The 56862-nt window shown below is 73.0% G+C and carries 49 protein-coding genes and 1 pseudogene (1 of these 50 only partly in view); 25 read left to right on the top strand and 25 right to left on the bottom strand.

The features are described from left to right. On the top strand, window positions 1-199 hold the final stretch of the coding sequence (locus tag AC4IJH_RS27510; protein ID WP_490854563.1) for a lipase maturation factor family protein. Its footprint begins 1283 nt before the window's first position; 199 of the gene's 1482 nt are visible here — the last part of the coding sequence; its start codon lies off the left edge, out of view; the stop codon is at window positions 197-199. On the opposite strand, the gene AC4IJH_RS27505 is transcribed toward AC4IJH_RS27510, so the two are convergent. Together AC4IJH_RS27505 and AC4IJH_RS27500 are read right to left on the bottom strand one after the other, a co-directional pair. Continuing rightward, entirely contained in the window at window positions 132-1238 is a 1107-nt protein-coding gene (locus AC4IJH_RS27505) for a tetratricopeptide repeat protein (protein WP_490854562.1), read from the bottom strand. The genes AC4IJH_RS27510 and AC4IJH_RS27505 overlap by 68 nt on opposite strands. Before the next feature lie 161 nt (window positions 1239-1399). Then, on the bottom strand, window positions 1400-3022 hold the full coding sequence (locus AC4IJH_RS27500) for an MFS transporter (protein ID WP_490854561.1): 1623 nt from the start codon (window positions 3020-3022) through the stop codon (window positions 1400-1402). Between the two features lie 80 nt (window positions 3023-3102). On the opposite strand from AC4IJH_RS27500, the gene AC4IJH_RS27495 reads away from it, so the two are divergent. The 5 genes from AC4IJH_RS27495 (at window position 3103) to AC4IJH_RS27475 (ending at window position 8496) form a co-directional block, all read left to right on the top strand. Then, window positions 3103-4011 (top strand): AraC family transcriptional regulator, encoded by a 909-nt coding sequence (locus AC4IJH_RS27495; protein WP_490854560.1) that lies wholly within the window; start codon window positions 3103-3105, stop codon window positions 4009-4011. A gap of 145 nt (window positions 4012-4156) precedes the next feature. Further along, a complete protein-coding gene (locus tag AC4IJH_RS27490; protein ID WP_490854559.1) occupies window positions 4157-5338 on the top strand; it encodes a lactonase family protein in 1182 nt (393 codons plus the stop codon). 411 nt (window positions 5339-5749) lie between these two features. Continuing rightward, window positions 5750-6472 (top strand): hypothetical protein, encoded by a 723-nt coding sequence (locus AC4IJH_RS27485; RefSeq protein ID WP_490854558.1) that lies wholly within the window; start codon window positions 5750-5752, stop codon window positions 6470-6472. Between the two features lie 74 nt (window positions 6473-6546). After that, window positions 6547-6957 (top strand): hypothetical protein, encoded by a 411-nt coding sequence (locus tag AC4IJH_RS27480; RefSeq protein ID WP_490854557.1) that lies wholly within the window; start codon window positions 6547-6549, stop codon window positions 6955-6957. A gap of 147 nt (window positions 6958-7104) precedes the next feature. Further along, a complete protein-coding gene (locus AC4IJH_RS27475; protein ID WP_490854556.1) occupies window positions 7105-8496 on the top strand; it encodes an amino acid permease in 1392 nt (463 codons plus the stop codon). Window positions 8497-8603: 107 nt separating this feature from the next. On the opposite strand, the gene AC4IJH_RS27470 is transcribed toward AC4IJH_RS27475, so the two are convergent. From AC4IJH_RS27470 to AC4IJH_RS27455, 4 genes are all read right to left on the bottom strand, one after another. Further along, on the bottom strand, window positions 8604-10589 hold the full coding sequence (locus tag AC4IJH_RS27470; protein WP_490854555.1) for an ABC transporter permease: 1986 nt from the start codon (window positions 10587-10589) through the stop codon (window positions 8604-8606). Between the two features lie 55 nt (window positions 10590-10644). Continuing rightward, entirely contained in the window at window positions 10645-11442 is a 798-nt protein-coding gene (gene modA / locus AC4IJH_RS27465) for a molybdate ABC transporter substrate-binding protein (protein WP_490854554.1), read from the bottom strand. Window positions 11443-11538: 96 nt separating this feature from the next. Further along, entirely contained in the window at window positions 11539-11934 is a 396-nt protein-coding gene (locus AC4IJH_RS27460) for a TOBE domain-containing protein (RefSeq protein ID WP_490854553.1), read from the bottom strand. A gap of 137 nt (window positions 11935-12071) precedes the next feature. Next, the gene (locus AC4IJH_RS27455) at window positions 12072-12884 is read right to left on the bottom strand and encodes a PaaX family transcriptional regulator C-terminal domain-containing protein (RefSeq protein ID WP_490854552.1); all 813 of its coding nucleotides are present in this window, start codon (window positions 12882-12884) and stop codon (window positions 12072-12074) included. Between the two features lie 278 nt (window positions 12885-13162). Here AC4IJH_RS27455 and AC4IJH_RS27450 point away from each other — a divergent pair, with 278 nt between their 5' ends. The 4 genes from AC4IJH_RS27450 (at window position 13163) to AC4IJH_RS27435 (ending at window position 17182) form a co-directional block, all read left to right on the top strand. Further along, complete coding sequence (locus tag AC4IJH_RS27450) at window positions 13163-14830, top strand: acyl-CoA dehydrogenase family protein (protein ID WP_490854551.1); 1668 nt, start codon at window positions 13163-13165, stop codon at window positions 14828-14830. Then, window positions 14827-15597 carry a crotonase/enoyl-CoA hydratase family protein gene (locus AC4IJH_RS27445; RefSeq protein WP_490854550.1) on the top strand — a complete coding sequence of 257 codons (771 nt, stop codon included), beginning with the start codon at window positions 14827-14829 and terminating at the stop codon, window positions 15595-15597. The genes AC4IJH_RS27450 and AC4IJH_RS27445 overlap by 4 nt, the downstream gene beginning before the upstream one ends. 164 nt (window positions 15598-15761) lie before the next feature. After that, entirely contained in the window at window positions 15762-16601 is an 840-nt protein-coding gene (locus AC4IJH_RS27440; RefSeq protein ID WP_490854570.1) for a YndJ family protein, read from the top strand. Between the two features lie 59 nt (window positions 16602-16660). Continuing rightward, window positions 16661-17182 (top strand): DUF1990 domain-containing protein, encoded by a 522-nt coding sequence (locus tag AC4IJH_RS27435; protein WP_490854569.1) that lies wholly within the window; start codon window positions 16661-16663, stop codon window positions 17180-17182. A 72-nt stretch (window positions 17183-17254) separates the two neighbouring features. Here AC4IJH_RS27435 and AC4IJH_RS27430 read toward each other — a convergent pair whose 3' ends face one another. Further along, window positions 17255-17836: a TetR/AcrR family transcriptional regulator gene (locus AC4IJH_RS27430; protein ID WP_490854549.1), complete on the bottom strand. Its 582-nt coding sequence runs from the start codon at window positions 17834-17836 to the stop codon at window positions 17255-17257. Between AC4IJH_RS27430 and AC4IJH_RS27425 the strand changes: the two genes are divergently transcribed. Then, entirely contained in the window at window positions 17830-18276 is a 447-nt protein-coding gene (locus AC4IJH_RS27425; RefSeq protein ID WP_490854548.1) for a dihydrofolate reductase family protein, read from the top strand. The genes AC4IJH_RS27430 and AC4IJH_RS27425 overlap by 7 nt on opposite strands. Before the next feature lie 73 nt (window positions 18277-18349). On the opposite strand, the gene AC4IJH_RS27420 is transcribed toward AC4IJH_RS27425, so the two are convergent. Further along, window positions 18350-18802, bottom strand: a complete 453-nt coding sequence (locus tag AC4IJH_RS27420) for a MerR family transcriptional regulator (protein ID WP_490854547.1) — start codon at window positions 18800-18802, stop codon at window positions 18350-18352. A gap of 59 nt (window positions 18803-18861) precedes the next feature. Here AC4IJH_RS27420 and AC4IJH_RS27415 point away from each other — a divergent pair, with 59 nt between their 5' ends. Continuing rightward, entirely contained in the window at window positions 18862-19857 is a 996-nt protein-coding gene (locus AC4IJH_RS27415) for an NAD(P)-dependent oxidoreductase (protein WP_490854546.1), read from the top strand. A 131-nt stretch (window positions 19858-19988) separates the two neighbouring features. Continuing rightward, window positions 19989-21260 (top strand): metallophosphoesterase, encoded by a 1272-nt coding sequence (locus AC4IJH_RS27410; RefSeq protein ID WP_490854545.1) that lies wholly within the window; start codon window positions 19989-19991, stop codon window positions 21258-21260. A 405-nt stretch (window positions 21261-21665) separates the two neighbouring features. On the opposite strand, the gene AC4IJH_RS27405 is transcribed toward AC4IJH_RS27410, so the two are convergent. Both AC4IJH_RS27405 and AC4IJH_RS27400 read right to left on the bottom strand, forming a co-directional pair. Next, window positions 21666-23054: an NADP-dependent succinic semialdehyde dehydrogenase gene (locus AC4IJH_RS27405; RefSeq protein WP_490854544.1), complete on the bottom strand. Its 1389-nt coding sequence runs from the start codon at window positions 23052-23054 to the stop codon at window positions 21666-21668. A gap of 21 nt (window positions 23055-23075) precedes the next feature. After that, entirely contained in the window at window positions 23076-23423 is a 348-nt protein-coding gene (locus tag AC4IJH_RS27400; RefSeq protein ID WP_490854543.1) for a hypothetical protein, read from the bottom strand. Between the two features lie 225 nt (window positions 23424-23648). On the opposite strand from AC4IJH_RS27400, the gene AC4IJH_RS27395 reads away from it, so the two are divergent. Then, window positions 23649-24377 carry a L,D-transpeptidase family protein gene (locus AC4IJH_RS27395; protein WP_490854542.1) on the top strand — a complete coding sequence of 243 codons (729 nt, stop codon included), beginning with the start codon at window positions 23649-23651 and terminating at the stop codon, window positions 24375-24377. A gap of 21 nt (window positions 24378-24398) precedes the next feature. On the opposite strand, the gene AC4IJH_RS27390 is transcribed toward AC4IJH_RS27395, so the two are convergent. Genes AC4IJH_RS27390 through AC4IJH_RS27375 form a run of 4 tightly spaced genes read right to left on the bottom strand, consistent with a single transcriptional unit; the run spans window position 24399 to window position 30160 of the window. Next, entirely contained in the window at window positions 24399-26441 is a 2043-nt protein-coding gene (locus AC4IJH_RS27390; RefSeq protein ID WP_490854541.1) for an ABC transporter ATP-binding protein, read from the bottom strand. A 10-nt stretch (window positions 26442-26451) separates the two neighbouring features. Continuing rightward, window positions 26452-27366, bottom strand: a complete 915-nt coding sequence (locus tag AC4IJH_RS27385; RefSeq protein ID WP_490854540.1) for an ABC transporter permease — start codon at window positions 27364-27366, stop codon at window positions 26452-26454. Then, window positions 27363-28313: an ABC transporter permease gene (locus AC4IJH_RS27380; protein ID WP_490854539.1), complete on the bottom strand. Its 951-nt coding sequence runs from the start codon at window positions 28311-28313 to the stop codon at window positions 27363-27365. Before AC4IJH_RS27380 ends, AC4IJH_RS27385 begins: the two co-directional genes overlap by 4 nt. Beyond that, window positions 28310-30160 (bottom strand): peptide ABC transporter substrate-binding protein, encoded by a 1851-nt coding sequence (locus AC4IJH_RS27375; protein WP_490854538.1) that lies wholly within the window; start codon window positions 30158-30160, stop codon window positions 28310-28312. The genes AC4IJH_RS27380 and AC4IJH_RS27375 overlap by 4 nt, the downstream gene beginning before the upstream one ends. 228 nt (window positions 30161-30388) lie before the next feature. On the opposite strand from AC4IJH_RS27375, the gene AC4IJH_RS27370 reads away from it, so the two are divergent. Together AC4IJH_RS27370 and AC4IJH_RS27365 are read left to right on the top strand one after the other, a co-directional pair. Continuing rightward, window positions 30389-31576: an ROK family protein gene (locus AC4IJH_RS27370; RefSeq protein ID WP_490854537.1), complete on the top strand. Its 1188-nt coding sequence runs from the start codon at window positions 30389-30391 to the stop codon at window positions 31574-31576. A gap of 84 nt (window positions 31577-31660) precedes the next feature. Beyond that, a complete protein-coding gene (locus tag AC4IJH_RS27365; RefSeq protein WP_490854536.1) occupies window positions 31661-33205 on the top strand; it encodes a M81 family metallopeptidase in 1545 nt (514 codons plus the stop codon). An 18-nt stretch (window positions 33206-33223) separates the two neighbouring features. On the opposite strand, the gene AC4IJH_RS27360 is transcribed toward AC4IJH_RS27365, so the two are convergent. From AC4IJH_RS27360 to AC4IJH_RS27335, 6 genes are all read right to left on the bottom strand, one after another. Continuing rightward, a complete protein-coding gene (locus AC4IJH_RS27360; RefSeq protein ID WP_490854535.1) occupies window positions 33224-33901 on the bottom strand; it encodes a hypothetical protein in 678 nt (225 codons plus the stop codon). A gap of 80 nt (window positions 33902-33981) precedes the next feature. Beyond that, on the bottom strand, window positions 33982-34959 hold the full coding sequence (locus AC4IJH_RS27355) for a WD40 repeat domain-containing protein (protein ID WP_490854534.1): 978 nt from the start codon (window positions 34957-34959) through the stop codon (window positions 33982-33984). A gap of 101 nt (window positions 34960-35060) precedes the next feature. Further along, window positions 35061-36338: an MFS transporter gene (locus tag AC4IJH_RS27350; protein ID WP_490854533.1), complete on the bottom strand. Its 1278-nt coding sequence runs from the start codon at window positions 36336-36338 to the stop codon at window positions 35061-35063. A 57-nt stretch (window positions 36339-36395) separates the two neighbouring features. Continuing rightward, a complete protein-coding gene (locus AC4IJH_RS27345) occupies window positions 36396-37520 on the bottom strand; it encodes an amidohydrolase family protein (RefSeq protein WP_490854532.1) in 1125 nt (374 codons plus the stop codon). A gap of 35 nt (window positions 37521-37555) precedes the next feature. Continuing rightward, the gene (locus AC4IJH_RS27340; protein WP_490854531.1) at window positions 37556-38938 is read right to left on the bottom strand and encodes a type I glutamate--ammonia ligase; all 1383 of its coding nucleotides are present in this window, start codon (window positions 38936-38938) and stop codon (window positions 37556-37558) included. 61 nt (window positions 38939-38999) lie between these two features. Then, window positions 39000-41063 (bottom strand): SpoIIE family protein phosphatase, encoded by a 2064-nt coding sequence (locus AC4IJH_RS27335; RefSeq protein WP_490854530.1) that lies wholly within the window; start codon window positions 41061-41063, stop codon window positions 39000-39002. Between the two features lie 206 nt (window positions 41064-41269). Here AC4IJH_RS27335 and AC4IJH_RS27330 point away from each other — a divergent pair, with 206 nt between their 5' ends. The 8 genes from AC4IJH_RS27330 (at window position 41270) to AC4IJH_RS27295 (ending at window position 49045) form a co-directional block, all read left to right on the top strand. Next, window positions 41270-42241: a TetR/AcrR family transcriptional regulator gene (locus AC4IJH_RS27330; protein WP_490854529.1), complete on the top strand. Its 972-nt coding sequence runs from the start codon at window positions 41270-41272 to the stop codon at window positions 42239-42241. 78 nt (window positions 42242-42319) lie between these two features. After that, complete coding sequence (locus AC4IJH_RS27325) at window positions 42320-43198, top strand: beta-keto acid cleavage family enzyme (RefSeq protein WP_490854528.1); 879 nt, start codon at window positions 42320-42322, stop codon at window positions 43196-43198. A 32-nt stretch (window positions 43199-43230) separates the two neighbouring features. Then, complete coding sequence (locus AC4IJH_RS27320) at window positions 43231-44184, top strand: 3-hydroxyacyl-CoA dehydrogenase NAD-binding domain-containing protein (RefSeq protein ID WP_490854527.1); 954 nt, start codon at window positions 43231-43233, stop codon at window positions 44182-44184. Next, window positions 44181-44648: a thioesterase family protein gene (locus tag AC4IJH_RS27315; RefSeq protein WP_490854526.1), complete on the top strand. Its 468-nt coding sequence runs from the start codon at window positions 44181-44183 to the stop codon at window positions 44646-44648. The genes AC4IJH_RS27320 and AC4IJH_RS27315 overlap by 4 nt, the downstream gene beginning before the upstream one ends. 221 nt (window positions 44649-44869) lie before the next feature. Next, window positions 44870-45835, top strand: coding sequence for a metallophosphoesterase family protein (locus AC4IJH_RS27310; protein ID WP_490854525.1), 966 nt, complete (start codon window positions 44870-44872; stop codon window positions 45833-45835). A 12-nt stretch (window positions 45836-45847) separates the two neighbouring features. After that, a complete protein-coding gene (locus AC4IJH_RS27305) occupies window positions 45848-47137 on the top strand; it encodes an MFS transporter (RefSeq protein WP_490854524.1) in 1290 nt (429 codons plus the stop codon). Window positions 47138-47358: 221 nt separating this feature from the next. Then, a complete protein-coding gene (locus AC4IJH_RS27300) occupies window positions 47359-48312 on the top strand; it encodes a TolB-like translocation protein (RefSeq protein WP_490854523.1) in 954 nt (317 codons plus the stop codon). A gap of 79 nt (window positions 48313-48391) precedes the next feature. Continuing rightward, a complete protein-coding gene (locus AC4IJH_RS27295; protein ID WP_490854568.1) occupies window positions 48392-49045 on the top strand; it encodes a DUF309 domain-containing protein in 654 nt (217 codons plus the stop codon). 97 nt (window positions 49046-49142) lie between these two features. On the opposite strand, the gene AC4IJH_RS27290 is transcribed toward AC4IJH_RS27295, so the two are convergent. From AC4IJH_RS27290 to AC4IJH_RS27270, 5 genes and pseudogenes are all read right to left on the bottom strand, one after another. Then, complete coding sequence (locus tag AC4IJH_RS27290; protein WP_490854522.1) at window positions 49143-50492, bottom strand: D-alanyl-D-alanine carboxypeptidase family protein; 1350 nt, start codon at window positions 50490-50492, stop codon at window positions 49143-49145. 236 nt (window positions 50493-50728) lie between these two features. Continuing rightward, window positions 50729-51984 (bottom strand): annotated as a pseudogene (locus AC4IJH_RS27285) (cytochrome P450 family protein). A 668-nt stretch (window positions 51985-52652) separates the two neighbouring features. Then, complete coding sequence (gene ulaA / locus AC4IJH_RS27280; protein WP_490854521.1) at window positions 52653-54212, bottom strand: PTS ascorbate transporter subunit IIC; 1560 nt, start codon at window positions 54210-54212, stop codon at window positions 52653-52655. Window positions 54213-54279: 67 nt separating this feature from the next. Then, on the bottom strand, window positions 54280-54567 hold the full coding sequence (locus AC4IJH_RS27275) for a PTS sugar transporter subunit IIB (RefSeq protein WP_490854520.1): 288 nt from the start codon (window positions 54565-54567) through the stop codon (window positions 54280-54282). After that, window positions 54564-55052 (bottom strand): PTS sugar transporter subunit IIA, encoded by a 489-nt coding sequence (locus tag AC4IJH_RS27270; protein WP_490854519.1) that lies wholly within the window; start codon window positions 55050-55052, stop codon window positions 54564-54566. The genes AC4IJH_RS27275 and AC4IJH_RS27270 overlap by 4 nt, the downstream gene beginning before the upstream one ends. Window positions 55053-55302: 250 nt before the next feature. Between AC4IJH_RS27270 and AC4IJH_RS27265 the strand changes: the two genes are divergently transcribed. Next, window positions 55303-56814 (top strand): M28 family metallopeptidase, encoded by a 1512-nt coding sequence (locus tag AC4IJH_RS27265; protein ID WP_490854518.1) that lies wholly within the window; start codon window positions 55303-55305, stop codon window positions 56812-56814. Window positions 56815-56862 lie beyond the last annotated feature (48 nt).

Here is a 56862-nt window from a genome sequence, read left to right as displayed (position 1 = left end):
CGACCCGTTCCACGGCGCGCCGCCCGCTCACGTACGGGCGCTGGTGTACGCCTACCGCTTCACCGGCCCGCGGGAACGGCGGCGGACGGGGGCGTGGTGGCACCGGAGCCTGCTGCGGGAGTTTTTGGCGCCTACGGCACTGCCACAGCGGACACCGCCGCCCGGTCCGCCGGGTCCGCCGGGACCGGCGGAGCCGTAGGAGTCGCCGGTGCCGCAGGAGCCGTGGCCGCCGTCAGCTCGGCCCGGAAGGCAATCACCATCTCCTTGGCGTGCCGCAGCCCGATCCGGGTGAACTCCTCCTCCAGATCGTCGAGTTCGGCGAGTGTCGCCTCCGGCGCCGCGCCCAGCCGGGAGCGGGACTTGGCCAGGCCGAGGCGGGACAGGGCCGTCCCGCGCGGCTCCTGGATGGCGCGGAACTCCGCCAGCGATCCGGCGTAGGCCCGGGCGGCCTCCTCGTACCGCCCGGCCCGGAACAGTACGTTGCCGCGCATCTTGTGGTTGTAGGCGAGCGCGCTGGCCAGGTCCATGGCGCGGCACACGGCCTCCGCCTCGGTCAGCAGCCGCAGCGCCCGCCCGGTGTCACCCTGGACGGACACCACGTCGGCTATGCCGCGCAGCGACCAGGCGTGGCCGCGGGCGTCGTCCGCCTCCGAGGCGATCCGCGCCGACTCCTCGAAGAGCTCCAGGGCCTTGTCGTACGCGCCGCTGTTGCGGTGCATCTGGGCGATGCCGGACATCGCCCAGACCATGTGCCGGGCCTCGCCGTGCGCCCTGCCCTGCTCCAGCAGCAGCTCGTGGAGTTCGGCCACGGCCGCGTAGTCGCCCTGGATACGGCCGGTCTCGGCGAGCCCGGCCAGGGAGTAGCCGTGCGCCATGCGGTCGCCGCTCTCGTCGGCGAGGGCCACGGCGAAGGCCAGCAGCCGGCGGGCCAGCGGGAGGGTGCCGCACTGCCGGGCCAGGGTGCCGCCGCTCCACAGGGCCCAGGCCATCGCCCCTTGGTCACCTGCGGTGCGGGCGCTGCGGTAGCTGTCGCGCCAGGCGCTGCCGGCCTCCGCCACCCGGCCCAGCCGCCGGTTGGCCTCGGCCAGGGCGAGCGAGGCCCGCGCCCGCTCCAGCGGCGAGGCGGCCCCCTGCCGGGCGCGCCCCGCCGCCGCCAGCACGTCCTCGTACGAGGAGTTCACGCCCAGCGCCGCGCCCAACTCGCCCTGATATTCCGGGGCGAAAGCTTTGCTGTACATGGTGGGGGCCTCCTGATCGTTCGGTGCTCGATCAAGAAGCTATGGCGGCGAAGGGGGTTGGCGAATCCCTCCCCATATGGGTTGTGCCGTACGACTTGAGTGCTACGGACGACAGCATGATCATCATCGGGATGTACGGGAATTCCGGGGACACTCCGGGGTCACCCCAGGGAACCGGACGCGGGCGCCCTGTCCGATTTCGCCAACTCCCTTGCCCCATCGGCCGTTTCCGTATCATCCCGCCCCGCATCTTGGCGGGCCGTACCAGTAGGGGGAACCCGCCTCAGCAGCACCAGCGCGAGCATCAGGAGCAGGACGGTCAGACTTCCGCTGACGACGGCCGCGGCGTGCAGGCCAAAGGCAAACCCCTCGCGTACTACGGACGCGAGGGCGTCCCCCAGGGGGTGGGGCAGGTGTTCGGCGGCGGCGATCCCGCCGCCGGTGTTCTCCGCCGCACGGTCGACGGCGTCCTGGGGGACGCCGTCGGGCGCCGCGGCACTGACCCGGCCGCGGTAGACGGCCGCCATCACGCTGCCGGTGGCCGCGACGCCGAAGGCCGGGCCGAGTTCGTAACCGGTCTGGCCGACCGCGGCGGCCTGGCCCGCCTTCTGCGGCGGGGCGGCGCCGACCGCGATGCCGGTGCCGAGCACGGTGACCGGCGCCAGCCCCGCCATCATCACGCAGGTGCCCACGGCCGCCCGGGCGGCCCCGGAGCCGTCGGCGGGCAGGGCGGCCAGCAGCGCGAAGCCGGCCAGCGCGAGCACCGCGCCGCCGGCGATCACCCGGGCGGGCCGTACCCGCCGGGCCAGTACGGGCGTGAGCTGGGAGCCGACGGCCGGCCCGACAGCGGGCAAGACCATCAGCAGTCCGGCCTCCAGGGCTGGCAGGCCGCTGACGATCTGGAGGTACTGCGGCACCAGGTACTCCACGCCGTTCATCGCGGCCAGGCCGGTGAACAGCAGCAACAGCGCGGCGGTAAAGGTCCGGTCGGCGAACAGCCGCAGATCCAGCAGCGGCTCGGCGATCCTCCGCTGCCTGCGGACGAACAGCGCGCCGAAACCTGCGGCCAGTGCCGTCGCCAGCAGTGCGCGGGGCCCCGGGCCGTACTCGCCGACATGCTTGATCGCGTAGACGAACGGCAGCAGCGTCAACAGCAGCAGCGGCACACTGAGCCGGTCGAGCCGGACCGCGCCGGGGTCGGCGGACTCGGGCACCGCGAAAGGCGTGACGACCAGCACGGCCACCATCACCGGCACCCCCACCAGGAACACCGAGCCCCACCAGAAGTGCTGCAGCAGCACACCGCTGAGCACCGGCCCCAGGGCGATGCCGGTAAACAGCGCGGTGACCCACAGCGCGATGGCGCGGGCCCGCTGCCGGGCGTCGGTGAACAGGTGGGAGATCAGCGCCAGCGTGGACGGGATGATCGCCGCACCGGCCACCCCCAGCAGCGCACGGGCGGCGATCAGCACCGGCGGGTTCGGCGCGTACGCGGCCACCAGCGAGGCCAGGGCGAAGACCGCGACCCCGGACAGCAGCACCCGGCGCCTGCCGAACCGGTCGCCGGCATTGCCCGCCAGGACGAGCAGACAGGCCATCGCGAAGCCGTAGATGTCATTGATCCACAGCAGTTGGGAGCCGCTGGGCGCCAGGTCGGCGGCCAGCGGCGGCGTGGCCAGCCACAGCACTCCCAGGTCGGCGGTGAGGAGCAGGGTGGGCAGCAGGAGGGCAGGCAGCAGCAAGGCGCCGGTCCACTGCCGGCGGCGCGGGTGGGCATCGGTCATGCGCCCATTCCACGGGCCGCTCCGCAGACGGACCATGGGGCAAGAGCTCCGGTGCATGTCCGTGCGTCTACGATCCCGGCATGGACGCGTTCGGAGATCTTCTGCGGGGTGTACGGGCCAACGGCGCCCTTTTCGACCGGCTGACGCTGTCGCCGCCCTGGACGCTGAGTGTGGGCGAAGAGGCGCCGCTGACCCTGTGCACGGTGCTGGAGGGCGAGGCGTGGCTGGTTCCGCACGAAGGCACCGCGCAGCAGATCCGCCCCGGGGACACCGCGGTCGTCCGCGGCCCCGCGCCCTGCCGCCTGCAGGACGCGCACCCCGAGCGCGCCGATGCGGCCGCCCCTGAAGCGGGCGCCTCCACGGTGCTGGTCGGCGGCTATCGCGTACGGGGCGATCTGGGACAGCGGCTGCTGGACGCGCTGCCGCCCGCACTGGTCGTGCCCGCGGACGAGGACTGCGACGCCGTCCTGCGGTTCATCGCGGCCGAGGCCGCCGCGGACCGGCCGGGCCAACAGACCGTGCTGGACCGCCTGTTGGACTGGATGCTGGTGTGCACCGTGCGCGCCTGGTTCGACCGGCCCGAGGCCGACCCGCCCGGCTGGTACCGCGCGCTCGCCGACACCGTGGTGGGGGCGGCGCTGCGGGCCCTGCACGAGGCCCCGGCCCGCCCGTGGACGGTGGCCTCGCTGGCGGCCGAAGCGGGCGTCTCGCGCGCCACGTTGGCCAAGCGCTTCGCCGCGCTGGTGGGCGAGCCGCCGCTGGCGTATCTGACCCGGTGGCGGATGGTGCTCGCCGCGGACCTGCTGGCCGAGCCGGACGCCACGGTGGCCGCCGTGGCACGGCAGGTGGGGTACGCGGACGGGTTCTCCTTCAGCGCCGCGTTCAAGCGCATCCGCGGCCTCAGCCCGACGGCCCACCGCGCCACGGCGATCGGCAGCAGCTCCGAGGGCGGGGACGCGGCGGTACGGATGGCGGCGGGCGTACGGTAGCCGCCCTCCCGGGGACGCGGCGCACGCCGCCCTACCGCCAAAGGCGTTGCGTCCTGCGCAATTTGTGTTGCGCCTCTTGTCGGCGCGGGCGATACGGGTCACCCTTTCAGCCACATCCGAGATCACCGGACTCGCGAGGTGGGCCATGAGCAGTGCACGGACCCGGATCGACCGTCGCCGCTTCCTCGGTACGGCAGCGGCGGGAGCCGCCCTGGCCGCCTTCGGCAGCCCCTCCCCCGCCGAGGCCCACGGCCGCCGTCCGCACCACCGGCCCCCCAGATGGCGGCCGCTCTTCCTCGGCACGTACACCACCGTCGCGGGCGGCGGCACCGGCCTGGGCCTGGGCGCGTACGACGCGGACAGCGGGCGAATCACCGCCACCGGCACCCTGCCCGGCGTCCCCAACCCGTCCTATCTGGCGCTTGCGCCGCGCGGCCGCACCCTCTACACCGTCAACGAGACGCTCACCCCCGGCGAGAACGGCTCCGTCACCGCGATCGCCCTCTCGGCCGACGGCCGCCACCGGGTCCTGGGCGCCCGCACGACAGGCGGCGCCGGCCCCTGCCACCTCTCCGTCCACCCCAGCGGACGCTGGCTGCTCAGCGCCAACTACCTCTCCGGCAGCGTGGCCGTACACCCCGTGCACCACGGAGGGGCACTCGGCGAACTCACCGACCTGGTCACGCACTTCGACCCGCCGCCCGGCCCCGGCCAGAGCGGCCCGCACGCCCACCAGATCGTCACCGCACCGGACGGGCGCCACATCCTCGCCGTCGACCTGGGCAACGACACCGTCTACACCTACCGGCTCGACACCTCCGCGGGTCGGCTGCGTCAGATCTCGACCGCCCGGCTACGCCCCGGCGCCGGCCCGCGCCATCTGACCTTCCACCCCTCCGGCCGCTTCGCCTACCTCGCCAACGAGGTGGACAACACCGCCGTGGTCTGCGCGTACGACCGGCACAGCGGACGGCTGACCCCCGGCGCACCCCAGCCCACCGGCACCGGGCCCGGCACCAGCTACCCCGCGCAGTTCCTCGTCACCCGCAACGGCGCCTTCGCCTACCTCGCCAACCGCGGCCACAACAGCATCTCCCGATACGCCATCGAGGCACGCGGCGCCCGCCTCCGCCTGCTCGACACGGTTCCGGTACGCGGCGACTTCCCACGCCACATCGCCTTCTCCCCCTCCCAACGCCTGCTCTTCGCCGCCAACCAACGCTCAAACTCCGTAACGGCATTCACAGCCAACCCCCACAACGGCACCCTCACCCCCTTTCCCAAACCATTCACCACCCCCATCCCCGTATTCGTCCTGCCCCTGTAACCACACCCACCACCTGCCCCGCCCTTCCCCGGCCGGGGATAGCGCCGCCCGTCCTGACACCCTCAGACAGGCCATGGACATGCGAGAGCGAGCAGGCCGAGTACGTACGGGCGTCACCATGCGTACATTTCTCGCCCGCGGGCGCTTTTCGGCTGACCCGCAGCGGCGACAGATCGAAAGCCTCTCGCCTGGCAGTTCTTCCCCTTATGGCTTATGTCGGTCAGGTAGATATATTCCGCAGCGCTTTGTACGCAGGACGGACTCCCGTGGAGCGGTTGGCTCAACCAGGGCAACTGGTTCGCGGAATCGGATTCGTGTGGCCGGTTGCTCCCCTTTTGCACGTGCATGTCGCCTGCGAGACTCACCGCTCCGAGACCGCATTCGCGAGAGGGACGAGAGGGAGAGGCAGACATGGCGCAGGACGGATACAGCATCTCCATCGAGATGGATGACACGACAACCAACAGGCTTCGCCAGGGGGGATTCCGCCTCTACGGCTTCAGGGGAGTGCGCAGTTCGTCCGCCAACGGCAGGCCGCTCGTGTGGTTCAGCTCCCTCGAATACATGACGGATACGCAGATCACCTGGACGCCGCAGCTGAAGGCATTCACCTCGCACTCGCAGATCATTCCCGACGGGAAGGTCACCGCCAGCAACTCGTACAACATCGAGCTCGGCCAGACCCTGGAGGTCAAGAACATCACAGGGACGGGCTCCGTATCGCCCGACGGAGTTCAAGGCGCCGTATCCGTCTACAACGAGACGAACACCGAGTTCACCACCGGCATCTCGCAGCGGAGCAATGTCGGCGACTCGTCGTCGTTCACCCCCCTGTGCGCCTTCCCGCTGTTCGGCGGCAACATCAATGTGTTCACTCCGGTGGAGAAGGTGCTGCTGTTCTTCGCCTCGGACGCGATCGACACCGGCACCGTCATCGAGCGGGCATTCGCCCCCGGTCTGCTGGTCGACGTGACCGGAGTGGGAAGCCGGAACGTCCAGTACCACATCAACACCGGGTGGTCGCCCAATGAGATCTGGGCGAGGAAGATCAGCGCACGCGACAACATCGTCTCGCTGCTGGTCGAGTCTCCCGCAGAACTGGCCTTCGAGGCCGAGCGGTTGACCAAGAAGTAGCGGATCGAAAGGGACGAGAGCGCTGGGCGGGTCCGGGTCGTGGAGATCCGGACCCGCAGTCAAGGGGGAGAGAAATGACCGAGGTCCGGACCGAGACGCGCCCCCTCTATGGAGATGGACGGTGGACGTACGGAAAGTTCACCTTCGGGTTGCGGTACAACGCGGAGACCATCTGCGCCTTCCTCGACGTGGCTGAGGCCCAGTACTACTGGACGGCCGGGTGGTGGTATCCCGATGCGAAGTACCCGGCGAGGATCAGCCCCGCCTCGTTCACGGTCACCGTCGGCCGACAAGTGATCATCGATGATGCGGGGGTGAGGGGAGATCTCCCGCACCCCAGCGGACGAGTCCTGAGCCACAGCACGATGTACTGGGGCGACGACACGTACAAACTCTCCGCGAATGCGGTCATGTTGGGGCCGTACTGGGACGAGACGCGGCTCACCGTCCCATCGGAGACCTGGCACTTCGACCTCAAGGCGTGAGGATTTCCCTCCCGGAGTGCTGGATGCCGTCGACGGTATTGCTCGACGCGCACAGCGAGCCGTTGCGCCGGCGGGCGTGCGGTGCACGGGTGAGGCGAAACACTGTGGCAACAGTTCCGCAGGATTGGGTCCGTAGCCTGCGCTGACATGAGTACGGGAACAGCGCCACAGACCACGCCCGAGGCACCGGGCGGCGGGCCGCGGGACGGCGAACTGCACAAGGGCCTCAAGCGGCGCCACATGAACCTGATCGCGCTGGGCGGGGTCATCGGCGCCGGGCTGTTCGTGGGCAGCGGGGTGGTCATCCGGGCCACCGGGCCGGCCGCCGTGCTGTCCTTCCTCGCGGCCGGGGTCCTCACCGTACTGATCATGCGGATGCTGGCGGAGATGACGGTGGCCCGCCCGGCGCTGGGCTCCTTCTACGCCCATGTGCGCGAGACGCTCGGCCACCGGGCCGGGTTCACCGTCGGCTGGCTGTACTGGTACTTCTTCGTGATCGTGGTGGCCGTGGAGGCGGTGGCGGGCGGCAGGCTCATCCAACTCTGGCTCCCGCAGGCGCCGTTGTGGGCGATCAGCCTGGTCCTGATGGCGCTGCTGACCGCCACGAACATGGTCTCGGCCCGCTCCTACGGCGAGTTCGAGTACTGGTTCTCCTCCATCAAGGTCATCGCGATCGTCGTCTTCCTCTTGCTGGGCGGGCTCTACGTCGCAGGGCTGTGGCCGGACGCGGCGGGCGGGGTGGCGCATCTGACGGCGCACGGCGGCTTCGCGCCCGAGGGGGTCGGCGCGGTGCTGGCCGCCGTCGTGCCGTGCATCGGCTTCTTCACCGGCGCGGAGATCGTCACCATCGCCGCCGCCGAGTCCGTGGAGCCCGAGCGGGCGGTGGCCAACGCCATCCGCTCCATCGTGCTGCGGGTCGTCGGCTTCTACGTCCTGTCCGTCCTCCTCGTGGTGGCGGTGGTGCCCTGGACCGAGAAGGCCATCGAGGTCAGCCCGTACGCGGCGGTGCTGGACCGGCTGGACGTACCGGCGGCCGGCACGATCATGAACGCGGTGGTGCTGATCGCGGTGCTCTCCTGCCTCAACTCCGCGCTCTACACCTCCTCGCGGATGCTCTTCGCGCTGACCCGCAACGGGGACGCGCCGCGCGGCTTCACCCGGCTCAGCCGCAGCGGCGTCCCGCGCCGGGCCCTGCTGGCCGGTACGTCGGTCGGCTACGCGTCGGTGATCGCCGCCTGGATCTCCCCGGACGTCGTCTTCGCCTTCCTGATCAACTCCTACGGCGCCATCGCCCTGTTCGTCTATCTGGCGATCGCCTTCGCACAGGTACGGATGCGGCGGAAGCTGGAGCGCGCGGCGCCCGAGCGCCTGACGCTGAAGATGTGGCTCTTCCCGTGGCTGAGCTGGGCGACCATCGCCCTGATGGCGGCGGTCATCGGCGCGATGGCCTTTCTCCCGGACAGCCGCGCGCAGTTCTGGCTGAGCCTGCTGACGGTGGCGGTGGTGCTGGGGGCGTACGAGGTACGGCGGCGGACTTAAGAGCGCGGGCCGCGCCGATGTGCGGCTCCCGCCGCGTGGGCGCGACCAGCCCCCCACCGGCCCGCGGTGTCACGACCGAGCTTCCCGCGAAGCGCTCGGCGGCGCGTTCACAGCCGTACGAGCGTGACCTCCGTCGCCTTCACACTGACCCAGACGTCGCTGTCCTCGCCCAGCCCCAGCTCGGCCGCCGCCTGCGGAGTGATCTCGCCGACCAGGTCGGGCACCTCCGAGGAGCCGATCAGGACGCGCAGCCGGCTGCCGAGCGCGGTGATTTCCCGTACCCGGCCCGGCCATACGTTGCGCGGGCTGCCGGAGGGGCGGTCGCGGTGCACGGAGACCGCCTCGGGCCCGATGATCGCCAGCGCATCGGTGCCCGAGGGCAGCGGGTCGGCGGCCACCAGGGTCTTCTTGTCCGCGAGTCGGAGCCCTTCGGGGACGGCCGTACCAGGCCAGGCGTTGCGGCCCAGCATCCGGGCCACCCACGGGGAGCGCGGGTGCCGGGTCACCTCGGCGGGGGCGGCGTCCTGGAGGGTGCGGCCGTCCTCCAGGACCAGGACGCGGTCGGCGAGCGAGACCGCCTCGACCGGGTCGTGGGTGACCATCAGGCACACCCCGCCGAAGCCCGACAGATGGCGGCGCAGGGTGTGCCGGACGTGGGCGCGGGTGGTCTGGTCGAGGGCGGCCAGCGGCTCGTCCAGGAGCAGCAGGCGGGGGCGGGCGGCCAGGGCGCGGGCGAGCGCGACGCGCTGGGCCTGGCCGCCGGAGAGCTGGGCGGGGCGGCGGTGCGCGAGGGGGCCGACGCCGAGCCGGTCCAGCCACTGCTGGGCCTCCTGGCGTGCCCGGGCGCGGCCGACGCCGTGGGCGCGCAGCCCGTAGGCGGTGTTACGCAGCGCCGACAAGTGGGGGAAGAGCGCGCCGTCCTGCGGGACCCAGGCCACGTCCCTGCGGTGCGGCGGCAGCGCGGTGACCTCACGCCCGCCCAGCATCAGCGTGGCGTGCGCGCGCGGTGTCAGGCCGAGCAGGGCACGCAACAGGGTGGTCTTTCCCGCGCCGTTGGGGCCGACGACGGCGATGGTGGTGCCGGGCTCGGCGTCCAGGGTGAGCCGGTTGAAGCCGGTGACCTCGGCGTGCAGCGGCCAGCGTGCGCCGGCGGGGGCGGCCGCGGCCGGTGTGTGCGGGGCGTCCGCTGCGTCCGGCCCGCACCCGGAGGGCTCTGCCGGCTCGTACGGGGAGGGCTCCCCCGCGTTCGCGGACCGCCGCCCGCCCCCGGCCCTGCGGCCCTGGGTCACCGGGCCCGTCGACCAGCGGCCGCGCAGCGCGACCAGTCCCGCCATCGCGATGGCGAGCAGCAGGAGGGAGACGGAGGTGGCGGCCTCGGGGCTGTCCTGGAGGAGGAGGTAGACCTGCAGGGGCAGGGTCTGGGTGACGCCGGGGAGGTTCCCGGCGAAGGTGATCGTGGCGCCGAACTCGCCGAGCGCACGCGCCCAGGTCAGGGCCGCGCCCGCGGCCAGCCCAGGAATGATCATGGGGAGGGTGACGGTGCAGAACACTCGCAGCGGTGAGGCGCCCAGGGAGGCGGCGGTCTCCTCGTAGCGCGGGTGCAGCCCGGCGAGCGCGCCCTCCAGGCTGATGACCAGGAACGGCATCGACACGAAGGTCGCGGCGACCACCGCGCCGGAGGTGTGGAAGGGCAGCTGGAGCCCGAACCAGCTCTCCAGCCAGCCGCCGAGCAGCCCGCGCCGCCCGAATCCGAGCAGCAGCGCCACCCCGCCCACGGTGGGCGGCAGCACCATCGGGAGCAGGACCAGGCAGCGTACGAGGGACTTGCCGGGGAAGTCGACGCGGGCCAGCAGCCAGGCCAGCGGCACGCCCAGCAGCAGGGACAGGCCCAGCGCCCACAGGGAGACGACGAGCGAGAGCGTCAGGGCCTCGGTGACCTCCGGGCTGGTGAGGTGCGCGCCGAGGTCGCCCCAGGTGGTGCGGGTGAGGATGCCGATCAGGGGCACCAGCAGGAACGCCACCGCCAGGACGGCGGGCACGGCCAGTGCCAGGGGTGCCCGCCGCCCGGGGGCGGCGTTCCGGGTGCGCTTCATGACGACATTCTTCTCGTGCCCGTCCTGCCTGGTGTGCTCACGGATCGCCCGGTGGTCAGGGCTTTTGGAATCCGGCGTCGTGCAGCAGCTTCTGCGCCTGCTCGCCGCCGAGCCACTTCACGAACGCCTCGGCGTCCTTGGCGTGCTCGGAGACCTTGAGGGTGGCCGCCGGGTACTGGGCGATCGCGTTCTGGTCGTCCGGGATCTCGACGGCGTCGACCTTGTCCGGGCTGGTCATGGCGTCGGTGGCGTACACGATGCCGGCGTCGGCCTCGCCCAGCTGGACCTTGCTCAGCACGCCGCGTACGTCCTGCTCCTGGGAGACCGGCTGGACCTTGATGCCCTGCTTGTCCAGGACCTGCTTGCTGTAGCGGCCCACGGGGACGGCGGGCGCGGCGAGCACGACCTTGAGCTTGCTGCCGTACCTGAGGTCGCGCAGCGTCTTGATCTTCTTCGGGTTGCCCTCGGGGGTGGCGATCACCAGGCGGTTCTTGGCGATGATCTCGGGCGTGCCGGTCTTGCCCTTGAGGCCGTCCATGGTCTTGGTGTCCGCGGTGACCAGGGCGTCGGCCTGGACGTCCTGGTTGACGTGCGCGGCCAGCTGCTGGGAGCCGGCGAAGGAGAACTTCACCTTGGTGCCGGGGTGCTCCTTCTCGTAGGCCTTGCCCGCCTTGGCGAAGACGTCGGTCAGGGAGGCGGCGGCCAGGACCGTGAGGGTGGTCTTGTCGCCGTCGTCCCCGCCCCCGGAGGCCTGGTCGTCGCTGCCGCAGGCGGCGGCCAGCGGGACGATCAGGGCGACGGTCAGCGCGGCGGCCGCGGCACGGCGCCTGCCGGGGGTGGCGGTGCGGAACATGGGATCGGCTCCTTGGGACGTACGCGGGGCGCGAAGGCCTCGTGGGGCGGGCCGTGTCCGGTCCGGCCGGGTCCGGTCGCCCGGGCCCGGGACGGGTCAGACGCGGTCGATGTGGACGTTGGTCGACTTGACGCGGGCGGTGGCCTGCATGCCGACTTCGAGGCCGAGTTCCTCGACCGCCTCCCGGGTGAGGAGGGAGACCAGCCGGTGCGGGCCGGCCTGGATCTCGACCTGGGCGGCCACGTCGCCGAGCTTGATGGCCGTCACGATGCCGGGGAAGGCGTTGCGGGCGGAGGTGTAGCTCTGCTCGTCCTCGCCGTTGCCGCTCTTGGCGAGCTCGGTGGAGAACGCGGCCAGGTCGCGGCCGTCGATCAGCCGGCGGCCTGTCTCGTCCCGGTGGGTGGAGACCTTGCCCGCGTCGGCCCAGCGGCGGGCCGTGTCGGGGCTCACGCCGAGCAGGCGGGCCGCCTGACCGATGGTGTAGGACTGCATATGCGGCACCGTATGGCAGATCATCTCTCATCTGCAATCAGCTCTGGTGCATGTGCTTAGCAAGTGCGAGGCACGTTGGAGGATGCCACAAGGGTGCGGCGGCCGAGCAGGGACGGCAGCGGTACGGGCGCCGCGGGTCAGCGTGGTGCGACGTACTGCCGCAGCAGCGCGCCCAGTTCGCCCTCGAAGGCGTCGTAGCTGCGCCGCAGTTCGGCGCCCGGCCAGTCGCCGGGCAGCAGGGCGGCGGGCAGCAGCGGGTCGGCGAGGAGGTGGCGCAGGGCCGCGGCGGCGACCGTGAAGCGCTCGGCCGGACCGGCCGCCCGCGCGAGGGCGGCGTGCAGGGCGCGGGCCCGCTCCGCCCAGGCCCCGAGGTCCCACAGCCGGTGGGCGAGTACGGTCGCGTCGCCGTCGGGAGCGCCGGTGAACCAGGTGCACTGCAAGGTGGCCACGGGCGGGCGGGGCCGCTCCAGGTTGGCCGGGCGCAGCCAGGTGCCCTCGCGCAGCTCGGCCATCCGCAGCCCCGCCATGGCCTGGCGCAGCGCGGTGCGTTCGGCGGCGGGGCGGCGTTCGGCGGTGGTGACCACGGCGATCTCCCAGTCGCCGCGCCAGGGCCTGGTGGTGGGCGTACGGCTCTCGTCCTGCCGGGCCTGGCGCTCCAGCAGCCGCTCGGTCAGTGCGTAGGCGCCCTCGTGCTGGCGCAGATCGCCCGCGGCGACCATGCGGGACAGGGCGACGCGGACGGTGCCCTCGGCGATGCCGAAGAGTTCACCGACGCGGACCAGGGCGCGGACGGGCAGCCGGGGCGGGTGGTGGCCGAGCAGGGTGCTGAGCACGATGGAGCGGGCGGTGAGCGGCCGCAGTGCGAGGGCACCGGGCGCGGCCTCGCCCTCGGCGGCCCCGCCCCGGCCCAGTGCCGCGCCGCCTGCCGGGGTGTCGGTGTCGTCTCTCATGTCTGGAGCAGATCCTAAGCGCGCCGCGGAAAGCGGGTGGGGGTCGCAGTCGCGGATGGGGGCCGGATACGGGAACGCGTCGCCCTGGCCGTAGTCCGACCAGATGCGGGCGCGGACGCCGTCGAAGGGGGAGGAGTTGTCGCTCTCCAGGCACCTGCCGCTGGAGTTGCGGAGCTCGCCGCCACCGGACGCGGCGGCAGGCGCGGCGGTCGGCGGTGGCGCGACAGCCGGGTATTACAACCTTCCTTCACTCGTCCGAATTCTGTAATGTCCGTGGTATGACCGTCACCCGTGAAACCCATGAAGTCATGAATCAGGCACCGCCGTTGACCGGATTCAGCACGGCGGACGACCCGGCCCTGCTGGAGGCGCTGCGGCGCCACGACGCGGACTGGGGCGTGGCGGAGGTGGCCGCGCTCGGCGCGCTGGCCGGTACGCCCGAGGTGCAGGAGCAGGCCCGGACGGCGGAGGAGCAGCCGCCGCGGCTGCACACCCACGACCGCTACGGACACCGCATCGACGAGGTCGAGTTCCACCCGGCCTGGCACCAGCTGATGACCGTCGCGGTGGAGCACGGGCTGCACGCCGCGCCCTGGGCCGAGGCCCGGCCCGGCGCCCACCTGGTGCGGGCCGCGAAGTTCTACGTCTGGTCACAGGCCGAGCCGGGCCACGGCTGCCCCATCTCGATGACGTACGCGGCCGTGCCCGCGCTGCGCGCCCAGCCGGAACTCGCCGCGCAGTACGAGCCGTTGCTGGCGGCCCGTACCTACGACTACGGACTGCGGCCCCCGCTCGCCAAGTCGGGGCTGATCGCGGGCATGTCGATGACGGAGAAGCAGGGCGGCTCCGACGTACGGACCAACACCACCCGAGCGGTGCCGACCGGCGACGGCACGTACCGCATCACCGGCCACAAGTGGTTCACCTCGGCTCCCATGAGCGATGTGTTCCTGACCCTGGCGCAGACCGAGGAGGGGCTGACCTGCTTCCTGCTGCCCCGCGTGCTGCCGGACGGCACCCGCAACCGCTTCCATCTCATGCGCCTGAAGGACAAGTTGGGCAACCGCTCCAACGCCTCCTCCGAGGTCGAGTACGACGAGGCGGTGGTCTGGCCGGTCGGCGAGCCGGGCCGCGGGGTGCGCACCATCGTGGAGATGGTGAACATGACCCGGCTGGACTGTGTGATCGGCTCGGCGGCCGGGATGCGCGCCGGGCTGCGGCAGGCGCTGCACCACACCGCTCACCGGCGGGCGTTCGGGCGGGAGTTGAGCGACCAGCCGCTGATGCGGTCCGTGCTCGCCGACCTCGCGGTGGAGTCGGAGGCGGCCACGCTGCTGGCGATGCGGCTGGCGGCGGCGCTGGACGGGGCCCAGGCCGGAAACGCCCAGGAGGCCGCGCTGCGCAGGCTGGGGCTGGCGGTCGGCAAGTACTGGGTGTGCAAGCGGGGCGCCACGCACGCGGCGGAGGCGCTGGAGTGCCTGGGCGGCAACGGCTATGTGGAGGAGTCGGGGATGCCGCGGCTGTACCGCGAGGCGCCGCTGCTGTCGATCTGGGAGGGCTCGGGCAACGTCGCCGCGCTGGACGTGCTGCGCGCGCTGGCCAAGGAACCGGCCGCGCTGGAGGCGTACTTCGCCGAGGTGGAGGCCGCAGCGGGCGCCGACCGGCGGCTGGACGCGGCCGCGGCGGGCGTGCGCGGGCTGCTCGGGCAGCTGTCCGACCCGGAGCGCGCACAGCTGATGGCCCGTCAACTGGCCGAGCGGATGGCGCTGGTGCTCCAGGCGTCCTTGCTGGTACGGCACAGCCACCCCGCGGTGGCCGACGCGTTCTGCGCCTCGCGGCTGGGAGGCGAGTGGGGCCACGCCTTCGGGACGCTGCCGGTCGGCACGGACCTGGGCGCGATCCTGGAGCGCGCGCGGGCGAAGTCGCCGGACGAGGTGGCCGGATGAGCCAGGCGCCGGTACGCGTGGAGCGCGCGGGCCCGGTGACCACGGTCGTCCTGTCCCGGCCCGCGGTCCGCAACGCCGTGGACGGCCCCACGGCCGGTCGACTGGCCGACGCCTTCCGCGCGTTCGAGGCGGACGAGTCGGCACTGGTGGCCGTGCTGTGGGGCGAGGGCGGCACCTTCTGCGCGGGCGCCGACCTCAAGGCGATCGGCACCGGCCGCGGCAACCGGGTCGCCCCGGACGGCGACGGGCCGATGGGCCCCACCCGGATGCGGCTGAGCAAGCCGGTGATCGCGGCGGTCAGCGGCCACGCGGTGGCGGGCGGGCTGGAGCTGGCGCTGTGGTGCGATCTGCGGGTCGCGGAGGAGGACGCGGTCTTCGGGGTGTTCTGCCGCCGCTGGGGCGTACCGCTCGTCGACGGCGGTACGGTCCGGCTGCCCCGGCTCATCGGCGAGAGCCGCGCCATGGACATGATCCTGACCGGGCGGCCGGTGGCGGCGCCCGAGGCCCTGGCGATGGGGCTGGCCCATCGCGTGGTGGCGCCGGGGCACGCCCGCGCGGAGGCCGAGCGGCTGGCGGCGCAGCTCGCCCGCTTCCCGCAGACCTGTCTGCGCGGCGACCGCGCTTCGGTGCGGGACCAGGCGGGCCTGCCCGAGGAGCAGGCCATGGCGCGCGAACTCGACCACGGGAGGCTCTCGCTGAAGGAGGCGGCCGCGGGCGCGGCGCGCTTCGTGGCGGGGGCCGGGCGGCACGGGGCGGTGGAGGAGTAGGCAGACGGCCGGTCCGCCGGGCGGGGGCTTGCGGAGCGCGCGGGATGTTCGCGGCGCACCTCCGGAAGCCCCCGCCCACCCTCTTTTGAACACGTTCAAGTGATCCCGTACTGTCTGACACGAAGAACTTGAACACGTTCAAGAGGAGAGTGCGCATGGATGCCATGACCGTGCTGGTGAACCTCATCGTGCTGCTCGGCATGTTCGTCGTGATCCCGATGGGGCTGGCACTGCTCGACGAACCGGGCCTGGAACGGCTGCGACGCCTGTGGCCCGCCGCGGCCCTCGCCGGCGGGATCGCGCTGTGGCTGCCGCGCGGGGCCGTCGCCACCGCGCTCGCCGCCTGTTACGCCCTGGCCACCCTCGCGCTCGCACTGCGCGCACCGCGGCGGCTGGCCCGCACCCGCTCCCTGGCACCGCGCGAGATCGCGGCGCTCACCGCGCTGGCCACCCCGGCCGTTGCCGGGATCGCGCTGGTCACCGAGCGCGCGGGGCACGAGATGTTCGGGTTCGATCTGCGGATCCTGTCGCTGACCGTGCCGCACTTCCACTTCGCCGGGTTCGCCGCCGCACTGATGGCCGGGCTGGTGTGCCGGGTCGCCGACCGGCCCGCGGGGCGGCTGGCCGCGCTCAGCGTGCCCGTCGGAACCCTGCTGGTGCTCGCCGGGTACTTCGTCGACGACTGGGCCGAACTGGCCGGGGCCGTCGTACTGACCTGCGGCATGTGGCTGGTGGGACACATCACCTGGCGGGAGGTACGCGACGCGGCACCGGACCGTACGACACGCGCCCTGCTCGGCATCTCGGCCGCCGTCCTGGTCGCCACCATGGTGCTCGCCCTGAGCTGGGCACTCGGCGAGGCGACCGGCATCGCGCACCCGAGCCTGGGCTGGATGGCCGCCACCCACGGCCTCGGCAACGCGCTGGGGTTCGCGCTGTGCGCCCTGCTGGCCTGGCGCCGCCTCCGGCCCGTACCGACGGCGTACGAGCAGGCCCCCGCATGACCGGCGCCCACCCCCACCACGACTCCTTCCGGGCCGACGACTCCGAGACGGGCGACACCATGACGCACACCTTTCGCACCAGCGGCTTCAACTACCCCGAGGAGGGCGGCACTTCGCGCACCCCGCTGCCCGCCGGGTACAACCACCTGCGCCACGAGACGCGGATCGGCCACGGGCGAGCGGCCTTCGAGGCCGCGGGGAAGGCGGTCACCACCTTCCGGATGCACCACGAGGCGGGCGTCAAGGTGCGGGCGGGCGCGCGGCAGGCCGCGCCGGGGGTGCCCGTGGAGTGCGCGCTGGGCTTCGGGCCGGTGCGGGTGGTCGCGCCGTGCCGGGTGGTGTGGAGCGTGGCCGCCCCCGACCGGATCGGCTTCGCGTACGGGACGCTGGCGGGCCACCCCGAGTGCGGCGAGGAGTCCTTCGTCGTGGATCTGCGGCCGGACGGCTCGGTCTGGTTCACCGTCACCGCCTTCAGCGCCCCCAACCGGTGGTACACCCGGCTGGCCGGTCCGGTGATTCCCGTCATGCAGCGGTGGTACGCCCGGCACTGCGGCCGAACCCTGCGGCGACTGGTGCGCTGAACGAGCGGCGCGGCACCAGCCTGTTCCTCCCGGCGGGGAACGGGCCGGTGCCGAGCCGTCGCATGCGTACGCTCAGGGCGCCACGATGCGCTCGACCGCGGCCGTGATCAGCTGCTCGCGCTCGGCCTCGGAGAACACCTCGGGCAGGGTGAGCTGCTCGACCAGGAGCCAGTTGAAGGCCAGGTACAGCAGCCGGACCGCGGTCGCGTCGCCCGGCAGGCCGGATTCCTCGTGGTAGGCCACATTGGCGTCCACGTCGGCGCGGACCCGCGCGGTCAGCACCTCGCGCAGCTCCGGACGCCCGGTGGCCTCCAGGCGCAGTTCGAGCAGCGCCAGACAGCCGGTCCTGAAGCCCCCGATCCGGCCGACCAGTTCGCGCATCAGCGCCGCGTAGGTCTCCCGGTCACGCTTGGCCGAGCGGTGCCGCGCGATCGTCTCGTCGCCGGGCTGGAGGCGTTCGTAGACGCGGGCGCCCGCCTGTGTGAGCAGGTCGTCGCGGTTGGCGAAGTAGTTGGAGGCGGTGCCGGCGGGCACGGCGGCCTCGGTGTCCACCGCCCGGAAGGTCAGCCCTCTCGCCCCCTCCCGCGCCAGCACCTCGATGGCGGCGTCGACGAGGGCCGCCCTTCGCTCGTCGTTCCTTCGGGCCGTTGACACCCCCCTTCCGCTCCGCCGCGGGCGTGGCGGACGCGCCCGACTCCCATTTCGACACGGTGGTGATGGGCCGCAACACCTACGCGCTGGACCCGGGTGTCACCAGCCCGTACGCACACCTGCGCCAGTACGTGGTCTCCAGCACCCTCCGGGAGAGCCCCGACCCGGCGGTGACCGTGGTCGGCGGCGACCCGCTGGCACTGATCCGCGAGCTCAAGAGGGAGGAGGGCGCGGACGCCAAGGACATCTATCTGTGCGGCGGCGGCCGGCTCGCGAGCGAGCTGCCGCCCGAGATCGACGAACTGGTCGTCAAGAGCTACCCGGTGGTCGCGGGGGACGGAATCCCGGCATTCCACGGGAAGTTCGACCCCACCGTCTTCGCGGTGACCGACCGCGAGGTGTTCGACGGGGGCAACATCGTCACGTGGTTCTCGCGGCGGTAGGGCGGGGCCGGGATGGCGTACGGGATGCCGTTCGGGACGTCGTGCCGGATGCCCTACGTGCGCTGTCAGGGCGCTACGACCGGGTCGTCTTCGGCCGGGTCGTCTTCGGCCGGGTCGTCTTCGGTCGTAGCGTGGCGCCCGCCGCCAGACAGGCCTCCGGGGAGGCGGGGGCGGTGGGCAGGGTGGCGGCGATGATGTCGTCCAGCGCGTCGCGCGCGGCCAGCAGCCCCTCCACCGCCTCCGTCAGGCGCTCCCGCTCGCGGTCCAGGTCGGGGAGCATGCCGGAGCAGGCCGGCACCAGCCGCTCCCCGTCGTCGGTCATGCACGGCATCAACTCGGCGATGGTGGCGGTGTTCAGACCGGCGGCCAGCAGCATGCGGATGCCCCGCACGGTGGTCACGTCCGCCTCCGCGTACTCGCGATAGCCGCTCGGCCGCCGCGACGGATGGAGCAGCCCCTGCTCCTCGTAGTAGCGCAACAGCCGCTCGCTGACCCCGGTCCGCCGGGAGAACTCCCCCATACGCATGTGACGACCACCACGTCCAGTTGACTCTCACATCAGTGTGAGACAGCAGCCTAACCGGCATGACGAACTCGACGAACAACACGGCTGACAGCATCACGGGCGGGGCCACGGGCAGCGCCACGGACACAGTGAACGCGACGAACGGCACGGCGGTCGCGGCGGATCGACCCGACCCCCGGCAGGCGCCCGTCACCCTCATCGGTCTGGGGCCGATGGGGCTGGCGCTGGCCGAGGCGCTCCTGGCGGCCGGTCACCCCACGACCGTGTGGAACCGCTCCGCGCACAAGGCCGACGGGATCGTCGCCAAGGGCGCCCACCGCGCGGCCACCCCGGCCGAGGCCGTCGCGGCGAGCCCGCTGGTGATCGTCTGCCTCAAGGACTACGACACCCTGTACGAGGCCCTGGACCCCGCGGCGGCGGAGCTGTCGGGCCGGGCCGTGGTCAACCTCAACTCCGGCACGCCGCACCAGGCCCACGCGGCGGTCGGCTGGGCGGCCGAGCGCGGTGCCCACTACCTCGACGGGGCGATCATGGTGCCGCCGTACGCCGTCGCACAGCCCGGCTCCGTCTTTCTCTACAGCGGCGACCGGGCCGTCTTCGACACCCACCGGCAGACGCTGGCGGCCCTGGGCGACCCACGCTACCTCGGCGCCGATCCGAGCCTCGCGGTGCTCCACAACGCCGCGCTGCTGGAGCTGATGTACGCGACGATGAACGGGTTCCTGCACGCTACCGCGCTGGTCGGCTCGGCCGGGGTGAAGGCCACCGAGTTCGCCGAGATCGTGGACTGGTTCCTGCCCGCGGTGGTGACCGGCTCCCTCGGCAGCAACGCACCGCACCTCGACACGGCCCACTACCCCGGCGACCTGGGCACCATGGAGATGAATCTGACCGCGCTGGAGCACATCGCGGACACCAGCGCCGAGCAGGGCGTCAACACCGAACTGCCCCACCACTTACGGCAGTTCGCCCGGCGGGCGGTGACCGAGGGGTTCGGCGCGAACAACTACCTGGCCCTGTTCGAGCTGCTGAAGAAGCCCGCGCCGACGCGGTGAAGGTCCGGGTCCGGCCGGGCCGCTGCTCGCCGGCGGGCGGCTTCCGGCCACACCCACTGCTCCCCATACGTGCACAGGCCGTTCATGGCTTCGTCACCAACTGACTGGTCGGTCATGAGAGAAAACCAGCCATGTGCGAGGACGAGTTCATACCGCCGAGGGCGGACCTGACCGAGGAGCAGTGGCTGCGGGAGGCCCCGCCGGCCCCTGCCGACGCGCCCGAACGCACCGCCGGGCCCGGTGCGTTCACCGTCGGGCGGCGTGCGTTGCTGGGCGGGATGGCGGCCGGGGCCGCGCTCGCGGTGCTGCCGTACGGGGCGGGGACGGCGGCCGCAGCGCAGCGCGCCGCCGGCCCCGGCGCCTTCCCGCTGCCCTCCCGGCCCAACGGCGCGGGCGAGTTCGCCGTACTGATCACCGGGGACGCCGGTACAGGCAAGGACGAGCAGTACGCGGTGGCGGCCGCGGCGCGCCAGGTCTGCCGCCGGGAGGGCGTGGGGATGGCTGTCGGGCTCGGCGACAACATCTACGAGAACGGGCCCGAGTCCGACCACGACTCGGAGTTCCAGGAGAAGTTCGAGAAGCCCAACTCCGGTATCGACGTACCGTGGTTGATGCTGCTGGGCAATCACGACTGCTCGGGGCTGATCCCCGGCAGCGGCGGGCATCCGGCGCGCGGGGACCGCGAGGTCGCCTACGCCGCGACCTCGCGCCGGTGGTACATGCCCGCCCGCTACTACAACGTCGCCCTGCCCGCCGGGGCGGCTGAAGGCTCCCGTGGCGCGGCGGGCTCCGGCGACGCGGCAGGCTCCGGCGACGCGCCGCTGGTGGAGTTCTTCGCCCTCGACACCACCCCCGTCTCCTCCTACGTCACGCAGACCGACCCGTACTACCGGTGGGACGGCCCCTACATGCGCGACCAGCGGCGCTGGCTGGAGGGCGCGCTGAAGGCCTCGCGGGCCCGCTGGAAGGTGGTGCTCGGCCACCATCCGTACCTCAACAACGGCAAGCACGGCAGCGCCGGTTCCTACGACGGCTTCGAGATCGGCCACTACACCAGCGGCATCCACCTCAAGGAGCTGTACGAGCAGGTGGTGTGCGGCCGGGCCGATCTGATCCTGTCCGGGCACGACCACACGCTGCAGATCCTGGAGCCCACCGCCCGCACCGGGGGCACCCGCCAGGTGGTGTGCGGCGCCTCCGCCAAGACGGGCGACGGCAAGGCCCACTTCGGGCACCCGGCCGCCTGGCAGGACTTCGCCAGCCACGGCTTCATGCTGCTGAAGGTCTCCGAACGGGCGATGACCCTGGACGCCTACACCGTGGACGTCACCCGCCGCACGGCACGACTTGCGCACCGCACGCGGACGGGGGTGCCGGTGGCGGCGGGGCAGACGGTGGGGTAGAGCCTCGGGGCCGACCGTGGGTGGGGCCGCGAGGCAGGCCGTGGGGTGGTGGCGCCGCGTGACTGCGCCCCATGGCCGGACTCGGACGGGGCCGACGCTCCGAGCTCGGCGGAGCCAGCGACCGGGGACGCGCCATTCTGCCCAGCCGGGCGCTCCGGCGCGACCGTCGCTGGGGCCTCACGGCCCCCGGTGGGACAAAGTGCGCAGGTTAGGACACCGGCCTATCGTGAGCACATGGCCGCTTTCCGGCCACTGGGGCGCGGAGCCGCGCGGCTCGGGCAAGGCCCTGTGGTGCGAGTTCGTCGTGCCGGACGAGCGGTGAAGGCGCAGTACGTGGGGGCCGGGTACGTGGGGCCGGGTACGTGGGGGCCGGGCGATGGCAGCCCGGCCCCGTGGGATGCCGGGTTACGCCCCGTACCAGACCGTCGTGGCGTTGCAGAACTCGCGGATGCCGTGTCCGGCCAGCTCGCGGCCGTAGCCGGAGCGCTTGACGCCGCCGAAGGGCATGCCGGGGTGCGAGGCCGTCATGCCGTTGAAGAAGACCCCGCCGGCCTCCAAGTCCCGTACCAGGCGCTGCTGTTCGCCCTCGTCGCGGGTCCAGGCGTTGGAGCTGAGGCCGAAGGGCGTGTCGTTGGCGAGCGCGATCGCCTCGTCCAGGTCGGCCACGCGGTAGAGGGTGGCGACCGGGCCGAAGGTCTCCTCGCGGTGGATGCGCATCTCCTCGGTGATGCCGGTGAGCACCGTCGGCTCGTAGAACCAGCCCGCCGTCCCGGGCGGGCGCCTACCGCCGCACAGCGCGCTCGCGCCGCGCCGGGTGGCGTCGTCGACGAGTTGCTCCAGGTCGGAGCGGCCCTGTTCGCTGGCGAGCGGCCCGATGTCGGTGGACTGCGCCATCGGGTCGCCGACTGTGAGGGCGGCCATCCGCTCGGTGAAGGCCGCGGCGAACTCGTCGTGGACGTCGGTGTGCACGATGAAGCGCTTGGCGGCGATGCAGGACTGTCCGTTGTTCTGTACGCGCGCGGTGACGGCCGTGCGGACCGCCTTGTCCAGGTCGGCGGAGGGCAGCACCACGTACGGGTCGCTGCCGCCCAGTTCGAGCACCGTCTTCTTGATCTCGTCGCCCGCGACCGCGGCGACCGACCGCCCCGCGGGCTCGCTGCCGGTGAGCGTGGCGGCGGCCACCCGGCCATCGCGCAGAATCCCCTCGACGGCGTCGGAGCCGATCAGCAGCGTCTGGAAGCAGCCCTCGGGGTAGCCCGCCCTGCGGAAGAGGTCCTCCAGGTACAGCGCGGTCTGCGGCACGTTCGAGGCGTGCTTGAGCAGCCCCACGTTGCCCGCCATCAGGGCCGGGGCGGCGAAGCGGATCACCTGCCACAGGGGGAAGTTCCACGGCATGACGGCCAGTACGGGGCCCAGCGGCCGGTAGCGGACGAAGGCGCGGGCGCCTCCGGAGTCCGCGACGTCGGCCTCGGCCGGGTACTCGTCGGCGAGCAGGCGCTCGGCGTGCTCGGCGTACCAGCGCATGGCCTTGACGCACTTGGCGGCCTCCGCGCGGGCCGCGGTCAGCGGCTTGCCCATCTCGGTGGTCATGGTGCGGGCGATGTCGTCCTGGTCGGCCTCCAGCAGGTCGGCGGCCGTGCGCAGCAGGGCGGCCCGCCGCCCGAAGTCGGTGGTGCGGTGGGCGCGGAACGCCTCCTGGGCCTTGACCAGCCGGTCCTCGATCTCACCGACGTTGAGCGCGTCGAAGGTCTTGAGGGTCTCGCCGGTGGCCGGATTGACCGTGGCGATGGCCATGGGGGGTGCCTCCTTGTCCTGTCAGGTGAGCGGGCGGGGCGCCGGGGACGGGTCGGGTACGGGGTCGGGGCCCGGCGGGCGCGGTACGGGGTCCGGCAGCACCGGGTCGATCGGCCCCGGCGGGCGCGGGTCGGGGCCCGGCACCGGCGGCTGCGGGTCCGGCGGCGGGCCGGGCGGCGTCGGATCGGGCCGCGGGCCCGGCGGCGCGGGGTCGGGCGGGGGCGCGGGGGGTGTGGGCCCGATCGGCGGTTCGCCGGGCCCGGGGGGCGGGGTCGGCCGCGGTGGCTCCGGATCGCGGTCCAGGGCGGCAAAGAGCCTCACCGCCCGGTCGTCCGGCTCGTCACGGTGCGTGTGCGGTTGCCGTTGCACGGTTGGCCTCCTGGTTCGAACGAAGGTGGTCCTTCGGCCCCCGTACCCGAGTCTGGGCCGTCTATCGCCCCGACGCACGGCGGATTGTCCGCCGAATTGCCCAGGACGTCCTGCCCTCCCGCGCTCCCGACGGCCCCTCCGCGGCACCTCGGCCGGAGCGGACGAGGGGTGGTTTTACCGGAACGGACGGGGGCGGACGGGCCCGCCCGCCCCTACATTTCCCCCATGGCTCTGAAGACGCTCGCTTCGGCGGCCACCGTGGCCGTCCTCGTCCTGACCGCCTCCCCAGCCCTCCCCGCCACCGTCTCCCCCGCCGATACCTCCGCCGTCCCGCTGCCCGCCCGGATGGCCGACACCGGCGGCGGCAGCCAGCTCATCACCGCCCAGGCCCCCGGCGTACGGTCCACCACGGGCACCGTGACCTGGTGGCAGCGGCGCAACGGCCGCTGGTACCAGGCCGGTTCGGCCCCGGCCCGCTTCGGGGCGAAGGGCCTGGCCGAGGGCCGTACCCGCGAGCAGGGCACCCACACCACGCCCACCGGCCTGTACGACCTGCCGTACGCCTTCGGCAACGCCAAGGCCCCGGCCGGCACCCGCACCCCCTACCGCGCGATCCGCCCCACGTCCTGGTGGTGCCAGGACAACGGCTCCGCCTCCTACAACCGGTGGGTGGACCCGCTGCCGCGGGACTGCGCGGCGCAGGAGTCCGAGCGCCTGGCCGACTACCGCACGCAGTACGGCCGGGCGATGGTCATCGGCTTCAACTACCACCACCGGGTGCGCGGCCGCGGCGCCGGGATCTTCCTGCATGTCAACGGGCGGGGTGCGACGGCCGGCTGTGTGTCCGTACCGGCCGGTGCGATGGCCCGCATCCTGTCCTGGGCCAGGCCCTCCCAGCGCCCGCACATCGCGATCGGCACGGACTCGGGCCCGACCGCGATAACCCGCTACTGAGCCCCGCCGCGCACGGCCCGCTCACCCCAGCGGGAAGTGGCAGGCCACGAGGTGGCCCGGCGCCGTCCCCTTCCCCGCCGGGGGCTCCTGCTCGGCGCAGACCGCGCGGGCCACCGGGCAGCGCGTACGGAAGCGGCAGCCGGAGGGCGGGTCGACGGCGGAGGGCGGCTCGCCGCCCAGGGGCTGTTCGGCGGCGGTGAGCAGGGCGCGGGTGTACGGGTGCAGGGGGCGGGCGAAGACCTCGGCGGCCGGGCCGCTCTCCACGAGCTCGCCCAGGTACATCACTCCCACGGTGTCCGCGAGATAGCGCACCACCTCCAGGTCGTGGGAGATGAAGAGGTAGCTCAGGCCCTTCTCGCGCTGCAGGTCGCGCATGAGGTTGAGGATCTGTGCCTGTACGGACACGTCGAGGGCGGAGACGGGTTCGTCGGCGACCACCAGGTCGGGGGAGAGCGCCAGTGCGCGGGCCAGCCCCAGGCGCTGGCGCTGGCCGCCGGAGAACTCGTGCGGATAGCGGTCGGCGGCGGTGCGCGGCAACCCGACGTCGTCGAGCAACTCCCCTACCCGTACGTCCTGTTCGGCCCGGCCGCCGATGCCCTGGATGGCCAGCGGCTCGCGCAGGACGGCGCCGACGCGCATCCGCGGGTCCATGGAGGCGTAGGAGTCCTGGAACATCAGCTGGACCCTGCGGCGGTGCGCGCGCAGTTCGCCGCGGGCCAGGGAGGCGATGTCGCGGCCCGCGAAGCGGACGCTGCCGCCGGTGGGCGCCTCCAGCCCGACGGCCAGCCGCCCCAGCGTGGACTTTCCGCTGCCGGACTCCCCCACGACACCGAAGGTCTCCCCGCGCCGCACGGTCAGGGTGACTCCGCACACGGCGCTGATGCGGTGCGCGCGGCGCCGGGCGAACGGGCCGCCGTGCAGCGGGTAGGACTTGGAGACCATGGAGAGTTCGAGCAACGCCTCGCCGCCGGGCGGGAGTTCGGGGGGCGGCTCGGCCCGGGTGACGTCGGCGGCCGCACCGGATGCGGGCTCCGCGGGGTGGAAGCAGGCGAAGGCGTGCCCGTACCCGGCACCCGGCTGCGGGCCCTCGGCAGCCAACTCCGGCTCCCCCGCACCCAGTTCCGGCTCCTCGGCGTGGCACCGGTCGGTCGCGAAGCCGCAGCGCGGTGCGAAGGGGCAGCCCACGGCGCGCCGGTCCAGGGACGGCGGCAGTCCGGGGATGGTGGCCAGCGGCCTGCCGGTTCCGGCCGCGCGGTCGGGGAGGGCGGCGAAGAGGGCCTGGGTGTAGCGGTGCCGCGGGGCGGCGAACAGGGCACGCACACCGGCGCGTTCGGCCACCTTGCCGCCGTACATCACCGCGACCCGGTCCACCCGCCGGGCGATGACGTCCAGGTCGTGGCTGACCAGGATCATCGCCATGCCCAGGCGGGCCCGCAGCTCGTCGATCAGCTCCAGGATCTGGGCCTGGGTGGTGACGTCCAGCGCGGTGGTCGGCTCGTCCGCGATGAGCAGGCGGGGCTCGCAGACCAGGGCCATGGCGATCGCCACGCGCTGGCGCATACCGCCGCTGAGCTGGTGCGGATAGCTGCGCATCCGCTCGGCGGGGCGGGGCATGCCCACCAGCTTCAGGGTCTGCTCGGCCTTCTCCCACGCCTGCGCTCTGGACAACTCGCTGTGCAGCAGGAGGGGTTCGGCGACCTGTGCGCCGATGGTCATGGTGGGGTTGAGGGAGGTGAGCGGGTCCTGGAAGACCATGCCGACGGTGTTGCCGCGGACGGTGCGCAGCACCGGCTCGGGGGCGGTGGCCAGGTCCCTGCCGTCGTACAGGATGCGGCCGCCGGTGATCTTCCCTCCGCTGGGCAGCAGCCCGAGGACGGACAGCGCGGTCATGGTCTTGCCGCAGCCGGACTCGCCGACGATGCCCAGCGCCTCGCCCGGCGCGAGGTCGAGCGAGATCCCGTCCAGGGCGTGCACGGTGCGGCCCCGTCCGGCGATCTCGACGCGCAGGTCCTGGATGCGCAGGAGCGTATCCGCGCCGGGCGGCGGGGCGGTGGTGAGTGTCATGCCGCGGGCCTCAGTTCTTCTTCAGTCGTACGTCGAAGGCGTCCCGCAGGCCGTCGCCGATGAAGTTGAAGGCGGCGACGACCAGGACGATGGCGATGCCCGGCGGGAAGATCAGCCACCAGTAGCCGACCTGGGTGTAGGAGATGCCGGAGGAGAGCATGGAGCCCCAGTCGGCGGCGGGCGGCGGGACGGACAGGCCCAGGAAGGACAGGTAGGCGACATAGAGGATGGCGTCGGCGATTTGAAAAGTGGCGTTGACGGCGACGGTGCCCATCGCGTTGGGGACGATGTGCCGCAGCACGGCCCGTCCGGAGCCGCCGCCCATCAGCCGCATGGCGTGGATGTAGTCGCGGCTGCGCAGCGCCAGGGCCTCGCCGCGGATGAGGCGGGCCGGGGAGAGCCAGGCGACGGAGGCGATGATGAGGATGAGGACGGGTTTGCTGGGGGTGACGATCGCGGCGACGACCACGAGGAGGAACAGGGCGGGGACGGCCAGCGCGGCGTCGGTGATACGCATCATGACGGCGTCCACCCACCCGCCGAAGTAGCCCGCGACGGCCCCGTACAGGGTGCCGAACAGCGTCGCCAACAGCCCTGCCGCCAGGCCGACTTCGAGAGAGGTGCGGCCGCCGTGCATCAGCCGCCCGAGCATGTCGTAGCCCAGGTCGGTGGTGCCCAGCGGGTGCCCGGGAGTGCCGGGCGGCAGGTTGGCCCGGGTCAGGTCGGTGTGCACCTGGTCGGTGGGGTGCAGCAGCGGCCCCACAAAGCACAGGGCGATCAGGGCCAGCAGGAGGACGGCGCCGGCCAGGGCGAGCTTGTTGCGGGCGAAGACGGCCAGGGTACGGCGGGCCAGGCCCGGCGTGGCGGGGGCCGCGCCGGCTCCGGGGGCGCCCGGACCGTCGGCGGGCGCGGGGACGGCACTCACGTCACGCTCCGGATGCGCGGGTCGAGGAGGGCGTAGGCGATGTCGGTGAGCAGCGAGCCGAGGACGGTGGCGACGCCGACGATCAGGGTGACGCCGAGCAGGACGGGGAAGTCCGAGCCCTGTGCGGCATTCCAGAACAGCAGCCCCATTCCCGGGTAGTTGAACATCGACTCGACCACGAGGGTGCCGCTGAAGAGGGTGGGCAGATACAGGCCGAGCAGGGTGGCCAGGGGGATGAGCGCGTTGCGCAGCACGTGCCGGGCCATGATGCGGGCGCCGGACTGCCCTTTGGCGCGCGCGGTGCGGACGTAGTCCTCGCCGAGGTTGTCCAGGACGGCGGAGCGCATATAGCGGCTGAAGGCGGCGATGATGCCGAGAGCGGTGGTGACCACCGGCAGGACGAGCGCGGGCAGGTCGGCCAGCAGCCCGGCCGCGGAGTCGGCCTGTGGCGCCTCGGCGGGGAAGATCTGCAGCTGCTGGCTGAAGAGCAGGATCAGGACCAGACCGAGGAAGAAGACGGGGGTGGCGTAGGCGAGGAAGGCGGCGCCGGTCAGCAGGTAGTCGGAGACCTTGCCGCGGCGCAGGGCCTGGAGGATGCCCAGGGGTACGGCGAGGAGCGCGGCCAGTGCGATGGCGAGCCCGGCCAGCAGCGCGGTCTTGGGCAGCCGCTCGCCCAGCAGGGCGGCGACGGACTGGTTGAGCTTGTAGGACTGGCCCAGGTCGCCGGTGAGCAGCCGGCCCAGGTACATCGCGTACTGCTGGGGCAGTGAACGGTCGTATCCCTGCTGGTGGTTGAAGTGCGCGAGCGCCTCGGGTCCCGCCTTGGGCCCGAGGATGGCGCGGGCGGGGCCGCCGGGCAGCAGATGGAGCAGGACGAAGACGATGACGGAGACCAGCAGCAGGACGACGACGGCCTGGCCGAGGCGTTTGAGGAGGAAGCGGATCACCGGCCCGGTCCCCCCTTCCCCGAAGTGGCCGGCCCGGTCGCGGACTTCTTCACGAAGTACCAGTCCTGCGGGGCGAGGGTGAGCGTCGGGTTCTGGTCGATGCCGCGCAGGTCGTTGCGGATGACGGAGACCTGGTAGGCGGGGTTGGGGGTCCACAGGACGGGCAGTTGGCGGGCGACGGTGCGGGCGTAGTCGCGCAGGGCGGTGGGGTCGTCCGAGTAGGCGGTGGCCCGGATGAGCCGGTCCGTCTCCGGGTCCGACCAGTTGCCCATGTTGGAGGGGCCGCCGGTGGCGAAGAGCTTCTCGCCGCTGGGGTCCGGCGGGAAGTACCAGCTGCCCTGGGTACCGAAGAAGCCCATCTCCCAGGCGGAGCAGACCGGTTCGCTCTCCTCGCAGGGCACGGTGGTGCCCAGGACGGTGTTCAGCGGCTGCTGCCGGATGTCCAGGGCGATGCCCGCCTTGCCGAAGGAGGACTTGATCTCCTGCATGGTGTTGGAGCTCTCGGTGGAGCCGGACTGGGACAGCAGCGAGAGCCGCAGCTCCCTGCCCTCGGGGATGCCCGCGCCGCATGCGCCCCGGCCGCTGCCCGGCCTGGTGCAGCGCAGCGTGCCCTCCCGCTCCGACCAGCCGTGCGCGGCCAGCAGCCGCCGGGCCCGCCCGGGGTCGTACGGGAAGACCTCGCCGTCCATGAGCCCGGCGGGGACCGGGCCCAGGGTGGGGGCCGCGCTGCCGTGCCAGATCACCTCGGAGATCGACTTCTGGTCGATGAGGTGCTGCAGGGCCTGGCGCAGATAGCTCTGCCTCAGCAGCGGCCCCGCCGTGGGGTGGTGGAAGTTCAGGACGAGATAGGTGATCGCCCAGCCCTCCCACGGGTCGATGCGGTAGCCCAGCTCCTTGAAGCGGGCGGACTGGGCCATGACGGACGGCGGGATGTAGCCGTAGTCGACGCCGCCCGCCCGCAGCACGTTGAACTCGGAGTCGGCGGTGGTGAAGGGCTTGAGGACGACGCGGTCCAGGTGAGGTCTGTCGGGGCCCTTGTAGTGCCGGTTCGGTACGAGCGAGACCTGGCCCGAGGTGGTCCACCGCTCGATCGTCCAGGGGCCGTTGACGGTCTTCCACAGGGGGTCGGTGGCGAACGTCGAGAGCTGTCCGGCGTGCCGGGTCAGCCGCGCGAAGACCTTCCTGGGGTCCTCGTCGCCGGGGTCCCAGGCGTGCTTGGGCAGGGCGGTGAAGCTCTCCAGCTCATTGGCGGTGAACCACGCCGGGTTGTACGAGCGGGTCAGCCGCAGCCGGAAGGTGTGGTCGTCGACGACCTCGAAGGCACTCACGTCGTCGGGCATCAGTCCGGGTGAATAGCCCGCCCACTCCTGCTTGTTGTGCCGGATCAGCTCGAACCAGAACTTCACGTCGCGGGTGGTGACGGGCTTCCCGTCGGACCACTGGTAGCCGCTCTTGAGCGTGATGGTGACGGTGCGGTTGCCCTCGCCGAAGCGCGGCTGCCCGGCGAGGTTGCGCGGGCTGTCCATGGTCAGCCGGGAGTCGCCCTTCCCTGCCTTCTCGGGCGTGTACAGCGGCAGGAACAGCAGGTTCTGAATGGCCTTGTTGTACGTCGCCAGATAGCCGGGCGCACCGATCGGGAAGATCCAGTTGGGGGTGGCGGCGGGCGGCAGCGCCATGGTCGCCGTACCGCCCCGGACGGGGGTGCCGCCACGGGGGCCGACATCGGTGACGGCGGCGGACGTGGGGCCGCAGCCCGCCGGCAGTACGGCGATCAGGGCGACGGACAGGGCCGTATGCAGCGCTCTCACCGCGGCCGGGACGGTCAGCGGCCCGCGTATTCGTGGCATGCGCAGACCCATACCGCCTCCGGAGTCGTGGAACGGTCGAAGATTGCGAGCAAAGTACGGACGGCCGCGAAATGAAGTCAAGACCCTGGCGCACTCGTCCTCAAGTGATGTCTACTGATGCGCAGTTGCACCCTCTACTTCATTCGGACAGCGAATGAAGCCCGCGCCCCGGAACCTCCGCCGTCGCGCTCCGCACTCCCCACCGTCCCGAGCGAAGGGCATCCGCACATGACCGCCGCCGAGGAACCGCCCGGCTCCGCCGCGCACATCCTCGACCTCGTCGCCAACGGCACCGCGGCCTCCCGCGCCGATCTCGTACGGGAGCTGGGCCTGGCCGCCTCCACCGTCTCCGCCCGCGTCCAGGAACTGGTGGCGGCCGGGCTGCTGACCGAGCACGGCGAGGGCGCCTCGCGCGGCGGGCGCCGCCCCCGCCTGCTGCGCATCCCCGACAGCGGCGCCGTGGCGCTCGCCGCCGACCTGGGCAGCCATCACATCCGTACCGGCGCCATCGCCCTGACCGGCAGCTGCCTGGACGTCCAGGAGTGCGCCTTCGACCTCACCGCGGGGCCCGGGCCCGCCCTGGACCTGCTCGCCGAACGCCTGGCCGCGCTCGCCGCGCGCCAGCGGGCGGCCGGGCGGTCCGTGCACGGCGTCGGCATCGGCTTCCCCGGCCCCGTGGACACCGCCGCGGGGCGGGTGGTGGCCCCGGCCCGGATGCCGGGATGGCATCTGTACGAGCTGCGCGACCGGCTCGCCGACCGGCTGGGCCTGCCCGTACTCGTCGACAACGACGCCAATCTCATGGCCCTGGGTGAGCACCGGGCCGCTCACCCCGCGCTGCGCCACCTGGTGGTCGTCAAGGCGGGGCGGGGCATCGGCGCGGGCGTCATCAGCCACGGCAGGCTCTACCGCGGCGCCCGCGCCTCGGCCGGGGACATCAGCCATGTACGGGTGGACGCCGCGGCCGAACGCCCCTGTTCCTGCGGCAACATCGGCTGCCTGGAGACGGTGGCCAGCGGCGCCGCGATCGCCGCCGCGCTGCGCGAGCGGGGCATCGGCACGGGCTCCGCCGCCGACATCCTGCGCCTGGTCGACAACGGCGAACCGCACGCCACGACCCTCGTACGGCAGGCGGGCCGGCACATCGGCGCGGTGCTCGGCGTCGTCGTCAACTTCTTCAACCCCCAGGCGGTGATCCTGGGCGGCGCCCTGTCCCGCGCCGAGCCGCTGGTCGCGGCGGTGCGCGGGGCGCTGTACGAGCGGTGCCTGCCGATCGCCACCCGCGAGCTGGTCATCGACACGGCGACCTGCGGCGCGGACGCGGGACTCCTCGGCGCCGGACACGCCGCGCTGCGCGAACTCGCGCCCGTCGAGAGCATGTTGGCGGCCAGGGCGGGGCCGCCACCGGGTAAGTGAAGGCCCGGCCGACCACACCTCCCGCGCCTCCCCCCTTCCCATCACACTCCCCCACGCCGTCGTCGTCACCGGAAGCGAGCACCCATGAGCCACCCCGTCGCCCCCGGCTCCGCTCCCCGCCTCCGTATCGGCATCGGCGGGATGGCCATCGAGTCCAGCCAGTTCTGCCCGCACCGCTCGACGTACGAGGACTTCCGGATCACCCGCGGCGACGCCCTGCTGGACCGGTACGGGTGGACCGGCCCCGGCAGCGATCTGACGGCGCGGGCCGAGTGGGTGCCGCTGGTGCACGCCGTGTCCCTGCCCGGCGGGCCGGTGGAGCGGAGCGCCTATGAGCGCATCAAGACCGAACTGATCGCCCGCATAAGGGAGTCAAGGGAGTCGGGGCCACTGGACGGCCTGGTGTACGACATCCACGGGGCGATGAGCGTGGTCGGCATGGACGACGCGGAGGCCGACCTGACCGAGGCCGTACGGGCCGCGACCGGGCCCGGCACGCTGATCTCGGCGGCCATGGACCTGCACGGGAACGTCTCGCGGCGCTTCGCCGAGCCGCTCGACCTGCTCACCGCCCACCGACTGGCGCCGCACGAGGACGCCTGGGAGACCCGCGAGCGGGCCGCCCGCAACCTCGTCGGCCGCCTGAGATCCGGCAAGGGGCGGCCGCACCGCGCCTGGGTACAGGTGCCGGTCCTGCTGCCCGGCGAGAAGACCAGCACCCGCCTGGAGCCCGCCAAGTCCCTTTACGGCGAGCTGGCTTCGGTCGAGGCGCTGCCCGGCATCGTGGACGCGGCGATCTGGGTCGGCTACGCCTGGGCGGACGAGCCCCGCTGCCGGGCCGCGGTCGTGGTCACCGCGGACGACGCCCAACTCGCCCTGGACCAGGCCCACTCCCTTGCCACCCGGTACTGGCAGGCGCGCCGCGACTTCCGCTTCGTGGGCCCGACCGGCGACGCCGACGACTGCATCGCCCGCGCCGTCGCCTCCGACGCGCGCCCCTTCCTCATCAGCGACTCCGGCGACAACCCCACGGCAGGCGGCGCCGGCGACCTCCCCTACATGCTGCAACGCCTCCTGGCCAACAAAGAGTTGGCCGACGGCAAGGTCACCGCGCTGCACCCGGGCATCACCGATCCCGCCGCGGTGTCCGCCTGCTTCGCGGCGGGCACCGGCGCCGAGGTGGCCCTCGCGGTCGGCGGCCACGTCAGCGCGGGCACCGGCCCGCACGCCGTCCCGTACGAACTCACCGGCACGGTAACGGCGTTGATCGACCCGGCCGCCCCCGACCCCACCCCCACACGCGGCAACCCGGCCTATGACTCCGGCGGCCGCCGCGCCGCCGTCACCCACGGCGGCGTGACCGTCCTCCTCACCGAACGCCGTACCCCCTTCCACACCCTCGCCGACTTCCATCCCCTGGACCCCCGCACCTACGACCTGGTCGTCGTCAAGATCGGCTACCTGGAACCGGAACTGCACACCATGGCCGCCGACTGGCTCCTGGCCCTCACTCCCGGCGGCGTCGACCAACACCTCACCCGCCTGGGCCACCACCGGGTGGCCCGCCCCCTCTACCCCTTCGACGACGAAGGCTTCGAGAACCCCGACCTGACACCCGTACTCCTCTGAGCGGCCCCGCGTGCGTGCTCAGCTGTGCGCGATGCGCTCGACCTCCATCAGCTGGGCGGCACCGATTCGCCCCTCATCCAAGGAGAGAAGCCAGGGAAGCAGTTCCGGAGTGACATGCAGCTCGTCGTCGAAACCGAGCCGGAGGTCGGCGAGGCGCCCCCCGAGCAGCCAGGAGTCGAGCGCGTCCGCCAGATGCAGATCCGCCGCCTCGGTACGGGTCTGCGACCACAAGGCCAGCCAGGGAGCGAGGGTGCCCGTGGTGGCCCCGAGCACGTCCAGCACGTCGGTGACGTGCCGAGTTCCCGGGTGGGTGTGCAGCACCGAGACCCACCAGGCACGCCAGACCTCCTCCGGAGCACTTCGCTCGGGCACGGGCCAGTTCCGCCAGCCGGCGGCGAGCAGACGGGCGGCGACCATGTCGCCGGTGAGCCGGCCGGCAGTCAGGCTCCTTACGATCCGGGGCGTCAACCGGCGGTACAGGCCGGGGAAGTCGTCCCCATGGCCGGGGGCCTCGTGCGCGACGCCGGAGATCAGCTCTTCCGGCACCCGCTCCACGGGCCCGGCCACGGCTTCGAGGTCGCTCTCGCCGTAGCAGTACGTGCAGCCGCTCACGGGAAACGGCAGTTCGGCGAAGGGCGCGAAGGCAGCGTCCAGGTTGTCGAGTGCGTCCGGCAGACGCCGGTGCGGGTCGTGCATGAGATACCTGACAGGACTGCGTCCGGATCTGCCGAAGAAGAGATCGACGCTACCACGCACCGCGACGTCCGCGGAGCCGGTCACGCCGCCGTCAGGTCCCAGACGCGTACGTGGCCGTCCTGGCCTCCGGTGATGGCTACGGGGTGGCCGCGCAGGGTGGTGGTGACCACGGAGTCGACGCTGCCGCGGTGACCGGTGAGGGGGGCGCCGAGCTGGTGGCCGGCGGCGAGGTCCCAGATGCGTACGGTTTCGTCCTCGCTGCCGGTCACGGCGAGGGAGCGGCCGTGGGGCGTGGCGACGTCGAGCGCGAAGATGCGGTCCTCGTGGCCGGTGAGGGGACCTGCCAACTGGGCGCCGCCATCGGCCAGTTCCCAGAGGTACACCTCGCCGGGGTCGGCGCCCGCGACCACGGCCGCGCGGTCCCCGACGCGGGTGAGGGCGACCGCGCGGGCCACCCCGTCCTGTGCGCGGAAGGAGGCCAGGTGTTCGCCGCGGGCCAGGTCCCAGACGCTGACCAGCGCGTCGAAGCCGCCCGCCGCGACCAGCGGACGGCCGCAGAGGTGCGCGGTGGCCAGCGCCGCGATCCCGTCGTGGTGGTCGTTGACCAGCTGCTCCGGCTCGTCCTGGCGGGAGGGTCCCCACACGTCCAGGGCGGGGAAGGAGGCCCCGCCCGTCACAAAGGTCAGCCGGCCCTCGACCTCGGTGGCGGCGATGGACCAGATGGGATCGTCGACGCAGGCCCCTTTGATCAGCTCGCCGCTGTCCAGGTCCCACAGCGCCAGGCCCTCGTGCTCCCCTCCCCCGGCGAGCACCACCCGCCCGTCGTGCCGACCGGCCGACACCCACACCACGTCGTTGGGCGCGTCCGGCTCCTCCTCGTACGCCCTGGCCAGCGGCCGCCGGCGCCAGAGGTCCCGCAGCGGGTCCCAGGTCCAGGCGTCGTTGGAGGAGTCGGCACACACCACCAGCGGGCCGCCGTCCGCCTCCAGCACCGCGAGGTCGCTCACCTGCTCCCCCGACGGCATCTGGGCGCACATCAACTGTCGTTGCGTCTCCATGTGTTGGAGGCTAACAAGGAGCGAACTGCGCGCCTCCACGGCGGTGTCCGCGATCCGCCACCCGGCCCGCGCGGCCCGGCCCGCACGCCTCACCCGCGCGGTCAGGGCCGTGGCGTACGGGCGTCGTAGCGGGCGAAGTCGCGGCGGCTCAGGCCCAGGACGGCCACCACCGCGACGCAGGCCAGACCGCCGCCGATGACCGCGGTGGCCGGGGAGGCCAGCGAGGCCACCGAGCCGGCGAGGAAGTCGCCCAGGCGCGGGCCGCCGGCGACCACGATGATGAACACGCCCTGCAGGCGGCCGCGCATCTCGTCCGGTGTGGCCGCCTGGAGCATGGTGGTGCGGAACACCATGGACACGGTGTCGGCGCAGCCCGCCGCGGCCAGGAAGAACAGCCCCAGCCACAGGTCCCTGGCCAGCCCGAACGCGGCGACGGCCGCGCCCCAGGACGCCACGGCCAGCAGGATGACCAGCCCCTGACGGCGGATGCCGCCGAGCCACCCCGAGAACAGCCCGCCCAGTACGGCCCCGACCGCGGGGGCCGCCACCAGCAGGCCCACCGTCTTGGCGTCGCCGCCGAACCACAGCGCGGCCACCGCGGGGAACAGGGCGCGCGGCTGGGCCAGCACCATGGCGGCCATGTCGGTCAGGAACGTCATACGGATGTTGGGGCGGGTGGCCAGGAAGCGCAGCCCGTCCAGGACCGAGGCGCGCCGGGCCGGCCCGTCGCCCTCGCGCTCGGGCCGCATCGGCGGCAGCCGCCACATCGCGTACAGGGAGGCGCTGAAGGCCACCACGTCGATGAGATAGGCGGCTTGATAGCTCCACAGCCCGACGATGACGCCGCCCAGCATGGGGCCGCCCATCAGCGCGAGGTTGCTGGTCAGCGCGTTGAGCGCGTTGGCGGCCGGCAGTTGTTCGGGCGGCAGCAGCCGGGGGATCATGGAGGAGCGGGCCGGGGCGTTCATGGCGAAGCAGATGGACTGCAGGGCCACGACCGCGTACAGCAGGCCTACTTGGCGGATGTTCAGCACCGCGGCGGCGGCCAGCACGACGGACAGCGCGGTGGCTCCGGCGGCGCTGACCAGTCCGAGTTTGCGGCGGTCCACGGTGTCGGCGATGGCGCCGCCGTACAGCCCGAACGCGACGAGCGGGACCAGTGAGCACAGGCCGACCAGGCCCACCGAGAAGCTCGATCCGGTGATGGCATAGACCTGGAGGGAGACCGCGAGGGCGGTCATCTGCTGGCCCAGCCAGGAGATGGTGTTGCCGAACAGGAGCCGTCGGTAGTGCGCGCTGGTGCGCAGCGGCGTCAGGTCGGCGAAGACGCGGAGGCGGCGCCCGGTCCGGCTCTTGGAGGATGCATCTATATCGGTCACGGGAGAGTTAATCACGCCACGGGGCGGACCAGCGCGTAGGTTTTGGCCGGATCCGGGTCAGCCGCCCGGCTCCGTAAGGCCGTACACACGACGGGCGTTGCCGGCCGCGATCAGCGCCGCGACCCGCTGTGCGTCGGCGTGCGACCAGGCGCCGGAGCGCACCCAGCCGCCGAGTACGTCCCCCAGGGCCGTACGGAACAGGGCGCTGCCCAGGACGTACAGCTCGGGCAGGCCGTAGGCGTCGGTGGAGAACAGCAGCTTGCCGAAGGGCGCCAGTTCCAGGAATTCGGCGAGCACGGCCGCGGCCCGGGGGCCGGTGTGGGTCAGGGACAGGCCGATGTCGGCGTGGACGTGCGGGTACACGGCGGCCAAGTAGGCGGCCTGGCGGTGGTAGGGGTAGCAGTGCAGCAGCACCACGTCGGTGCCTAGGCCGGCGGTGGCCCGGACGAAGTCGGTGAGCAGGGCCGGGTCGGCGTGATCCAGGCGCAGGTCGGGGTCGCCGAAGCCGGTGTGGAGCTGGAGGGGGCGGCCGGTGGCGGTGGCCAGGTGGAGCAGATGGCGGATCAGGACCGGGTCGGTGAGGCGGCGGCTGCCGGAGGCCGTCCAGGCGCGGGCGGCTCGGTGGACCGCGTGCGGGCCGGGCGCTTCGGGGGCCAGGGCGAGCCCGTGGCGGTAGGCGGCGACGCTCTTGAATCCGGCGGCGGTACGGGCGGCCCCGGCCACCGAGGCCGCCAGGTGCTCGGTGAACTCCTCGGCGGACCGGGCGCGTTCGGCGACGGTCTCCGCCAGCCGCTCCAGCCGTACGATCTCGCCGCCCGTGCCGCCGCCCGCCTCGGCCGTCTCGCGCACTCCGGTGAGGTCGCCGGGCAGCCCCGTGTCCAGGAGGTAGCTGCCGATGCCGGTGCCGCGCAGCAGCCGCGAGCGCGCCTCCGCCTCTCCCAACTCCCTTCTGCGGGCGAGGTACCGGTCGGGCGGGCAGTGCGGTTCCAGGCCGAGCAGCGGCGGGCACCAGCGGCGCAGCGCGAAGCCGGTCTGGGAGTCGAAGAAGGTGGTGCCGGGCGCGGGCGGCCGGTCCGACTCGCTCAGATACGCCTCGAAGGCCGCGGGCGAGGGGGCGCGGCGGACCACGCCGTGGCAGTGGTGGTCCACCAACGGCGGGATTTCCAGATCGAGTTGTGGCATCCCTTCAGAGGGCGGCACAGGTTCGGTGTCCGGCATCAGTAACGCCACCGGAAGGCGTCGGCGATCTCCTCCGGCCCGCTCTGGGCGAACTGTGCGGCCTCGGCGCGGCGTACCGCCAGCACGGCGCCGTGCAGCACCTCCCCCAGCGCCTCGCGCAGCGGCTGCGATGCCTCCAGGTGGTCGGCGGCCTCGGCCAGGGCCGGCGGGAGGCGCACGATGCCGCGGCGGGCCCGTTCGCGTACGGTCAGCGCGGCCGGGTCGCCGGTCACCGGCGGCGGGAGGCGGTCGCCCGCGGCGATCCCCTGCAGCCCGGCCGCCAGGACCGCGCCGACCACGAGGTAGGGGTTGGCGGCCGGGTCGAGGCACTTGACCTCGGCGTGCCCGCCGTCCGGGTCGTCCGGCGCGCCCAGGATCAGGCGCAGCGCGGCCTCCCGGTTCTCCACTCCCCAGCACTGGTAGACCCCGGCCCAGTGGGAGGGCAGCAGCCGCAGCCGGCTGGCGGGCGAGGGGCAGCCGATGGCGGCGAGCGCGGGCAGCGCGGCCAGCACACCGCCGAGGAACGCGACGGCCTGCGGCGCCAGGCCGAACTCGGCGCCGGTGGCGCGGTGCAGGCTCACACCGTCCCGGTGCAGACTCAGGTGCAGATGGCGGCCGTTGCCGACCTGTCCGGCAACGACCGCGGGGGAGAAGCAGGCGCGCAGCCCGTGGCGCCCGGCGACGGCGCGCACGGTCTCGCGGACCAGGACCGCGTCGTCGGCGGCGCGCACCGGGTCGGCGTGCGCGGTGGAGACCTCGAACTGCCCGGGTGAGTACTCGGGGTGGATCTGGAGGACGTCGATGCCCTGGGCGGCCAGCGCCTCGGCGGTGTCGCGGAGGTAGTCGGAGAGCTCCACGACGCGGGTCATGCCGTACGCGGGCGCGGTGGTGGCGGGCTCCGGGCCGATGTCCGCGTCCTCCCCCTCCGGGCGCACGACCACCCACTCGGTCTCGAAGCCCATGCGCACCTCCAGGCCCTCGGCGGCGGCCCGGCCGGCCATGCGGCGGGCGAACTGCCGCTGGCAGGCGGGGTAGGGCGTGCCCAGCTGGTCGAAGCGGTCCACCGGCGCCCAGGCCCAGCCGGGCTGTGCGGCCAGGACGGTCACCCGCTCCAGGTCGGGTACGAGCCTGAGGTCGCCGTCCGGGCCGCCGAGGTGTTCGGTGGCGGCGATGGAGTCGTCGGCGGTGTAGACGTCGAAGACGGGCGACATGCCCACGCCGCGGGCGGCGGCGTGCGCGAGCTGTGCGGTGGGGATGGCCTTGACCCGGGTGATGCCCGCGTTGTCGACGCCGGTCAGGGCCAGTAGGCGGACCCCTTCGGCGGCGAGCCATGCCGTCAACTGCCGTGCGTCGACCGGTTGTTCGCCGTTGCGGGCTTCCATGGGCAGGTCCTCACTTCGCCGTCGGGCCGCCGACCGGCACCCCGGCGGCGCGCAGGACACCTCAAGGGCAGTCGAACTCGCACCATACGCACTTTCCGCTGCCTCGCGGTTCCACACCCCACACGTCCGCGAGCCGGTCCACGAGCAGCAGTCCGCGCCCGGAGACTCCCGACTCGCCCGGTTCGCGGCGCCGCGGCAAGCTGCTGGAGAGATCGGCGACTTCGAGCCGCAGCCGCCGTTCGGCGCCGCGCGGCATGCGGATGGTGACCACCGCGGCGCCGTCGGTGTGCAGCAGGGCGTTGGTGATCAGCTCGTCGGCGACCAGCTCGATCTCCTCCGAGCGCTCCCGCGCGCCCCAGGCCCGTACCGCCGCGCGGATCATGTGCCGGGCGGCGGACAGCGCCTCGGGGTCGGCCGGGGCGATGTGCTGCTGGAAGCGCCCCGCGGACTGCGGGGCCGGTGCGCCCACCCGCCGCAGCAGGAGGAAGGCCATATCGTCCTCGCCGGACCGCTCGCAGGCGAACTCACAGAGCCGGTCGGCCAGTTGATGCACGTCGTGGGGTCCGCGGCGCACCGCGGCGGCCAGCAGCCGCATCCCGTCGTCCAGGTCGGTGCCGGGCTGCTCGACCAGGCCGTCGGTGCACAGCAACAACGTTTCCCCGGGGGCGAGTTGCACCTCGGTCACGGGGTAGTCCATGCGCCCGAACTCGGCGGACAGCCCCAGCGGCAGGCCGCCCGGCACCGGCAGTCGCCGGCAGATGCCCTCGCTGTGCCGCAGCAGCGGTTCGATGTGCCCGGCCCGCACCACCCGCACCGCTCCGGTGGTCAGGTCGGCGTCCGCGTACGTGCAGGTGGCGAAGCGGTCGGTGTCCAGCTCGCGCAGGAAGGCGGAGGCGCGGGCCATGACGGTGGCGGGCGTGTGGCCTTCGGTGGCGTAGGCGCGCAGCACGATCCGCAGCTGTCCCATGACGGCCGCCGCCTGGGTGTCGTGGCCCTGTACGTCCCCGATGACCGCGGCGACCCGGCCGTCGGGCAGCGGGATCACGTCGTACCAGTCGCCGCCGATGTCGCGCCCCAGCCGGGCCGAGCGGTAGCGGACGGCGATCTGCGCCCCGGGCACGTCGGGGATGCGGCGCGGCAGCATGGCCTGCTGCAGCCCCTCGGCCAGGTCGTGCTCCTGGTCGTAGAGCATGGCCCGCGCCAGGCTCTGCGCGATGCTGCTGCCCAGCGCCACCAGCAGGTTGCGCTCCTGGGCGCTGAAGTCGTTCTCCTCGCGGTAGAACAGGCCGATCACTCCGATCGGCCTGGCCTGGGCGATCAGCGGCAGATACGCGGCGGAGCCGATGGCCAGCGGCTGGATGTGCGGCCACAGCCGCGGGTAACGGGAGGCGAACTGCGCGCGGGAGCCGACGAAGCGCGGCGCGAGGGTGCGCACGACCTCGCTCATGGGGAACTCGTCCTCGATGCGGGTCAGCTCGTGGTCGGGCACGAAGCTGCCCGCCTGCCCCTCGGAGACGAGCCGGATCCGCCCGGCCTCCACGAGCCCGACGATGACGTTCTGCGCCCCCAGCCGGCTCAGCCCCTGGTCGTCGCCGAGCACGGCGATCACATCGCGGACGGTCCTGGCGTGCGCGAGGGCCGCGGTGGTGCGCTCCACGACGCTGGTGTGGCGGCGGCGCCCCTCGCCCGCCTCCAGGAGCCCCGCGATCTGGGCGTAGTCCTGGCTCGCGTCGCGCACCACGCCGATGATGCGGCGCGGCCTGCCGGTGGCGTCGCGGCGGATGCTGCCGTGGGTGTGGGTCCAGCGCTGCGAGCCGTCGCGGCGGCGGATGCGGAAGTAGATGCCGTAGGAGTCGCTGCCGTCCTTCAGGGCGTGCGAGACCATCGCGTCCAGCCGGGCGCCCTCGGCGGGCGGCACGCGGCAGGCCAGGGTGGCCGGGTGGGAGTCGTACTCCTCCGGCAGCAGATCGAAGACCTTGAGAGCGGAGGCGTCCATGTGCATGAGCCCGCTGTCGAGGTCCCAGTCGAAGCCGCCCATGCCGTTCAGGGCCAGGGTCAGGTCCGGGTGGGCGGGCCAGTCGTCCGGCACGGGCCCGGCGGGCGGCTTCGCTCCCCGGTCAGCCATGCCGTCACTGTGCCACATTCCCGCCCCGTGCGGCCTGTCCTGAAGCCCGGGCCGCACGGCCCGGCGGACCCCCGGGCCGCCACCCTGACCCAATCATCAGTACGTGCTCAACACTGATCCTCATTGCGCCTGCGAGCTGCTCTTTTAATCCGCACCCACATCTCCTGCGTTGCGATGATCTCAACACGCTGCTACGGTCGCGGCCCATGGAGGAACCCCCCGCGGCCCGGGTCGCCGACACCTCGGGCGATGTGACCGACCGTGTGAAGCAGGTGATCGACGCCCTCGGCGTCAGCCGCCGCGAATTCGCCCGGCGGATCGTGATGGACCCCTCCAAGCTGTCCAGGTCGCTCGGCGGCACCCGCCGCTTCACCGTCGCCGAGATCGTCCGGATCGCGGACATCGGCGGGGCCGACGCGGGCTGGCTGCTGGGCTCGGCCGCCGGGCGGCCCGCTCCCCCGGCCCGCCCGGCGCGCGAGAAGGACCCGGTGGCCGTCCCCGAGGGCGGCAGACCGCTGCAGATCGTGCGGGAGACCGTCCGCCTGATCGCCGAGCAGGGCTTCCACTCCGTACGGGTCGCCGACATCGCCGCCGCCTGCGGTACGAGCACCGCCGCCGTCCACTACCACTTCCCCGGGCGGGACGAGCTGCTGGAGGCCGCGGTCCGCTGGTGCATGGACGAGGACACCGCCCGGCGCGCGGCGGGGCCGGCCGAGGCCGCCGACGCCCGCGCCGAGCTGCTGCACCTCATCGCGCTGCAGACCCCGCGCACCGAGCAGCAGCGCCGTCAGTGGCTGGTCTGGCTGGACCTGTGGGCCCAGGCCGCCCGCTCCACCGCGGTCGGCCGGCTGCACGAGCACTACTACCGGCAGTGGCGGGCGACCGTCGCCGACGTCGTGGCGCGCGGGGTGCGCCAGGGGGTGTTCCGGGCCGTGGACCCGCAGTCCGCGGCGCTGCGGCTGACCGCCCTCATCGACGGCCTGGCCACCCAGGTCCTGGCCACCGCGCCGGACAGCACCAGCCCCGACTCGATGCACTCCGCGCTGCTGGCCTTCGTCGAGTCCGAACTCGCCGCGGACGCGGAAGCGAAAGCGAAGGCGGAGGCGGAAGCGAAAGCGGAAGCGAAAGCGAAGGCGGAGGCGGAAGCGAAAGCGGAGGCCACCGCCGAACGCCCGTAAGCCATCACCGAACTCCCGCAAGAAGCCCAGAACTCCCGTAAGCAACCCCGAACTCCCCACCCCTGGAAGGAACTTGCCGTGAACAACGAGGTCATCATCACCTGCGCCCTCACCGGCGCGGGCGACACCGTGGGCCGCTCCCCGCACGTCCCGGTGACGCCCGAGCAGATAGCCGCCTCGGCCGTCGAGGCGGCCGCGGCGGGCGCCGCCGTCGTCCACATCCACGTCCGCGACCCGCACACCGGCGCCCCCTCGCGCGATCCCCGGCTGTACGCGGAGGTCGTGGGCCGCATCAAGGACACCGGTACGGACGTGGTCATCAACCTCACCGCGGGCATGGGCGGCGACCTCGTCATCGACCCCGCCGACCCGCTGACCCACCTGCCCGGTACGGACCTGGTCGGCGGCCTGGAGCGGCTGCCGCACGTCGAGCAGCTGCTCCCCGACATCTGCACACTGGACTGCGGATCGCTCAACTTCGGCGACGGCTCCAACCTGTACGTCTCCACGCCCGACATGCTGCGCGCGGGCGCCCGGCGCATCCAGGAGCTGGGCGTACGGCCCGAGTTGGAGATCTTCGACACCGGTCAGCTGTGGTTCGCCAAGCAGCTGCTGGCCGAGGGACTGCTGGACGACCCGACGGTCTTCCAGCTGTGCATGGGCATCCCGTGGGGCGCGCCCGCCGACCCCGGCGTCCTCCAGTCCATGGTCAACATGCTGCCCGAGGGCGCGCAGTGGGCCAGCTTCGCGCTCGGCCGTATGCAGATGCCGTGGGTCGCGCAGTCCATCCTGCTGGGCGGCAACGTCCGCGTCGGCCTGGAGGACAACCTCTACCTGAGCAAGGGCGTCAAGGCCACCAACGCCCAGCTCGTCGAACGCGCCGTCCAGATCACGGAGTTGCTGGGCGCCACGGTCGCCACCCCCGCCCAGGCGCGGGCCCGCCTGGGCCTGAAGTAACCGCCGGACCGCACCCCACCCCAGGAGTCCCCATGCGCACCTCCCCCGAGGCCGTACGCCACGTAGCCTGCATCGGCGCCGGAGTCATAGGCGGCGGCTGGGCCGCCCACTTCCTGGCCCGCGGCTACGACGTCACCGCCTGGGACCCGGCCCCCGACGCCGAGTCCCGCCTGCGCCGCCTGATCGACGCCGCCTGGCCCGCCCTCGAAGAGATGGGCCTGGCCGACGGCGCCTCCCGCGAGCGGCTGACCGTCGCCCCCACCCTCGCCGAGGCCGTCGCGCACGCCGACTTCGTGCAGGAAAGCGCCCCGGAGAAGCTGGAGTTGAAGCGCTCCCTGCTCGCCGAGCTGGACGCGGCCACGCCCGCCGGCACCGTCATCGCCTCCTCCACCTCCGGATACCCGATGACGGACATGCAGACCGAGGCCGCCGACCCGGCCCGGCTCGTCGTCGGCCACCCCTTCAACCCGCCCTACCTCATCCCCCTCGTCGAGGTCGTCGGCGGCGAGCGGACCGACCGCGCGGCCGTCGAGTGGGCCTCGCGCTTCTACGGCATCGCGGGCAAGTCCGTGATCACCATGGACCGCGAGCTGCCCGGCTTCATCGCCAACCGCCTCCAGGAAGCCCTGTGGCGCGAGGCGCTGCACATGGTCGCCAACGGCGAGGCCACCGTCGCGGACATCGACGCCTCGATCACCGAAGGCCCGGGCCTGCGCTGGGCGTTCATGGGCCCCTGCCTCACCTTCGCGCTCGCGGGCGGCGAGGGCGGCATGGCCCACATGCTCGACCACTTCGGCCCCTCCCTGAAGTCTCCCTGGACCCGGCTGGAGGCCCCCGAGCTGGACCGCCCGCTGCGCGACGCGATGGTGGCGGGCTGCGAGGAGGCCGCGGACGGCCGTACGTACGCCGACCTCGTCGCCGAGCGCGACCGCGGCGTCATCGAGGTGCTGCGCGCCACCGGCCGCCTCGGCGGGGACCGCCGATGACCCGGCCGCCCACCGCGCTCCCGCCCTTCCGTCAGACCGTCCAGGACTCCTGGATCGACTACAACGGCCATCTCAGCGAGGCCTATTACGTCCTGGTCTTCGGCTTCGCCACGGACGCCCTGATGGACCACACCGGACTGGACCCGGCCTACCGCGCCCGCACCGGCTGCTCCCTCTACACGGTCGAGGCGCATGTCCGCTACCTGCGCGAGGTCCCGCGCGATGCCGAACTCCTGGTGCGCACAGCGGTGTTGGGGGTGGATGACAAGAAGCTCCGTTTCACCCACGAGATGTTCGTGGCCGACGCCCCTGACACCCCCGTGGCCACCGAGGAGATCTTCGCCCTCCATGTGAACCGGGCATCGGGCCGCTCGGCCCCCCTGCCGCAGGACGTGCGCGCCCGCCTCGCCGCCCTGATGGAAGCCGCACCGGAGTGGGCGGGCCGGGGAATCCGTACGGTCTGAGGCTCCCCGCGGCGGCCGACCCCCATTGGTCATCTGCCGGTGGCCCGCAGGACACCCTGCGGGCCTAGCCTCGCCCGGGCCCGAAGTGGCCCTGTTTCAGCAGCAGTTCGGGTAGGAAAGTTTCCTAACAGAAGTTCGGCCGGGGATATTGACGCGTTCATGGCGAGTAGCCAGGATGCATCGGGACAGCTCCTCCCCACCCCTCACTTCGGGAGACGGACATGCCGGACAGCGCGTGTACCAGGAAACCCCTGCTCACAAATCCCCGGTTCGGGATACCCGCCGCCGTCGGCGCGGCGCTCGCGCTGACGGGCGGGGTGCTGCTGTGGTCGCCCGCCGGGCGGGCCGATGCGGCGCCGGACGGGGCGCGGCAGGGGGTGGGGGCGGTCGCGTTCACGGCGGTCGCCGCCGGGGACATCGCCGAGCAGTGCACGGCGAGCAGCAGCAGCTGTGTGCACCCGAAGACGGCAGCGCTGGTGCAGAAGCTCGACCCGGCGTTCGTGATGACCATGGGCGACAACCAGTACGACGACGCCCGGCTGAAGGACTTCCAGCGCTACTACGACAAGACCTGGGGCGCGTTCAAGAGCAGGACCCGGCCCATCCCGGGCAACCACGAGACCTACGACCCGGCCGGCGCGCTCGCGGGGTACAAGTCCTACTTCGGGTCGGTGGCCTACCCCAAGGGCAAGCCGTACTACAGCTTCGACCAGGGCAACTGGCACTTCGTCGCGCTGGACTCCAACAGCTTCGACGACTCCGCGCAGATCAGCTGGCTCAAGTCCGACCTCGCCGCCAACTCCAAGAAGTGCGTGGCCGCTTACTGGCACCACCCGCTCTTCTCCTCCGGCGAGCACGGCAACGACCCGGTCAGCAGGCCGGTGTGGAAGCTGCTGTACGACGCCAAGGCCGAGCTGGTGCTCAACGGGCACGACCACCACTACGAGCGGTTCGCGCCGCAGAACCCGGACGGCAAGGCCGATCCGGCCGGCATCGTGGAGATCCTCGGCGGCATGGGCGGCGCCAGCCCGTACAAGATCGAGGAGGTGCAGCCCAACAGCGAGAAGCGGCTGACCAAGACCTTCGGTGTGGTGCGGCTCGACTTCGCCGACAACGGCTTCTCGTGGAAGCTGGTGGGCACCGACGGGTCGACGAAGGACAGCAGCCCGTCCTACGAGTGCCACTGAGGCACCCGGCGCATGTATCTCGCCACCACGGACGCGGCCGCCGCGACCACGAAGCTGACGCGCGGCCGCGTCGCCGGGCCGGTGCTCGCCCTGGGCGCGGTCAGCCTCGTCACGGACATCTCCTCGGAGATGGTCACGGCGGTGCTGCCGCTCTACTTCGTCCTCCAACTGGGGCTCTCTCCCCTGCAGTTCGGCTTCCTGGACGGCCTCTACAACGGAGTGACCGCGCTGGTGCGGCTGGTGGGCGGGCAGTTCGCCGACCGCGGGCAGCGGCACAAGCTCGTGGCCGGCGGCGGGTACGCGCTGTCCGCGCTCTCGCGCCTGGGGCTGCTGCTCGCGGGCGGCGGCACGCTCGGCATCGGCGCGGCGCTGGCGGCGGACCGTATCGGCAAGGGGGTACGGACCGCGCCGCGCGACGCGCTCATCTCGCTGAGCAGCCCGCCGGACACGCTGGGGCGGGCCTTCGGCGTGCACCGCGCGATGGACACCACGGGCGCGCTGCTGGGGCCGCTCGCGGCGTTCGCCCTGCTGTGGGCCACCGCGGACGCCTATGACGCCGTCTTCGTCGTCAGCTTCTGCGTGGGGGTGCTGGGCGTACTGCTGCTGGTCGCCTTCGTACCGGGCCGGGACGCGCTCGCCGTACGGGCGGGGGCGGCGGGACACGCCCGGCAGGCCTCGGCGGAGCCGCGCGGCAAGGTCCGCGACCTGCTGCGGCTGGCCGCCTTCCGGCGGGTGCTGGCCGCCGCCGCGCTGCTGGGCGCGGCCACGATCGGCGACTCGTTCGTGTATCTGCTGCTGCAGCGGCGGCTGGACTTCGCGGTGAGCTGGTTCCCGCTGCTGCCGCTGGGAACCGCCGCGGTGTATCTGCTGCTGGCCGTCCCGGCGGGCCGGCTCGGCGACCGGATCGGACGCCGCGTCCCCTTCCTCCTCGGTCATGTGGCCCTGCTCGGCGCGTACGTCCTGCTGCTGGCCAAGGGCGCGGGACCGGCGCTGCTGATCGGCGTACTGCTGCTGGTCGGTGTCTTCTACGCGGCCACCGACGGGGTGCTGATGGCACTGGCCGGGCCCGCGCTGCCGGCCGCGCGGCGGGCCAGCGGGATGGCGCTGCTGCAGACCGCGCAGGCGCTGGCCCGGCTGCTGGCCGCCGCCGGGTTCGGCGCGGCCTGGACGCTGTGGGGCACCGGCCCCGCGCTGATCGCCGCCGCCGTCGCCCTGACCGCCGCCCTGGCCGGCGCCGCGGCCCTGCTCCCCCGCCGCCTCCCCCACCACAGCCCTCCCGAAAGGCACGGGACCCCCGCATGACCCCGCCACCTCAGCCACCACCCCCGCCCGGACCGCTCCCCCGACACCCCTGTGCCACCCCGACACCACCCGCACCCCCGGCGTCACCACCGGCGCACCCCGCCGATCCCCCACCGCCCGCCACCGCGCCGGATTCGCCGCCCCCGCCCGACGCTCCACCGTCGCCGTACGCCCAGGCCACGGAGGCGCGGCGGCCGTCCCTGCGGGCCAAGGTCGTCGCCGTGGCGGTGGCGGGTGCCGTGCTCGCCGCCGTCGCCGTCGTCTACACCGTGGGCGCCGTGCGGCGGGCCCAACCCGTCGATGCCGTCTCCTCGTTCGGGCTGGAGCGCGGGGCGCTGTACGTCCGCAGTACGGGCGAGGGGAGCGGGCGGGTGGCACGGCTCGCGGCCTCCGGGGCGGGGCGGCGTACCACGGGAGGGCCCGCCTGCGAGCGGTTCTACGCGGCGGGCGGCACGGGGCTGTGTCTGCAGCGGCGGGCCGGTATCCCGCCGAAGTCCTATGCGGTGGTGCTCGACGGGAAGCTGCGCGAGAAGCGGCGTATCGCACTGACAGGCATCCCCAACCGGGCCCGGGTCTCGGCCTCCGGGCGGATGCTGTCGTGGACCATGTTCGCCACCGGTGACTCCTACGCCACTTCCTCCTTCTCCACCCGCACGTCGATCCTCGACACCCGCACCGGCTACCTCGTCAAGAACATGGAGCAGATCCCCCTCACCCTCGACGGCCGCCGCTACCACTCCCCCGACGTCAACTACTGGGGCGTCACCTTCGCCCGCGACGACAACCGCTTCTACGCGACCGTCTCGACCAAGGGCCGGACCTACCTCGTGGAGGGCGACATGCGCCGCTGGGCGGCCCGGGTGCTGCGCCGCAACGTCGAGTGCCCCTCGCTGTCCCCCGACAACACCCGCATCGCCTTCAAGAAGCGGGTACGGGAGGGGGCCCGCGACCCCTGGCGGCTGTACGTCCTGGATCTGCGGACCATGCGGGAGCACCCGGTCGCCGAACAGCACAGCGTCGACGACCAGGCCGCCTGGCTGGACGACCGCACCCTGGCCTACGCCCTGCCGGGCCGCTCGGGCCGCACCTCGGACGTCTGGTCCGCCCCCGCCGACGGCACCGGCACCCCCACCCTGCGCGTACCGGACGCCTCCTCCCCCGCCGCAGTGCCCTAGCCGTATTGCCCCGGCCCCCGATACGCCGCCGTGCGGGCGTGCGGCGCACAATCGAGGGGTGAGTGAGATGAAGGGTGAGATGAAGGGGACGCCCCGGCGTGACGAGGGCGGGGATCCGGCGTGCTGGCTGGGGCAGGTGTGCGCGCAGTGCGGGCGGGTGCGGGAGCAGGCGGGTGAGGGCGGCCGCTGTGCGTACTGCGGTGCGGCGGCCGACGGCGACCGGGCTACGGCGGCAGAGCGCGGCCGGGACCGGGACACGGAGGGACGGGCGCGAAACGCCCGGCCGCGCGACGGCCTGGGCCGGCCCCTTCCGTACGGCGCGTCCGGCGTCGCCCGCCAGCCCGAAGGCATCCTGCGCACACCCGCCGAATCCCTCGCCGAGGCGCAGCAACTGCTGGACTCGGGCCTCCCCTTTCACGCGCACGAGGTGCTGGAGGACGCGTGGAAGGCGGCGCCCGAGCCCGAACAGGCACTGTGGCGCGGGCTGGCCCAGCTCGCCGTGGGCCTCACCCACGCCGCCCGCGGCAACGCCAAGGGCGGCGCCGCCCTGCTGCGCAGGGGCACGGAGAACGTGCGGGGATACCAGGAGTCGTCGCCGTACGCCGTCGATGTGGCGGGACTGGTGCAGTGGGCGCGGGAGTTGGCGGGGCGGCTGGAGAGCGCGGGGGCGGCGCCGGTGGAGCCCGTGTCGGCCGAACGTGAGGCGCCCAGGCTGTGCGAGGAGAGTCAGTAGGGGCGTTGGGGAGCGGGTGACGGTGTCCTGTCCCTCCCCTCCCTCCCGCCGCGCGTACGGGAGAGAGGGACAGGGAGGGAGGGGACAGCCGGGCTCGCTAGGAGTCCCGCGAGGGTGCCGGGTCCCCGCGGCCTGCCGCCTTGCCGCGGGCGTGCAGCCGCCAGGCGACCGTGGCGCCCGCCGTCAGGGCCACCGCTCCGGCCCCGCCCGCCCACAGTGCGGCATGGGAGCGTTCCGGCGGTAGGGCCAGGGACTCGGGCGCGGCGAGGGAGCGTTCCTGCGGCGGGGGCAGGGACTCGGGCGCGCCGGGGTCGAGGGCCGCTGCCCCGAAGGTGCCGGGGTCGAAGCTGTCGGCCCCCGTCGCCGGGGCTCCGGCCGCGACGGCCGGGGCGCCACCCTGGCCCGCGTCGGGGCCGGTGGCCAGGGCCGGGGCCGCGCCGCGCCCGTCGTGCCACGCCTCGTTCGCGGTGGCCGCGGCGCGCAGCGAGGCTACCGGACGGGCCTTGCCCGCCGCCGCGAAGCCCCAGTCCAGCAGCGAACGGGCTTCCTTGTAGACGGCGTTGGACCGGCCGGACTGCGGGTTCATGACCGTGACCAGCACCGTGCGGCCGCCCCGCTTGGCCGCGACGATGAGGGTGTTGCCCGCGTGGCTGGTGTAGCCGTTCTTCACCCCGATGAGCCCCCGGTAGCGCGGCAGCCCGCGCGTGCCGACCAGCAGCCGGTTGGTGTTCTGGATCTCGAAGGAGGGACCGCCGCTGCTGGGGAAGCGGGCCCGTACGGTCGCGCAGTGGCGGGCGAAGTCGGCGTTGGCCAGCCCGGCGCGGGCGATCAGGCTCAGGTCGTAGGCGGAGGAGACCTGGCCCCAGGCGTCGTACCCGTCCGGGGACTTCACCCAGGTGTCGCGGGCGCCCAGCTGACGCGCCTTGGCCTGCATCTCCCTGGCGGTGGCGGCCCAGCCGCCGTTCATGTTCGCCAGGACCCGGACCGCGTCGTTGCCGGAGCGCAGGAACACCCCGCGCCACAGGTCGGCGACCTTGTACCGCTTGCCCGCCTGGATGCCCACCATGCTGCTGCCCGCGCCGATGCCCGCCAGGTCCCGCGCGCTGACCCTGCGCACGGTGTGCTGGGAGAACTTCGGCAGCACGGTGACGGCGAAGAGCGCCTTGAGCGTACTGGCGGGGGCGAGCCGCCGGTGCACGTTCCTGGCGGCCAGCACATGGCCCGTGCGGAGGTCCGTGACGGCCCACGAGAGCGCCGACAGGCCGCCGGGCAGGCGCGGCACGCCGGGCCCGGCCCCCACCCGTACGCCGTCCTGGGCCGCGGGGACCTGAGCGGTCGCCAGATCCTCGGCGTGGGCGAGAGCCGGTATGGGGGCGAGCCCGACCCCGGTCGCCGCGATCACTGCCAGCAGGCCGGACCGCCGGGACAAAAACGTGTCAAATGCCATGCCTGACACGCTAAGAACGGTGTCCGGGGCGCGCAGGGGGGACTGCGCCAGACGGCCGAAGCACACGGCGCGGGCGTGCGCATTGACGCGCGGGGGCGTGCTCGGTCGCCGCTGGTCCGGGACCGGTTACGGGTCCGGAACGGGGTCGGTTGCCACGCAACACAAGAGCCCGCCCGGTGCGACGGGGGATGCACACCGGGCGGGTCTCAGAACCTTTTTACCGCACGGCGGAACGGTTATGCGTCAAAAACGTGTTCGTCTGTCGATTCCCAGGCGACGGGGAGTGAGATCAGGCCACGTGCGCGTATCGTGCGGCGCCACTGCGGTCCTTCGGCCGGGAAGTCCAGCCGCAGTCCGGGAAAACGGCTGATCAGAGCGGTGAGAGCGGTCTCGGTCTCCATACGGGCGAGGGGTGCGCCCACGCAGTAGTGGATGCCCCGGCCCAGGGCCAGGTGCCCGGAGGTGTCGCGGTCGGGATCCAGGGTGTCGGGGTCGGGGAACCGAGCGGGGTCGCGGTTGGCCGAAGCCAGCGAGAGCAGCACCGTTTCCCCTGCCGGGATGCGTACGGAGCCGATCTCCAGGTCCTCCGTGGGGAACCTGCGGATCGCCAGCGCCGCCGGTCCCTCGTGCCGGGCGAACTCGTCCACGGAGGCAGGCAGTTCGGCCGGATTGGCACGCATCCGAGCGAGCAGCTCGGGGGACTGCAGCAGGGTGAGAATGCTGTTGCTGATGAGGTGGACGGTGTTCTCGTACCCGGCCAGGAGGATGAGGAAGGCCAGGGAGGTCAGCTCGTCCTCGGTGAGCCGGTCGCCGCCCTCGGGCCCCTCCCCCTCGTCGCGGACCGCTATGAGGTCCGAGAGCAGGTCGTCGCCGGGGTTCGCCCGCTTGGCCGCGATGAGGCCGGTGTAGAAGGCCAGCATGGCCCGATCGCCTCCTTCATCAGGTGCGGCCGGGCGGGGTCGGGGGTCATCAGCGCGTCGCTCCAGGCGCGGAAGTCGCGGCGGTCCCGCTCCGGCACGCCGAGCAGGTCGCAGATCACGATGATGGGCAGCTGGCCCGCATACGCGGACAGCAGATCGGCGCGCCCGGCGGGCTCGATGGCGTCCAGGAGTTCGTCGGCCACCCGGCGCACGGGCTCGCGCAGCTTCTGCACGCGGCCGGGGGTGAAGGCCTTGGAGACCAGGCGGCGCACCCGGGTGTGGTCGGGCGGGTCCATGTTCAAGAGGTTGGCGTCCAGCGCGGCGGGCAGCGCGAAGCCCCGGTAGACGCCCTCTTTGGCGTTGCTCTTGTCCAGGGAGAGCCGGGGGTCGGCCATCGCCTGGCGTACGTCGTCGTAGCGGGTGACGAGCCAGGCGGGCCGTCCGTCGGTGCCGGTGATGCGGTGCACGGGCCCCGCCTCGCGCAGGCGCGCGTACGCGGCGTACGGGTCGTCGAGTGCAGGTGTCATGTCGAGAGGGGCAGGCGTGGAGCCCGGCCCGGCGGAGTTCTGCATGGCGTTCGACTCTAGACGCGGGGGCTGTGGGCACGGCGGGGCGGGGTGCCCACGGGGTGAGGCCGCGCAGGGCGGCACCGGTCACGCGGGCCGGTGCCGCCCCTTGTGCGGGAGGCGCCCCGGACCCCCGTACCGGGCCACCCCGCCTGGGAGTTGTGCCGCTGTCGGTGACACGGGTGGTACGGGTACGCGGGAGACGCGCCTGCCTGTGGTGCCGGCCTCTGCGGTGCTGTTTTCCGCGGCCCTGATTCCTGTAACGCCGCGCGCCCCGCGATACATGCCCGGATCCGGCGCACCGGGCCGTCGGAGTGTCGGTTCAAGGCGGTGCGCGGCCGTCGGAGCGGGGCGTCGGCGCACCAGGGGTACCTCGCGATGCGCCGGGTCGCGCGCGTACCGTGAATGGCCGGATTTCGCACCGGTGTCAGGGCGGCCCGAAGCGCTGCGACAGCCTCCTGTGCAAGCCCGCACACCCACCCCTCCCATGGCCCCGCCCCGCACCGCGACCCGCCCTGGGACACCCTGGCTCCACTACGAACCCGGGCCGCCCGCATGTCTCTTGACCGCCCCCGGTACACGCCGGGGCCCCCGATCCGCAGCCGCATCGTGTCACGTGAAGAACACCCGGCACCAGTGCATATACGGACGGTGCGGACACCTGCCGTTCACCGTCAGTCGGGCCCGCCGTTCCCGGCCGTCGGCCGCCGCCGGGGGCCGTCCGCGGCGTCCCCCGTACCGGTGCCCGGGGCGCTACCGGAGGTGCCCGCGTCCGCACCGGCATCCGAGGCGCCGTCAGCCGCCGCGTCCCGTCGCGCCCCCGGGTCCCAGCCCGCCTCGACCACGCGCTTTTGTACGAGGACGGCGAGTGCGAGGATTCCGGCGGCGATGGCGAGGATCAGCAGGACGCCCGTCACGGGGCCCGCCTTGGCCGCGTATCCGGTGAGGGTGCCCAGCCAGCCGAAGTCGGCGTCCCCGAAGGTGGTGTCGGCCGTGCCGAACTCGCCCAGTACGCCGAGGAGTACGGCGGGCAGGAAGGTGATCAGTACGCCGTTGAGGAAGGCGCCGGCGATCGCGCCGCGCCTGCCGCCGGTGGCGTTGCCGTACACCCCTGCCGTGCCGCCGGTGAAGAAGTGCGGCACCAGGCCGGGCAGGACCAGGGCCAGGCCGAAGGCGGGTCCGAAGAGGACCGCGATCGCGGCCAGGCTCAGCATGCCGCCGACGAAGCTGGCGATGAAGCCGATCAGTACGGCGTTCTGGGCGAAGGGGAAGACGATCGGGGCGTCCAGCGCGGGCACGGCGCCGGGGACGACCTTCTCGCCGATCCCCCGGAAGGCGGGGACGAGTTCGCCGAGGATGGTGCGGACGCCGAAGAGGATGACGGCGACCGCGACGCCGAACTGCAGGCCCTGCATCACGGACTTCATGATGTAGTCGCCGCCGTCGGCCGCGGGCGCGGGGAAGGCCTTGAAGGCGGTGGCCGGCCCGGCCGAGGCGAGGTAGACGGCGGCCACCACGAGGTGGACCAGGACCATCGACAGGGCGGTGGCCGCCATCGAGTCGCGCAGGAAGCGCAGGCCTTCGGGGAGTTTCATCTCCTCGGTGCTGCGGCTGCGCCGGCCGACGAGCTGCCCGGTGGCACCCGCCGCGATATAGCCCGCGGTGCCGAAGTGGCCGATGGCGAGGGTGTTGTTGCCGGTGACGCGCTGGGTCCAGGGGTGGGCCAGGGCCGGCATCGCCACCAGCATCACGGCCAGCACCACGCCGCCCACCAGGACGACCACGGCGGTGGGCAGCCGGACCGCGGCCATGACCATGGTGATCAGGGTGGCCATGAACAGCATGTGATGGCCCGTCAGAAAGACATAGCGCAGCGGCGTCAGCCGGGCCAGGAGCAGGCTCAGCGCAAAGCCCAGGATCATGATCCAGGCCACCCGGGACCCGAACTCGGCCTGCGCGATACCGACGATGGCCTCGTTGGTGGGGATCACCCCGTGGGCGCCGGTGGCGCCTTGGATCATCACGCCCAGCGGCGCCAGCGCGTCGACGACCAGACTCGCGCCCGCGCCGATCAGCAGGAAGCCCAGGGTCGCCTTGAGGGCGCCGCCCACGATCTGCCCGGCCGAGCGGCGCAGCGCGGTCAGACCGGCGGCGGTGATCAGTCCGATGAGGTAGGCGGGGACGCTCAGGATCTGGTGGACGACGAACTCGACGGCGGTGAGCAGCCAGTGCAAAGCGGCCTCCCGGGGCGAGGGGTGCTTGGGGGTGCTGGCAGGTGCTGCGGTGGCGTTCGCGCGCCCGTCAGGCGATGCCCAGGCCCTGCGAGATCCGCCCGGCGATCTCCGCCGTATCCATGAAGTTGGTGACGGACAGGACGGGGACGGACAACTCACGCAACTCGCCCGCCAGTTCCGCCGAGGTGAGGACGAGGTCGGCGGTGGCCGCCGCGCCGCGCGCGGTGCCGATGTCGGCGACCTCCACCTCGCCGTCCAGCCCGAGCGAGCACAGCGCGCTCTCCGCGTTCATCTTCAGCAGCACGCTCGTGCCGATGCCCATGCCGCAGACCGCCAGAACCTTCACATACGTCATCGCCGCACTCCTTGGTCGGTGGGCCGCTCGTGGCGGCGCAGCAGGTCCCGGAGCGCGGTCGCGTCCGGTGCGTGTTCCAGGGCCGCCCTGGTCGCGGGGTCGGCGAGCAGCGTCGCGAGCGCGGCCAGCGCTTCGGTGTGCCGCCGGTGGTCGGTGGCGGCGAGCCCCACGACCAGCCGGACGGGGTCGTTGGCGCGGCTGCCGAACTCCACCGGCTCGGCGGGGCGCAGCCAGGACAGGCCCAGGGCGCGTACGGACGGGGAGGGCCGGGCGTGGGCGAGGGCGAGGCCGGGGGCGATGACGACGTACGGGCCGTGGCGCTCGACCGCCTCGATCATCTCGCCGGTGTACGCGCCGGTGACGGCTCCGCTCGCGGCGAGCAGGGCGCCCGTCTCCCGCAGCGCCTCGCGCCAGTCCGCGATCCGTACGCCGATCCCGATCGCCGCCTCGGGCAGCAGCGCGACCAGGGACAGCGATGACGTCAAGTCCCCTCCCCTCCCACGGCTTCCCCACGCCTCAGGGTGCGCACCGTGCTCCTGCGCACCCGGCACATCTCCCATTTACCACGATTCGTGGTGGCAGGAACATGGCGTTCTTGTATCAGTCGTCCATGAAGTCTTCTCCGACCTGCACGAACTCACTACGGTCCCTACCAATCACGGCCGATCTTGGGCCGTGCGCACCGCATTCGCGGCGGCCGTCACCCCTGGCCGCCCCCTGCCCGGAAGGACCCCCGTGCGCGTACCCCACCGCCGTAGAGCCCTCGCGGCGCTCGCCGCCACCGCCGTCGCCGCGCCCCTGCTGCTGGCCTCCGCCTCCCCCGCCGGAGCCGAGGCGGCCTCGTACGGGCACGGCGAGCACCACCAGCGGAAGAAGGCCGAAAAGCTCGCCAAGAAGCTGGTCAAGGAGGCCTCGGGCAAGAGCGCCTACCGCCACCTGGAGAAGTTCCAGGAGATAGCCGACGCCAACGGCGGCCACCGCGCCGCGGGCACCCCCGGCCACCAGGCCTCCGCCGAGTACGTCTACAAGCTGCTCAAGAAGGCCGGCTACAAGGTCTCGTACCAGAACTTCGACATCTACGAGTCCAAGACGCTGCGCCAGAGCCTGAAGGTGCTCGGCTCCCAGGCCCGGGACATCAAGACCTCGGCCTACAAGTTCAGCAAGTCCACCCCCGAGGGCGGCCTCCAGGCCCCGCTCGCCGCGGCCCGCGTGGACAAGACGCCCGGCTGCGAGCTGGAGGACTACGCCGGCACCGACTTCAAGGGCAAGATCGCCCTGGTCAAGCGCGGCGAGTGCACCTTCGCGGAGAAGGAGGCCGTGGCGGCGAAGGCGGGCGCGGCCGGCCTGATCCTCTACAACCACTCCGGTGAGGCGCCCGCGCAGGGCACGGTCGGCGACCCGTCCGGTGCGCACATCCCCGCGACCGGCATCTCCAGGGCCGACGGCGAGGCGCTCGCCGCGCAGCTCGCCAAGGGCGAGGTCAAGGTCAACCTGGATGTGGCCACCGAGGCGCAGAAGCGTTCCACCCCGAACGTGATCGCCGAGACCAGGGGCGGCGACGCCGACAACACCGTGGTGCTCGGCGCGCACCTGGACGGGGTGCCCGCGGGCCCGGGCATCAACGACAACGGCTCCGGCTCGGCCGGTCTGCTGGAGGTCGCCCTCAAGCTCGCCAAGGAGACCCGTAAGTCCCACAAGCAGCCCACCAACAAGGTGCGGTTCGCCTGGTGGACCGCCGAGGAGATCGGCCTGCTGGGCTCCGAGCACTACGTGAAGTCGCTCACCGACAAGCAGCGCAAGCAGATCAAGGTCGCGCTCAACTTCGACATGATCGCCTCCCCGAACGGCGTCCAGTTCGTCTACGACGGCGACGACTCGGACAAGGAGGGCTCGGGCCCCGGCCCCGAGGGCTCCGCGCAGATCGAGAAGCTGATCACCGACTTCCTGGACAAGAAGGGCAAGCCGCACGAGGGCAGCGACTTCAACGGCCGCTCCGACTACGGCCCGTTCATCGAGGCCGGTATCCCCGCGGGCGGCACGGACACCGGCGCCGAGGGCATCAAGACCAAGGAGCAGGCGGAGAAGTTCGGCGGCAAGGCGGGGGTGGCGTACGACCCGAACTACCACGGCAAGGGTGACGATCTGTCCAACCTGGACCTGAAGCTGTTCGACACGAATGTCGATGTGATCGCGCATGCGGTGGGGATTTATGCGCACGACCTCAGCTCGCTGAAGACCAAGGCGTGATCGGCCGGCGGCGGGGGGGGGGGGGGGGGGGGGGGGGGGGGGGCGGGG

Source organism: Streptomyces sp. UF-297 (assembly GCF_058245575.1).
The sequence above is the reverse complement of the archived record's forward strand: the minus strand, read 5'-3'. Positions and strand labels throughout refer to the sequence as shown.

Excerpts from the sequence above, each read along its gene's own strand:
- modA (WP_490854554.1), bottom strand. The coding sequence starts at position 11,442 with ATGTTCCGCACCGCCACCCCCGGCAGGCGCCGTGCCGCGGCCGCCGCG.
- AC4IJH_RS27485 (WP_490854558.1), top strand. The coding sequence starts at position 5,750 with ATGGCGCAGGACGGATACAGCATCTCCATCGAGATGGATGACACGACA.
- AC4IJH_RS27275 (WP_490854520.1), bottom strand. The coding sequence starts at position 54,567 with ATGACGTATGTGAAGGTTCTGGCGGTCTGCGGCATGGGCATCGGCACG.
- AC4IJH_RS27345 (WP_490854532.1), bottom strand. The coding sequence starts at position 37,520 with ATGCCACAACTCGATCTGGAAATCCCGCCGTTGGTGGACCACCACTGC.
- AC4IJH_RS27490 (WP_490854559.1), top strand. The coding sequence starts at position 4,157 with ATGAGCAGTGCACGGACCCGGATCGACCGTCGCCGCTTCCTCGGTACG.
- AC4IJH_RS27455 (WP_490854552.1), bottom strand. The coding sequence starts at position 12,884 with ATGAGAGACGACACCGACACCCCGGCAGGCGGCGCGGCACTGGGCCGG.
- AC4IJH_RS27470 (WP_490854555.1), bottom strand. The coding sequence starts at position 10,589 with ATGAAGCGCACCCGGAACGCCGCCCCCGGGCGGCGGGCACCCCTGGCA.
- AC4IJH_RS27415 (WP_490854546.1), top strand. The coding sequence starts at position 18,862 with ATGACGAACTCGACGAACAACACGGCTGACAGCATCACGGGCGGGGCC.
- AC4IJH_RS27375 (WP_490854538.1), bottom strand. The coding sequence starts at position 30,160 with ATGCCACGAATACGCGGGCCGCTGACCGTCCCGGCCGCGGTGAGAGCG.
- AC4IJH_RS27320 (WP_490854527.1), top strand. The coding sequence starts at position 43,231 with ATGCGCACCTCCCCCGAGGCCGTACGCCACGTAGCCTGCATCGGCGCC.
- AC4IJH_RS27405 (WP_490854544.1), bottom strand. The coding sequence starts at position 23,054 with ATGGCCATCGCCACGGTCAATCCGGCCACCGGCGAGACCCTCAAGACC.
- AC4IJH_RS27480 (WP_490854557.1), top strand. The coding sequence starts at position 6,547 with ATGACCGAGGTCCGGACCGAGACGCGCCCCCTCTATGGAGATGGACGG.
- AC4IJH_RS27460 (WP_490854553.1), bottom strand. The coding sequence starts at position 11,934 with ATGCAGTCCTACACCATCGGTCAGGCGGCCCGCCTGCTCGGCGTGAGC.
- AC4IJH_RS27495 (WP_490854560.1), top strand. The coding sequence starts at position 3,103 with ATGGACGCGTTCGGAGATCTTCTGCGGGGTGTACGGGCCAACGGCGCC.
- AC4IJH_RS27360 (WP_490854535.1), bottom strand. The coding sequence starts at position 33,901 with ATGCACGACCCGCACCGGCGTCTGCCGGACGCACTCGACAACCTGGAC.
- AC4IJH_RS27340 (WP_490854531.1), bottom strand. The coding sequence starts at position 38,938 with ATGGAAGCCCGCAACGGCGAACAACCGGTCGACGCACGGCAGTTGACG.
- AC4IJH_RS27445 (WP_490854550.1), top strand. The coding sequence starts at position 14,827 with ATGAGCCAGGCGCCGGTACGCGTGGAGCGCGCGGGCCCGGTGACCACG.
- AC4IJH_RS27330 (WP_490854529.1), top strand. The coding sequence starts at position 41,270 with ATGGAGGAACCCCCCGCGGCCCGGGTCGCCGACACCTCGGGCGATGTG.
- AC4IJH_RS27295 (WP_490854568.1), top strand. The coding sequence starts at position 48,392 with ATGAAGGGGACGCCCCGGCGTGACGAGGGCGGGGATCCGGCGTGCTGG.
- AC4IJH_RS27315 (WP_490854526.1), top strand. The coding sequence starts at position 44,181 with ATGACCCGGCCGCCCACCGCGCTCCCGCCCTTCCGTCAGACCGTCCAG.
- AC4IJH_RS27365 (WP_490854536.1), top strand. The coding sequence starts at position 31,661 with ATGAGCCACCCCGTCGCCCCCGGCTCCGCTCCCCGCCTCCGTATCGGC.
- AC4IJH_RS27420 (WP_490854547.1), bottom strand. The coding sequence starts at position 18,802 with ATGCGTATGGGGGAGTTCTCCCGGCGGACCGGGGTCAGCGAGCGGCTG.
- AC4IJH_RS27335 (WP_490854530.1), bottom strand. The coding sequence starts at position 41,063 with ATGGCTGACCGGGGAGCGAAGCCGCCCGCCGGGCCCGTGCCGGACGAC.
- AC4IJH_RS27370 (WP_490854537.1), top strand. The coding sequence starts at position 30,389 with ATGACCGCCGCCGAGGAACCGCCCGGCTCCGCCGCGCACATCCTCGAC.
- AC4IJH_RS27435 (WP_490854569.1), top strand. The coding sequence starts at position 16,661 with ATGACGCACACCTTTCGCACCAGCGGCTTCAACTACCCCGAGGAGGGC.
- AC4IJH_RS27310 (WP_490854525.1), top strand. The coding sequence starts at position 44,870 with ATGCCGGACAGCGCGTGTACCAGGAAACCCCTGCTCACAAATCCCCGG.
- AC4IJH_RS27500 (WP_490854561.1), bottom strand. The coding sequence starts at position 3,022 with ATGACCGATGCCCACCCGCGCCGCCGGCAGTGGACCGGCGCCTTGCTG.
- AC4IJH_RS27355 (WP_490854534.1), bottom strand. The coding sequence starts at position 34,959 with ATGGAGACGCAACGACAGTTGATGTGCGCCCAGATGCCGTCGGGGGAG.
- AC4IJH_RS27290 (WP_490854522.1), bottom strand. The coding sequence starts at position 50,492 with ATGGCATTTGACACGTTTTTGTCCCGGCGGTCCGGCCTGCTGGCAGTG.
- AC4IJH_RS27305 (WP_490854524.1), top strand. The coding sequence starts at position 45,848 with ATGTATCTCGCCACCACGGACGCGGCCGCCGCGACCACGAAGCTGACG.
- AC4IJH_RS27475 (WP_490854556.1), top strand. The coding sequence starts at position 7,105 with ATGAGTACGGGAACAGCGCCACAGACCACGCCCGAGGCACCGGGCGGC.
- AC4IJH_RS27440 (WP_490854570.1), top strand. The coding sequence starts at position 15,762 with ATGACCGTGCTGGTGAACCTCATCGTGCTGCTCGGCATGTTCGTCGTG.
- AC4IJH_RS27410 (WP_490854545.1), top strand. The coding sequence starts at position 19,989 with ATGTGCGAGGACGAGTTCATACCGCCGAGGGCGGACCTGACCGAGGAG.
- AC4IJH_RS27450 (WP_490854551.1), top strand. The coding sequence starts at position 13,163 with ATGACCGTCACCCGTGAAACCCATGAAGTCATGAATCAGGCACCGCCG.
- AC4IJH_RS27395 (WP_490854542.1), top strand. The coding sequence starts at position 23,649 with ATGGCTCTGAAGACGCTCGCTTCGGCGGCCACCGTGGCCGTCCTCGTC.
- AC4IJH_RS27390 (WP_490854541.1), bottom strand. The coding sequence starts at position 26,441 with ATGACACTCACCACCGCCCCGCCGCCCGGCGCGGATACGCTCCTGCGC.
- AC4IJH_RS27505 (WP_490854562.1), bottom strand. The coding sequence starts at position 1,238 with ATGTACAGCAAAGCTTTCGCCCCGGAATATCAGGGCGAGTTGGGCGCG.